The sequence below is a fragment of the Pseudomonas sp. 91RF genome, from assembly GCF_003576265.1.
GTDB lineage: Bacteria > Pseudomonadota > Gammaproteobacteria > Pseudomonadales > Pseudomonadaceae > Aquipseudomonas > Aquipseudomonas kribbensis.
The window spans coordinates 172,347-226,252 of sequence record NZ_QWFC01000029.1 but is presented as its reverse complement, the minus strand read 5'-3'; the positions used below and the strand labels follow the sequence as shown (position 1 = coordinate 226,252).

The following is a 53,906-nucleotide window of genomic DNA, read 5'->3' as shown; positions in this document are numbered from 1 at the left end:
CTATTCGAATCAGCCATTTACACCAGGCCCATCTGAAACATATCTGCGAGCCTTCCAGCTGCCAGCCAGCACCACCTGCCGTTATCTCGGCGGCGACGCCTATGAGTACACCGGCGTTTATCAGATCAGCATTGTCTGTCCATCTGCCCAGGCCATGGCCACCGCCGAGACTCTCGTTGAAGAGCTGACACGGCTCTTTCGCGTGGACACGCCGTTGGCCCGTAACGGGTTCGATGGCCTCATCACTGAGCCGGTAGATCAGGGGCCGACTATCACAGAGTCGGCGACCTACACGGTCCCGACCAGCTTCACCTACGCAGGTGTCGCAGACCAACCGCCCGCTGGGGCATAACCTACCGCCGTCAGGCGGGCATTCAAGAGGAAACACACCATGGCCGCACGCTTTCCGCTGCCGAACGGCGCTGTGCTGGAGATCGCCAGCATTATGGGATCCGCCGTCGCTTTCACCGCCCTGACCAATGCGAAACCGCCGGTCGCCGCTTCTGTAGGGCACGACATCGAAAACGGCGATGTTTTGCTGATCAACTCGGGTTGGGCGCTGATCAATGACCGCGCAGTAAAGGCGTCCGGCGTAACCGCCGATGCTTTTGCGTTGGCTGGTCTCAACACCACCAATACCGACAAATTCACTGTCGGCGCAGGTTCAGGCTCCGTGATCCCGGTATCTGGATGGACGCAAATCTCGAAAGTCACCTCTTTCACATCGTCCGGCGGCGATCAGCAATACCAAACTGTCGGCTACCTGGAAGATGACGACGACAAGCAGTTTCCAACCAACCGCAACCCGACCACGATCACCATCGTGGTTGAGGATCAGCCGACCGCTCAATACGTCGAGACTGTCGAAGGCTTCGATGACACCAAAGAGCTGGCCGTCGTGCGCATGAAGTTGCGCAATGGCGATCAAATCCTCTACCCAGGCTATGTGAGCATCACCCCCGATCCAACGATGGAGCGCAACAACGTAATGACGCGCACCATCAGCATCGGGCTTTCGGCTCGCTCGCTCCGCTATTTGGCCGGCGCATAAGGACTTCCCATGGCAAAGATCAGGATCGCCCAGAACCCTACGTTCAAGGCTCTCGTCCACATACCCATCGTCGGGTGCGAGCCCGAGGCAATCGAGTTCACCTTTAAGTATCGCGATCGCCCGGCACTCGCCGCGCTGTTTGACGAGTGGAACTTGAAGGCGAAGGAAATGCGCGAGGGGTTCGGGGATGGCACCACATTGTCGGATGTCGTTGCTGCCGAAACCGAGTATCAAGTTCAGCAGGTCAAGGATTTGGTCGCTGGATGGGGCTTCGATGACAAGTTCGACGACAAGAGCATCCTTGCCCTTGTGAAGTCGTGTCAGGGGACCGCCGAAGCGGTAGTGAATGCCTATCAGAGCGCGTTCAATCAGGCCCGCTTGGGAAACTGAGGGAAGCAGCCGCGGCGTTGTACGAAAGCGGGCCCTCTGCTGAGCAGTTGGCCATCCTCGGGCTGACGGCTGCCGATATGTTGGGTGACGATGTAGAGGTCTGGCCATGCAACTGGCCAGCCTTCCTCTTGTTCAACCGAATGTCCACGCAGTGGCGGGTCGGCTCCGGTGGCCCGATCGGTCTCGATTACAACTGCATCCGCGACGTTGCCGGCTTCCTCGGCATCAAGAAAAAGAAACTCGCTGAAATCTTTCCTGACCTGCAGGTGCTGGAAGGCGAAGCCCTGCGCGTCATGGCGGAGGAAAGGGAAAACAGCCCGTAAGCACGGGCACTTATTCAAGGTGAGTCGATGAACATTTCCGAACTCGGCATCAAGATCGACTCGGCCGATGCAATCGAGGCAAAAACCAGCCTTGATGATATGGCGAAAGCTGGCGGGCGGGCCGAGCAGTCCGCCGTTTCGCTGATGAACGAAATGCAGGCGCTGGAGAAGTCGCTTTCGACCAGCGCCAAGACCACGCAGGATCTCGCGAAACAACGCGATGCGCTGGCAAAACTGACGAAAACCGGTGCTTATGGCGAGGCTGAGGCCGCGAAGATCTCGGCACAGCTCGACAAGCAGCAGGTTGCTCTGGCCAAGTCGGCCATGGACGAGCAAAAGGCGCTGAACAGCCTTCTGGGCGCCATTGACCCTGCCCGCGCCGCGCTGGCGAAGCTGGACACCCAGGTCGAGCAACTGGGTAAGCATCTGGATGCTGGCCGGATCAGTCAGGACGAGTACAACACCGCCCTGAGCAAGATCGACAAGGACTACGACAAGCTCAATAAAACCACCACCGGCTTCGACAAACTGCGTCTCGGCACCCGCCAGGCTCAGGAAAACGTCGTTCAGTTGGGAAATGCGCTGTCGTCAGGTGACTGGGGCAGTGGCGTTCGTGCGGTGGCTCAGCTGGGCGCCGGCGCCGGCAAAGGTGCCGCCGGCTTATTTGCGATGCTGGCGCCGCTTGCGCTAGCCACTGCGGCGGTTGGCGTTTTGGCCTACGCCTTCTACAAGGGCAGCGAAGAGCAGGATAACTACAACAAATCGCTCATCCTGACCGGTAACTTTGCCGGTGTGAGCGCAGGGCAACTGGGCGACATGGCCCGCCAGGTTAGCGCTACGGTCGGCACTACCGGGCAAGCGGCCGAGGTTCTGGCGCTTTTGGCGGGCAACGGCAAGATCGCGGGTGAGAGCTTCACCAGCATCACCCAGGCCGCTGTGTCGATGCAGGAAGCAACCGGCAAGGCCGTAAGCGAGACAGTAGCGGAGTTCACCAAGCTCGCCGACGACCCAGTCAAGGCGTCCGCCGCGTTGAACGAGCAGTACCACTACCTGACTGCGTCTGTTTACTCGCAGATCGCCGCACTGGAGAAGCAGGGCGATCATGCCGGCGCCGTGAAACTGGCGACCGAGCAGTACGCTGATGCAATCAATCAACGCACGCCGAAGATCTTGGAGAACCTGAGCTTCTGGGAAAAGGGTTACAACGCAGTAGCCCGCGCCGCTGATGGACTGAAGAACATCGGCCGTCGCGACATCAATGCAGAGATCGAGACCGCACAGAACGATCTCCGTGAAGCTGAATCCATGGACGGCTTGTTTCAAAGCCAAAAGTCGAAGGATGCCCTCATCGAGTTTCGGCGTAACCGCCTGAACATGCTGGAGGATCAAAAGGCCGCAGAGGCTGACATTGCCAAATGGGAAGGTGAGCAGGCGAAGGCTCAGCAGGATGCCGTTACCGCTATGGGAAAGGTCGATTCCCTGACCAAATCTGCGTGGACGAATGAGCAGAAGCGCACCGAAGCGATCAAGGAGTACAAGCGACAGCTCGAAGACATCCGCAAGGTCGCACCCAACGATCCGCGCTTGAATCAGGCGGCAATCGACAAGAACCTGGCGAACATCAACGACCAATTCAAGGATCCGAAAGCCGCTGGTACGCAGGTCGATCTGACCGGTTTCAACAACGCCAAAAACAATCTGGCGGCCATCAGTGAGGAGTACAAAAACGCTCAGAAGGAACTGGACGCGGCGCAGAAGGCCGGCCTCGTTTCCCAGGCCGACTATGCCCTGAAGCGTGAAGCGCTGATCGGCAACGAGCGCGATGAAGTGACCGCAGCCTACGAGGCTGAAATCACCGCACTGGAAGCCGCCAAGGCGAAGAAAACCACTTCTGCTGTGCAAAGCATTCAGCTCGACCAGAAGATCGCCGATGCGCGAGCCGGGATGGTCAAGGCGCAGAAAGAGGCTGACAGCCAGCTCGAAATTCTGGCCACGAACGAGACCGGCCGCCTTGCTCGACAAGAGCGATCGATCACGACCTACGTTCAGGCCTTGGCCCAGCAGCAGCGGGCTTTGGAGCTGGCGGGGCAGCGCGCCGTTCTCGGCGTCGGCCAGGGCGATCGGCAGAACGCGCTCAACAACGAACTGAACAGCCAGCAAGACCGGTTCGCTCAGCAATCGCTGGAGCTCGCCAATCAGAAATCCGATCCTTCGCGGAACATGTCGGAGGAAGAGTTCGCCCGTAAGTCTCAGGCGCTCGCCGACGCGAACAAGGCCGCTACTGACCAGATCCGGCAGAACTATGCGGATGTGGAAAAAGCGCAAGGTGACTGGACCAAAGGCGCGACGTCGGCCTGGGCCAATTATCTGGATTCGGCCAGCAATATTGCCGGCCAGACGAAAACCTTGTTCGGCAACGCCTTCAGCTCGATGGAAGACGCGATCGTCAACTTCGCCATGACCGGGAAACTGTCGTTTGCTGACTTCACCAAGTCGATTCTGGCGGACATGGCGCGGATCGCGACTCGGCAAGCCAGCTCGGCGTTGCTGAGCAGCTTGGTCGGTGCCGCAACCAGCTACTTCACTGGCGGTGGCGGCGGTAATGGGCTGGCGGATGGATCTGCTGGCGCAACGTCGTCGAATCTCGGCGCTTCTTCGGCTGGCTACTCCGGCAGCTACTTTCCTCAGGCCCTGGGTGGTGCATGGTCATCCGGGGTGCAGATGTTCGCCAACGGGGGCGCCTTCACCAACAGCATCGTTAGCACGCCGACCGCCTTCGGGATGGCCGGCGGCCAGTCTGGCGTTATGGGTGAGGCCGGGCCGGAGGCAATCATGCCTCTGACCAGAACCTCCAGCGGCAAGTTGGGTGTCATCGCGGCCGGAGGCGGATCCGGTACTGCAATCAGCATCAACGCACCGGTGACGGTGGTAACCGAGGATCGCAGCTCCGAAGGCATGCAAATTGACCAGCAGGCGCTGTCGAGAAACCTGCAATCGCAGATGCAGGCTGTGGCCGAGAAGGCCGTAGCCGACTCTTGGCGCGCGGGCGGTACCAGCTTCCGAAATGCAAATGGGAGGGCCTGATGGCCATCGAGAAATTCACCTGGCCAACCGAGCGCGGGGAAACGCCCGATATCAACTATCGGGTGCGTTCCTCGAAGTTCGGCAATGGCTACGCGCAGAACGTCGGTGACGGCCCGAACAACAAAGAGGACTCCTACCCGATCACCTTTGCCGGCCAGAAGGCCAAGGTGCTAGAGATTATGGCGTTCCTCGACCAGCACGCCGGTGCGAAAGCGTTTCTCTGGACAACACCGCTCGGGGAGCTCGGCCTGTTCACCTGCAAAAATCCTGCTCCCACACCAATGGGCGGCGGCGTCTTCAAACTCACCGCCACGTTCGAGCGGGCATTCCAACCATAAGGGGCAATCATGCCGCTGATCAGTGACATCCAGGTACTTGAGCCTGGCAGCGAAGTGCTGCTCTTTGAATTGGACGGCACGGATTACGGCGCGGATGTTTTGCGCTTCCATGGGCACGCCATACCGCACACGGCGGCCGAGTTGATCGCCGCTGGCGACGATGCGGACCAGCTGCCGGCGAAGGCGATCTACTGGCAGGGGAACGAGTACAGCGCCTGGCCAATGCAGATCGACGGAATCGAGGCGAACGGGGACGGCACGGCCGTTCGGCCCACTCTGTCGGTCGGCAACGTCAACGGCCGCATCACTGCGCTCTGTCTGGCGTTCGAGGATCTGCTCGAGTTCAAGCTGACCATGCGTCACACGCTGGGCACGTACCTGGACGCGGTGAACTTCCCGGCGGGCAACCCAACGGCAGATCCAACCCAAGAAACGATCGAGGTCTGGTACATCGACCAGAAAACGAACGAGGACGGGGAAACGGTCAGTTGGGAGCTTGCCAGCCCGGGCGATGTCGGTAACGAGTCCATCGGCCGGCAGGCTACGACTCTGTGCCACTGGTGCCTCACCGGCGGCTACCGGGGCCCGAATTGCGGCTACACCGGCCCGTATCGGGACAAGGATGGGAACCTCACGGATAACCCAGAACTGGATGCGTGTGACGCCACGCTGGGCAAGGGTTGCATCCCGCGCTTCGGTGATGGCAACCCTCTGCCGTTCGGTGGCTTCCCGGCCGTTTCGCTGATCGCAAGGAGCTGACATGCGCAAACATATTTTGAACGCGATCCAGGCTCACGCGGCCGCCGAGTACCCGAAAGAGTGCTGTGGCCTGCTGCTGGCTGTTGGCCGAAAGCAGCAGTACTACCCATGCCGCAACGTCTCGACCGAGCCGAACGAGGAATTCCGAATTGACCCGGAGGAATACGCGACGGCCGAAGATATTGGCGAAGTGATCGGCGTGGTGCACTCGCATCCGGACGCCACCAGCCGACCGTCACCGCGCGACCTGGCCATGTGCGAGGCGACGGCCATGCCGTGGCACATCCTGAGCTGGCCCGAGGGCGACTTGCGCACCGTCATGCCGTCCGGTGAGGTGCCGCTGCTCAAGCGCCCATTCGTACACGGGGCCTGGGACTGCTGGCAGGTCTGCGCCGATTGGTACAAGCGCGAGTGGGGGCTGGAGTTCGAAGCCTTCAAACGTGCTGACGGCTGGTGGGAAAGCAAGGACAACACCAGCCTGTACGAGGCGAACTATCAGGCCGCTGGCTTCTACCGGGTCGACCAGCCGCAGCGCGGCGACATGATCGTAATGGAAGTGGGGCGGACGGTTTATCCGAACCATGCCGGGATCTTTCTCGGCGCCGATCCGTCGTTGCCGGGTGAGGATGCCGCGACGTTCGGCCCAGGGCCTTTCCTGCTGCACCACCTGTACGGCAGGCCATCCGAGGTTATCGTTTTCGGTGGGCCCTGGCTTGAGCGAACACGCCTGATTCTCAGGCATAAAGATGCACAAACAACCACTTGATGCGGCTGAGCCGATGGAGATTTTATGAAGAGTTCAGATAGAAAATCCGCAGATCGGAGAGATGACCTGCGGGAAAAGCTTCACTGCATGCACATAATCAGAAGGGCTATTGCGAACGAGCCAAAGCTTCCGCTTCGTCAATCTCTTTGATCACCTGCTCCAGGGCTTCAAACGGAGTTTCAAACGCTGCAATTTCACCGGGTCCGGTCCATGAAGAGTTTGGCCGACCCTTCGCATACGCCAACTGGTCTTTGATGATTTTTCTTACGGCGCTGTTGGAGGCTTTGTAAAAAGTACCTCCTATATTCTGGATGACCCTCAAAACTCCAAGATCAAACGCACCCTGAATACTGTTGTTTGTCTGCTCTGTCACATTGACCTCCTAGGTCGCCAACGCGCCGAAATTGGCGCAATCCCGGTCCTTGGGCTTGCAGGCAAAGGACTGGGAATCCTCTAGCCTTGATTACGGCTCAAAAAGTTCTCAACGGCTGACGCAACATTGTTTGCCACATGATTGAACGCTTGCTTCCCGTTTTCAGAAAGCTCACCAGTTAGCTCCTCATCACCAGCGACATCCTGAAGAGCAGCCTGAAATGTCCACTGTTTTCCTTCTGGCAATTTTGCGGCGATTGCGCATGCAAGCACTTGAATAATACTGATCACGGCGGTGTTAACGCCGTCTTGAATTTCCGTTTGCTCGATCATTTCGTCAATAGGCAACATATGCGACTCTCAATTTGGGGGATACCCCGTGCGTGATAGTGTCTGAACGCTACTATGGCAAAGCATGCAACTGCTACTGGCATTCCATCCACACTGGATGCCTGGACAGTACCGCGCTACAGTGCACCCTTTCCCACAGGAGTGACCTGCATGAAAGTGATCGTAGGAGCGCTGGCGGTAGCGCTGTTGGCGGGGTGTGCGACTTCGCCGGTGCCAGCGGATAAGGCTGATCCGGTTCCGAGTAACCGCCTGTATGCGTTCAGTGCCAAGTCGGAGTCGCAGTTGCTCGTCACGCGTGACAGCGGTCTATATGGATCTGGCTGTAATTACCGGCTGTACATTGATGGAACCCTGGCAGCTGAATTCGCTTCAGGCGAGGTAGCTCGGTTTGGAGTAAAAGCCGGAAAACATATCCTTGGAATCAAGCCGAGCGCCGCATGCGGTGGCTGGGGCTTGGTTGAGCGCGAGGTTGATGTGAAAACCGGTGAGACGGTCAGGCGTCGTATCACGCTTTCGGGCGACAATTTTGATATATCCCCCACGGCAATTTAAATGCATTCCCAGGCCCGCATCGGCGGGCTTTTTTGTGCCCGGAGAAGAACATGGCTGACGTTGCAGCTGCTTACAATCCAATGACCACGATCCTTCTATCTGGCTCACTGGCAAAGAAGTTTGGACGAGTACATCGTCGCCAAGTGGACAGCAAGCGGGTATGGGAGGCCTTCAAGGCGCTTAAGGTGACGCTGGATGGCTTCGAAAATGAGATCCGCCGACTAGATCGGCTCGGCATGCGATTCGCCATCTTTCGAAATCGGAAGAACGAAGCGGTTGAGGCTTTTGATCTGGGTGGCACAAGGGAGATCCGAATCGTCCCGGTCGTATCGGGCAGCAAGCGCGCCGGATTGATGCAAACCGTGTTGGGCATCGTGCTGATCGCCGTTGGCTTTTTCGCCTACGGTTCAACAACGGCTCAGGGTGCAGCATTGATTGCAGGTGGTATCGCTTCGACCGCAGGCGGCGTGATCCAAATGCTCAGCCCGCAAGCAAAGGGGCTCTCGCAAAGCGCCTCTTCCGAGAACGCCCCGTCCTACGCCTTCGGCAGCGCCAAGAACACCACGGCCAGCGGCAACCCGGTGCCGATCTGCATCGGCGAGCGCCGGTGGGGCGGGATGATCATTTCGGCCTCGATCCTGGCTGAAGACAAGGTATGATTTTGCTTTTTTGAGCAAAAAGTTATGGAAGCGTTTAAGTTCTTCAGAGGGGCGGCAAACCATCTTGCGCGGGGCGAAAGGCTCTTCGCCCGCGGCAAGGATAACCCCGAATACTATTTTTATAGCGCGCTTGAGTTGCGGTTCGGAATTGAGTCCAGGTATCGGGAGTACCTAGAAAATCAGAAACATGTGAAGGAAAAGAAAAAGCAGGGATGGCAGATTGCGGTGCTTGGTAGAGAGGTGGAACAAGCCTTTGCAGGTTGTAAACAGGAGGTGAATCTCAAAATCGTTGCGGGCGGCTTTCCGGTGATGCTATGCAAGTACACGCCTGTTACACCTGAATTAAAAGAGGTTGGTGAACGACTCGGGAACTATCTTCATGCTCCGAGAGATAGTGATCTGCGAGGGCTTGAGCAGTGGTCTGACTTTGAGCAGTTGCTGGAGAGGGGGCTTGCATTACTTAGATATGCCTGCAGCGGTAATCTACTTGGCGTCCCTTTGCGTCAACGCGGAGCGAAACAGATGAACGTTTATATGAGTGTTCACGATGACCAGAGAGCAGTCATTAACGAGATTTTAGAAAGAAAGATAGAGATGGTCATCGAGGTGAGCTACGCAGAACCACCGCAGCTCTGAGATCATCAAATGACGTCAAGCCGCCCACGAGGCGGTTTTTTATTGCCTGGAGGAAAGCATGGGCGCAGCGGAACAGATCGAGATCTACGGCGAGAAGGGCGGCAGCAGCAAGCCGAAATCGCCGGTCGAAGCCAGCGACAGCCTGCGCTCGACCAACCTGGCGAAGCTGCTGATCGCCGTGGGCGAGGGTGAGTTCGACGCCGTACCGACCGAATACGACATCTACCTGGACAACACGCCGATTCGTGATGCCAGTGGCAACTACAACTTCCCGGATGTGAAGTGGGACTGGCGCCCGGGATCGGTGAATCAGACCTACATTCCGGGCATCCCGGCGGTGGAGAACGAGACGTCGCTGAACGTGGAGCTTCGCAGCGATGCGCCGTGGGTGCGCTCGATCACCAACACCCAACTGTCCGCCGTGCGCATGCGCCTGGCCTGGCCTGCTCTGCAACGGGTAGATGACCAGGGCAATGTCGGCGGCTACCGCATCGATTACGCCATTGACGTGGCCACCGACGGCGGCGCCTATCAGCAGGTGCTGGTGGACGCGGTCGACGGCAAGACCACGACCCGTTATGAGCGCTCGCGGCGCATCGATCTTCCGGACGCCACCACCGGCTGGCAGATCCGCGTGCGCCGCCTCACGCCGAACCAGAACAGCAACAAGATCGCCGACACCATGCTGATCGCCGGTTACACCGAAGTGATCGACGCCAAGCTGCGCTACCCGAACACTGCGCTGCTCTACGTCGAGTTCGACGCTGAGCAATTCACCAATATCCCGGCCGTGACCGTGAAGTGCAAGGCCCGGCGCTGGATGGTGCCGAGCAACTATGACCCAATCCTGCGCACCTATACCGGGACGTGGGATGGCTCGATGAAGTCGGCCTGGACCAACAACCCGGCGTGGATCACCTACGGCATCTGCACGAACGAAATGTTTGGTCTGGGCAAGCGCATCAAGCCGTTCATGGTCGACAAGTGGGAGCTGTACCGGATTGCCCAGTACTGCGACCAGATGGTGCCGAACGGGCTGGGCGGTCAGGAGCCTCGTTTTCTGTGCGACATGAACCTGCAGGGCAAGGCGGACGCCTGGTCATTGCTGCGCGACATCTCCGCGATTTACCGGGGCATGACGTACTGGGCACAGGGCCAGTTGGTGATGCAGGCCGACATGCCGCGCGCGCAGGACTTCGACTACGTCTTCACTCGGGCCAACGTCATCGACGGGAAATTCTCATACGGCAGTGCCTCGGCAAAAACCCGGTACACCCGGGCCTTGGTCAGCTACGACAACCCGGCCAACAACTACGACACCGACGTCATTCCGTTCGCCGACCTGGATCTGCAACGCCGCTACGGCGACCGGCCAACCGAGCTGAGCGCCATTGGCTGCACCCGTGCATCTGAGGCACAGCGCCGCGGTAAGTGGGCGATCCTCAGCAACAGCCAGGACCGCACCGTGTCGTTCAAGACCGGTATGGAAGGCGTGATCCCGTTGCCGGGCCACATCATCCCGGTGGCGGACTCGCTGCTGGCTGGTCGTGAGGTCGGCGGACGGATCTCGTCCGCGTCTGGCCGCGTGGTGACGCTCGACCGTGATACCCAGGCCAAGGCCGGTGATCGACTGATCATCAACCTCCCGGGCGGTCGTGCCGAAGGGCGCACGGTGCAAAAGGTCAGCGGTCGTGACGTGACTGTCACCACCAACTACAGCGAACCACCGATCGCGCAACTGCAATGGGCGCTCGACGCGGATGACCTGGCGATTCCGTTGTACCGAGTGTTGGGCACCAAACGCACCACCGAAGGCGATTTCGAAATCAGCGCGCTGCAGTACGAACCGAGCAAATTCGCCTACATCGACACCGGTGCCCGCCTGGAGGAGCGGCCGATCAGCGTGATCCCGATCACCGTCGTTCCGGCGCCGGCGAGCGTGACCGTGGTTTCGACGTCTTCGGTCATCCAGGGTCTGGCCGTGGCCACCATGACTATCAGCTGGCCCGCCGTGGACGGCGCGGTCGGCTACGACGTGGAATGGCGCAAGGACAGCGGCAACTGGATCAAGCTGCAACGCACCGGCATGACCAACGTGGACGTGGTCGGCATTTACGCTGGTGCCTACGTGGCCCGCGTCCGCGCGGTGAGTGCCTTCGACATCACCTCGATCTGGCGCAACTCGATCCTGACCAACCTCAGCGGCAAGCAGGGCCTGCCGCCGGCGTTGGCCTATTTGAACGCTACGCCGCTGCTGTTCGGGATCTACCTGAAGTGGGGTTTCCCTGCTGGCGCCGAGGACAGTCAACGAACCGAGATCTGGTACGGGCCGACTACCGAACTGGAGGCCGCCACCAAGCTGACCGACTTGGCCTACCCGCAAAGTGACTTTTCCATGCTCGGTCTGCGTGCCGGTGTGACGTTCTACTTCTGGGGTCGAATCGTTGATCGGATCGGCAACATCGGGCCGTGGTATCCGATCGGAATCGGCGTGCAGGGTCAGTCGAGTGCAGACGCAGCGGCGATTCTGGAAATGATCGCCGGCGAGATCGGCCGCACAGAGCTGGGCCAGGACATCCTCGACGAGATCGACAAAATCCCGGGCTTGCAGGCCCAGATCGACGCGCTCGACGGGCTGAAGGGTTACGACCCGGAAGCGACTTACGAGGAATACGACTGCGTGGTCGTTGGGAAGCGGATCTACCAGGCCACCGGCCCGGTTCCGCTCAATACACCACCGCCGAATGAGAACTACTGGCTGGACGTGGGCCAAACCGTGCAGACGGCAAACGGCCTGGCTCAGCAGGTGGCGACCAATACCGCCGAGATTATCGAACTCGACGGCGTTGTGACCGCTCAGGCGACAGCGCTCCAGACCCTGCGCGCGGCTTCCCGCGATGACAGCGGCGAGGGTGACGCGTTGGATGCTTTGCGTGGGTGGAATGCCACCACCAGCTTTGCCCAGGAGGTGAAGGTTCGTACAACGCAGAACACCGCGACGACGCAACGACTGACGACGCTCGACAGCAAGGTGGGGGAGAACGCTGCAAACCTCACTGAATTAGAACAGACGGTCGTCACCAACGAATCGGCAACGGCGCAGAAGTTCACGCAGTTGACGGCCACCGTGGATGACAACACTGCGGCGATTCAGGAAACGGCAACCGCGTACGCCGACACCAGCGGCAAGTTGTCGACGATGTGGTCGGTGAAGATGCAAATCACCCAGGACGGCAAGTACGTTGCGGCCGGGATCGGCCTTGGCATTGAGAACACCGGCGCCGGGCTGCAAAGCCAGTTCCTAGTCAGTGCTGACCGATTTGCCATCGTCAACACCATTGCCGGTGGCGCCATCTCGGTTCCGTTCGCGGTGCAGAACGGACAGGTGTTCATGAACTCGGCGTTCATCGCTGACGGCACGATCACCAACGCGAAGATCGGCAGCTACATCAGCTCCACCAACTACATCGCCGGCGTGCAAGGCTGGATTCTCAACAAAGACGGAACGCTGGAGATCAACGGCATCGTGCCCGGTCAGGGGCGGCTGGTGATCAACTCGCTGAACGTCTCGGTCTACGACGCCAATAACGTGCTGCGTGTCCGTCTCGGCTATTTGGGGTGATTGATGGCTTTATTTGGCCTGCGTGTCTTTGACGAGAATGGATTTCTCGCCATGGACACCAACTCGTTTACGTATCAGGTGCTCTGGCAGGGCGTAATCGACTTCAGCGGAACGGTGCCCAGCTACACCCTGAGCATTCCCGGTTTCAACCCGGCCAACTGCGTGTTCATGATCATCCCGACCAGAGCGCAGGACGTGCAAACGGCGGAGGCCGATCCTCTCGGAAATGCGAAGTCTTACCCCTACGTCACGACGGCGGCGGGGCAAGTGGTTGTGAGACCGAAGAATCCTTCAGCCAGCGCCTCGACGGGTGGATCAAGAATTGTCGCCAAGGGCTACGCGATCAGGTACTCGACATGAACTATGGCTTTCAGAGCATCAACGATAGTTCGTTTGTGCAAATCGATTCGGACGCGCCGCGCCTCTGCATGCTGACCAAAGGTTCTTACTCTGGGAGCACCAATGCCACGGCCGTGTTCGCGAGAGCAGTCACCAGTGCCGATCCTCCAATTGTGTTCATTCGGCCGACACCGAGCGGAACGATTCAAGTGCCGATATCGGTCTGGTTTACGGGCGGGCCGGGCAACTGGACCGGCTTCTCAATGAAGGCATCATCTGTCGACGCAACGCTTAGTGGTCTTTATTTCGTGGCGGCTTGGGCATCGATGGGTACTGCCGCGTATGGAATGCGTTTGTGGGATGGTGCAGGCTCGCTCGTCTACGACAGTGGCGCGCCTGCCGTGGTGGTGACGTTTGCAGCAGGCAACTGGACATATCTCGGCAGTGAGCAGCTGACTGCGGGTCGTCGATACATTTGGGGGATCAATAAAGCGCTGGGTGCTGGTGAGTATGTCTCTCTCAACCCTTTTTCCCTGAATTGCCACAACGATGCGAACGGCGCCGGCTGCGCGCTGGGCGTCGATTACGGCGGTGGCAGGATCATGATGTACAGCCTCGCAACGACCGCATGGACCGACCAAGGTCACCGGCCATTTCTCTGCGCCAAATTGCTGGCCTGATCCTATCTTTTCTGGAGTTACTCAATGACCTGGTACAAAACAGGAACGGTCTCTGTCGTCCAAAATTCCAATGCGGTGATCGGTACCGGTACAGCATTCGTAGCGAATAGCCGTACTGGGGACGAATTTCGGGGACCGGACGGCGTGGGATACGAGATCATCAATATTATCAGTGACACCGCCATTGGCATCGATCCGCCGTACAAAGGCTCGAGTAATCCGACCGGTGTTTACGCAATCTTGCCGATTCAGGGCTATTTGAAAGCTACCGCCGACGCACTGCGACAGGCTTCGCTTGAAGTCGGGGATGCGCTGGATGGTCTTGAGGAGAGCGTTCAGCAGGCGGCTGATTCCGCGCAGGCGGCGGCCAGTTCGAAAACTGCGGCGGCCAACTCAGAAACGAACGCGGGTACTTCGGCAGCTGCAGCGCTGGCATCAAAGAATGCTGCCGGCTTGTCCGAAACGAACGCGGCCGCTTCGGCTTCTGCGGCACTGGCGTCGAAGACTGCGGCGGCCACCTCCGAAACGAACGCGGGTGCTTCGGCAGCCGCTGCGCTGGCATCAAAGAATGCTGCGGCAGTCTCCGAAACCAATGCTGCTGCGTCGGCGGCCACTGCGGCAGCCCTGGGCGTCGGTCGTGGATACATTGACGGCTTGACGCTCGGTTGGAACACCGCGACATCGATCAACATCGGTGCCGGTAGCGCATTCGTTCCTTCGGTGAACAAGGTGGTTTCATACGCCGGTGGCGATTTCGTACCGGTTGGTGCGGCCAACAGCTTCATCCATGTCTATCTGACGGCCACTGGCACGATTGAACAATCAGCGACAGCACCGTCTCGCTACGATAACCAGGCCCATCAAAAAACCGGCGATAACACGCGTCGATACCTCGGATCGCTGCTGGTTGGGGTGGCCAACAACATCTACAAATTCCACCACCATCCGCTCGACGGCTCGATGATGTACACCTTCGGCAACGCCGAGGTGCTGCCGTTCAAGATCCTCAACGCTGCAACAGGTATCGGTAGCGTCAGCTGCCGTGGATGTTGCCCAGTAACAGCTCACACGCTGGCCGGCGGATTTCAGAGTTTGGGATCGGCTCCATGCACGTTCACACCCTCGGACGCCGCAACTAGTATCGCGACTACAGGTTGGCAGGTATTTGCGAGCCCCAACGTGGTGGCCAACTCCTTTTGCCGTATCGCGGATGACGGCACGATCACGTACCGGGCGGTGTCGCCTAGCACGGCCAGTATCTATACCACCGGCTACTACTTTGACAGGTAACTCTATGCCCTACGCAATATGGATTGACGGCTGGCGCGCGGTGAATGATGACTTCACCGCTGAAAATCTCCTGGAAGGGGAAAGCCTTGCAGATCAGGTGCCTCAGGCGTTGATCGACAGCGTGGCTCAGAAATCAGAAAGGCTGGCGCTTGCTCAGGTGGAGCTTGAATGGCAGACCGCTGAGATCCAGTTCATCAACAACCAGTTGATGGCGCTGGAAGAGGGCGCCGATGCGCTCCCGGTCACCCGCGAGCAATGGCTGCCCTACCGAACCCGTGTCAGGAACTGGAAAGAAGGCGCCGACGGGTTCCCCTATCCAGAGAACCGGCCTTGGCGACCGCAATAACGGTCCCGCAACTGCAAACCCGCCTTGAGCGGGTATTTTTTTGCCTGGAGAAAAGTATGACAGTCACCGAAAAAGATCGCGACGTACTCGCTCGAACCATCTGGGGCGAGGCTCGTGGCGAGAGCGCGGGAGGCCGAGTGGCCGTGGCATGGTCCATCCGCAATCGCGTTTTCGACGGAAAGACCAATTCGTGGTGGGGCGAGGGCTATGCCGGAGTCTGCCAGAAGCCATATCAGTTCAGCTGCTGGAACAAAAACGACCCTAACTTCCCGTACCTTAGCGGCGCCAAGGAAATTCCGTTCCGCGAACTGGCGCAGTGCCGGATCGTAGCGGACCAGGTGATTGACGGAAAAGTACAGGATCCGACCAGCGGCGCTACGCACTATTACGCGATCGCCATGAAGACACCGCCGGCCTGGGCTGCGAAGGCCAAGCAGACCCTGAAGCTGGGCGGCCATGTCTTTTTCAGGGATGTGCCGTGATGGTCGTGCCGTGGAAGTTGATCGGCGCGCTGGCTCTGGTGCTGATCGGTGCCGCCGGCGCCTGGCAGTTCCAGGACTGGCGCTACGGCAAGCTGCTGGCCGAGCATGACCGGCTGCACGCCGAAACCTTGAATCAGCTGACCATGGCCGCTGCCACCGCGCAGCAGGCCGAGCAGGACAAGCGGCTGGCGCTCGAGCAGCGGCTGGCTGCCAGTGACAAAACCCACTCCGAGAAAATGACCAATGCTCAAAAAGACCAGGCTCTTTTGCGTGATCGCCTTGCCACTTCTGATCTTCGGCTGTCAGTCCTTCTCGACGCGGGTTCAGCCGGTGGCTGTTCAGTGCCTGCCACCGCCGGCGCCGGCGGCGTGGTTCATGGCCCCGTACGAGCCGAACTTGACCCGGCGCATGCTCAACGAATTGTCGCCATCACCGACGAAGGCGACCGGGGATTGATTGCGCTTCAGGCTTGCCAGGACTACGTTCAGAAAATGCAGCATTGATGGCCCCAAGCCATTCTTGCGAGACCTACAGTCGTGAACCATCCTTTAGATTCGTACCGGATGAAGCGGCAGATGGATAGGCAACTGGCAGGCTACTCAATTGTGATGACGATTGTCTGGGTTTCAGCGGTTCTCGCTGTCATGTATTGGATGTCGTAGTGAATGTAATAGGTGATTGATTTGGAAGGCGTGGTGCTGGGCGAGAAGATGCAGCGAGAAGCGGATAGGCTGCTGGCGCAGATTGTCCGGGCAGACTCGATGATCATCGCTGTGAAGGCGGGCGCACGGGCGGATGGCTTCGTGCTGGGGTTGGAAACAGGCGGCGCTTTGCACGCCGGCGATGCCGAGCGGCTGTACATCATTTTCGAAGCCGCTTTGGTGGAGCGTTTGAAAACGTTGTCGCGGAGCTGAATCACTCGACTGGCTCGATCAGTTGCGGCCCCTGGTTTCGAACGTTTCCCACCGCCCGGTCGACCTTGTACCACTCGAACACCTCTGTCGGCTCACCGTCGTGCAGCACTATCTGCTCGGCGCGTTCTTTCGGTGTGGCCGGATCCAACCACTCTCTGGACAGCTCCGGCGATAGGGCGACCGGCCGACGGTCATGAATGTCGACCATACCGCCAGCACTATCGGCAGTGATGATGACAAAGCCATCGTGCTCGCCCGGGTCATGTTCTCCGTTCGGATACTGGCCGATCGCGGCGCAGAGAATTGGCGACTGGTCCCGGTGCCGGATCAGGTAGGGCTGCTTCTTCGGACCACCTTCGTCAACCCACTCGAACCAGTTGTTGATCGCGATGATCGCCCGGTGCGGCCATATCGCGCGGAAGAATGGGCCGTGGGCGACTTTCTCGACACGGGCATTGATCGGCGCGGCGCGGTCTTTCGCCCAGTGCGGGCGCCATCCCCAGCGAACCATGTCAGCGTGCAGGAACTGACCTTCCTGATGGAAAAGGGCAAGCTGGGCGGTCGGTGCGGCGTTGTACCGCTCGAGAGGCTGCTCGCCGGTTGAGTTGATCAGGGCGTTCGGCATGCTGAGCGCCGCGACGAAGTCGTGAATCCCGCTGTACTGGGAGAGTCGTCCGCACATTGCCAGGTCCTCGCATGATCTTTCAGCGTAGACCCGGTGGCGACGGCTTTGTCACAAAACCTTTTCCGGCGCAGGTTGGACATTCTTCGCGAGTGCCAAAGCGGTCGAGACAGGTAGGGCAGGTGCAGAACGCTGCTGACTCGATGTGTGGTCGCACCTTTTCAAAAGTACTCAAATCTCGCTCTTCCTGCGCGACCTGAGCAGCATCCACCAGCGCGCGGTAGGTGTCAGGGTCATCGATAGGCCGGAATTCGACACCCCCAATTACCCGTTCAGTCTCGATCAATTGAAAGCGCTGCCCATGCATTTCCAGTGTCAGCCCTGAGATCCTGCCGACATTTCGGGAGATGCCCAGGTTCAGATATATCCCTTCCGGGCCTGAATACACCTTCCCGTCATAGGTTCGGGACACACCGCGCGGCTTTTCGGTCGCGAAGTTGAAGATCGAGCGGCTGATCGTAGCCAACAGCTTCCCGTCGTCGACGTGCACAACGTTGTAGGTCGATGCTCCTCGGTATTGGCCTGGCGAGTTCTGCAGCTCTTCAACGGCGTGCCAGTAGGCAGCGTCAGCCATCTCGTTCATGTCGAACTGCTCAAGCTGGTCGATCAGGCCCTCTGCACGTAGCGCCTCGGCCATCTCATGGAGGGCTTCCCGGTGTCCTTCCGGGTTTTGCATGCGGAAGTCGTGGTCGTCGAGAGTAGCGCGCCATCGCTGGAGCCGAAGGGATTTGGCTTGGTCAAAATTCATGGAAGCGAATCGCTGTACAAATGCTGTATGCATGTACAGTAATCGAGGTGCGGTCGACGAGCGAGGGCGAGGCGACGAGCTGCGGGAGGGTTAGTGGCAATGTGCGATCTTGCCCTGTAAAACTTGTACGGATAGAATTTTTCGTACAGGTTATTGTAAAGGTCAGACAGCATGACGCCCCTGGATCAACTTCTGAAATGGAATTCAGACTGGTCAATTATTAACGCAACGATAAAGTGCAAGCGCTGCGGAGCTATTCAGCGGGAAATAAATAAATCCGAGCGGTTCCCGCATTTATCAAACTGCCGTATTCGCGGTGCAGATCTCAATCCATGGGAAAAGCTTCAGGACGTGAGGGATGCTCTGGAAAAGCGTTGAGGCATTCACTCAGGAGTCATCATTACGGCCAAGGTCATCTTGATGAATTCCTCATTCCGATCGATTGCGGCCAGAGACTCGCGAACGTTTTCCGCGACGTCGGCTGATCCGCGCTGCTCCACCCATAGCGTGAGCTCCATGATGGCTGCCTCGAGGGCGAGCTGGTTTTCGTTTATTTTGTAGAACAGGGAAGGGAGCAGGTCAGAATTAGGCATTGAATATCCTCCGGAGAAGAATCCAGCCTAGCAGGAGATACGGTTATGAACGGGCTGTAGGATAAAAATCGAAAGTTGAAAAATAGCGACGTGAAATAATGTTTTTAGCTAGTGCCAGGCTACCCTGGTCACCGCCTGTGACGGTCACCGCGACCGCTACCATGGCTGCCCATGCTGTCTCGAGAAAACATGCAACATAACTTACAGCAAAACTTCCAACGCGAGACTTGTTTTTGTTTGGCATAGGTACCCCCTTATTTGATGTGTTAACTACTGGTTCTGAGTTTTTTTGCAATACAACACTGGTGAGACGCAAAAGGCCGAGAAACAGCAAAGGGGCAATCATAGTAGAGCTAATGAGAATCGAACTCACCTCACTAGCTAAAAACACTAACACCAAAAAATTGTCTCATATTTAACTTGACTTGTCAATTGCTTGGTGGATTTGCTTTTTCGCGTATGTACAGAAAATAGAAATTGGCGATGGGTCTTAAGCAAAACCCGATCGGCAGAACGCCGTGGGAGGGAGTATGCAAAATCGGCATGATGCCATTGGATGGATTGTTGGTCTCTAAACACCGGCAGTGCCGATTCCTGGAGAAAATTCCGGGCCGCAATTATTTTTTAGTATCTGAAAACATTAGGCCTAATGAATGTGGATTAGGCCGAATTGCGGCCCGGAAAATTGGCTCCAAGCCGCAGCCCGCTTGATTCCAGCGTAGGACTTAAAATCCCCCGCTCGTAAGGGCGTGCCGGTTCGATTCCGGCTTCGGGCACCATGAATATCAAGGGCTTGCATGACATACTTCATGCAAGCCCTTTTTCTTTGCTCCGCGAAAAGTCCCCGCACCTTTGTCATTCCGGAGCATTCCAGACCCCGGTCGAAGCCGTGTGTCTGGCATAAGCACTGAAATTATTCGCAGGTCGTCCCAAGGCTTGCCTTACACCATCGGCAACAGCGGTATTGCGCCCGTCCAGTACGGTGGTGAAGAGATAAAGCACCAGATCAATCCAGGGCGCCGGCAGTTGTGCATTTTCAAGTTCCTTGCGGTAACTCTCTGGCGGTACTTGTATGAACTGGATATCGCGTCCTGTTGCCGAGCCGATCTCCTGAATTGCCTCAGCGAAGGTCAATGCTATTGGCCCGGTCAGTTCAAAGAGTTTTCCAGCGTGTCCCGGTTTTGTGAGTGCCTGCACGGCGACCTCGGCAATATCTTCCGCATCGACAAACGGCTCAGCGACATTGCCAACTGGCAGCACGAGCTGACCTTCAATGATCGGATCGAGGAAATGCGCTTCGCTGAAATTCTGGAAAAACCAGCTGGCTCGCAGAATTGTCCAGTCGACACCGCTGTTCTGCACAATACGTTCAGCTTCTTGCGCTTCAATTTCACCGCGTCCTGACAGCAGTACCAAGTGTTTGACGTGGTGCTCGACGGCGAGCGAAACGAACACCTGCAGGGTTTCCAGGGCGCCGGGCATGGCGAGATCGGGTTGATAGGAGATATAGACGGCGCGCACACCCGTGAGAGCAGCGCTCCAGGTTGAAGGATTCTCCCAATCAAACGGGATGGGTGCATTGCGCGACCCTGGTCGAACCGGATGTCCTTCTTCGATCAGTCGTCTGCTGATGCGGCTTCCGGTTTTTCCGGTAGCACCGAGTATCAGAAAGGGTTGGGCTTCTGAGCTTGTCATGATCATCTCTCTGTTAACGTGAGTATCTCTCACAAAAAATACGATAGATGCTCATGTTATGGCGTCAAGAAACGTCTGCCCTCAGCCGACGACAGGTCATTTGTTGAACCTCACGGATTAAATCGAAGAATTGAGAGAGTCGGCGAGGGCCGGATGGAGTATTTCCCGAAGCGACATGCGCTTGAAGGTTTCGACCAATCGCTTACCTTCTGCCTCAGAGCAGGAAATGGCCAGGCGCATCGTTGATTCACCCAGTTGCCAGACCAGAAACGCCGCATCCCTGACTTGTTGTTCATTGGCGTCAGGAAAGGCGCGCAGCACAGCGCGGGTCAACATTTGCGCAGCGATGCGACTTTCCTGCAGTTCCAGATCCAGCAGGTGTTTGTCAGCCTGCATGCCTGACCAGATATCGCGCATGACCGGTTCTGCCGTGATGACCTGGTAGTACAGATCCAGCAGTTCCGAATAAGCGACTTCCAGCGATTGCGCATCATGAACCTTCTCCAGAGCAACCTGGATACAGCGGCGGCTTTCGGCGTTATAACGCTGCGCGAGGCTGAGGATGATCGAACTTTTGTCGGGAAAATACTGATAGAGAGAACCGATGGATATCTCGCAGAGTGAAGCGATTTCGCTCATCTTCAAGTGATCGCTGCCCTTGCTGGCAATCAGCCGGGTAGCCACGCCGAGAATCCGTTCCTGCCGTTCACGGCTGCGTTTTTGCGACGGATTGCGGCGAGGCGAGGGGGGCGCTCCGAAGTTGTCTTCAGGATCAAGGGATGTTTGCACGCTGAGTTACCGAAACTGGAACCGACAGGACTCACCATAGCATCGGCAGAGCTGCACAGTAATAAACACATCAGCAGGAATGGGTCGAACAGTCGGCCCATTGTGTTACCGGTCTAGACGAAGGCTTGCCCGGTGAAACCCCTTGGCAGGCGCTGGAGGCCGGCCATCGCCGTCAGACGCTCGATCCACTCGGAACGCCAACTGGATGCATGGTTCGTTGCCTTGGCATGGCGAGCGGCCCGGCGCGCCGCATTGCGCTGGTCTTTGCGTGCGTTTTTATAAGCGTCGGTGTTGCGGCAGCTGCGGCACTTGACGCGATTGAGCTCGGGGCTGGCGCTGAGATTGTTGCCCTTGTGACCACAGGCAAGATGTCCGTCGACTTTGAAGTGAATGACCATGAGACGCCTCCTTGGTGACGTTTAAAGGGTTTGACCTTTCACCACCAAGGACGTTCTTTTTTGCAGGCATTGTGCGAAACAGTGGATCACCTGAAGCGTGGCAGCGGCCGATCGACAGGTTTGAGCGACGAAAGAGTGCTGCGAATCAGCGGCGTATCCTTTTCGATGTCATTCAAGCGATCGCGGATGCGCAGGGCGGTCGGATGCCCGCCTTGATGATCGACCCAGTCGGCGATCTCTTTGCAGGCCGCGGCAAGGCGTGCCTCCCGGGCTTCGAGCAAGGTGAGGAGAGTGGTGATGGACTCTCTTTCGGACATGGAACACCTCCGTTCAGGAAACCGCTCTGAGGCAGCAAAAAGCCCGCGAAGCGCGAGCTCTCTGCCGTTGGGGCGCTGCTCCTTCAGCTGGTTTGAGTATAGACCCGTAAATGACAGCTATCAGCCCGAAGACTCACAGTCCGTGACTCGTGAGCTGACGGCATTCAGTCGCTGGCATTCTCGCCGGGCGTCCTCTTCCAGATCGTAACCATCCCCGATGAAACCGCCGGTACGCGTGTCGTTGATGCGATACCAACGGGTGGCCTCGGCGGGTTCATGGAGACTTTCTCCTGCGCGGCGACCGTGAATGATGATCTTGTTGCAACGCTTCACGACGAATATGTCTTCCATGGCGTCACCGCAGCCGATTCATATCAGATCAACTATAGAAGCCCTGACAAATCGTGCAAAAAATAGTCAGGTCAGTTCGTCGGTTGAAGTAACCAACCGGAACGATGCCAGTTCAGAAGGTGAGTCGGTTGCAGCGCCTTGAGGAAGTCCTGGTCATGCGAAACGGCAACTATCGCTCCTGGAAATGTCTGCAAGGCTCGTTCGAAAGCTTCCACCGAGGGCAGGTCAAGATGATTGGTCGGTTCGTCCAGCAACAGCAATTGCGCGGGATCTGCTCTCCATAATGCCAGCGCCAGTGCGGCTTTCAGGCGTTCGCCACCGCTCAATGAAGCGCAACATGCCGTGGCGCGACGAGCATCCAGTTGCAGGTGAGCGAGGTTGCTGCGCAGCGTGCCTTCGTCCAGGCCCGCCCCCTGCATCATCAACTGTTCGGTGATCGAGCGCTGATCGTCCAGTTGGGCCAGTTGCTGATCAATAAACGCGAACGGCACGTGAGTCGTGGCGACCCCGTCGACAGGCGCCCATTGCCCGGCCAGCACCTTCAGCAGGGTCGATTTGCCGCACCCGTTGGGACCGCTGACAGCGATTCGCATCGGACCACGGATCGCCAGGCTCAGGCGGCTCGTTGCTGCTTCGCGGGGCAGCCATGGCAATCCGGCTTCAATCAGTGTGCAGACCTGACGATTGCTCGGTACGGTGCTTCCGGGCAGGTTGACCAGCACACCGTCTGCGGGCTGTACCTTGGCGTATGCCTCCCGTACCTGGGCATCGAGCTCGGACTTGCGTGCCTGATGGCCCTGCCTGACGTGCCCCATGATTTCCCGGGCGGCGCCTTTGATCGCCACGTATTCGAAACTGGCAATGTTGGCGGTTTCGGCTTTGCGTCGGGAATTGGCCGCATGGCGTTGTATCGTGTCGTGTTCACGCCGCAACCGTACGTGTTCACGCTGGCGTTCGCTTCGGGCTTGATCGAGACGCGCTTGTGCCGCTGCTTGATGGATCCGTTGGTGCTCACGGAACGCCGAATAATTGCCGCGGAAGTCATTTGCCTCCCCGCCATTCAATTCGACAATCCGTTGCATGCCATCGAGCAGTTGCCGGTCGTGGCTGACGACGATCAGCCCGCCGTGCCAGCGCGCCAGTGAGTTCATTAGCCATTGCCGTCCCGAAGAGTCCAGATGGTTAGTCGGTTCATCTAGGACCAGCAACGAAGCCTGACTCAAAAACGCGCCGATCAGTGCGACTCGTGCTTGCTGGCCGCCGCTGAGTTGTTCGGTCAAGTCAGTGAGTGCAACCTCGGCCAGCCCGGCGTCATCGAGCAAGCGCCGCAAACGCTCCGCCAGATCCCATTGTTCGCCAATGAGGTCGAAATCCTCGACTGATCCGCAGCCGCGGTTCATTCGCTCCAGGGCCTGAAGAATGGCGGCGCTGCCGGTGGTCTCTGCGACCGTCTCGCCAGGTGCAGCGACCAAGGTTTGCGCTACGTAGGTTGTGGCCACTGTGCGCGTCACGCTGCCGGTGGTGGGCTGCCATTGTCCGGCGATCAAGCGCGCCAGTACGCTTTTGCCGACACCATTGCGCCCGACGATGGCGGTCGGCGTGTGATCGAACTTCAAATAGAGTGCATCGAAAATCGTCTCGCCATTGGCGAACTGGAAACCCAGCTGGTTCAGGGAGACGAGGGCAGGCGTACGCGAGACGTGAGTCATCGGCACCTCCAAAAAATGTCGTGAAAACAGACAAGCGCCCTGAGAGGCGTGTCGCGATTACATTTTTGAAGGCTTAGTTGTTCACTTTCTGCGGTCGTCCTTGGGAGGGGAAGTTCGATAGCCTAGTCGAGACGTTCGACCGCTTCAAGCCATGTCTGACATGCGTTCAAGAAATAGCGCCAAGGCGACTTCTTCCTTGCGCAGACCTTTGCGGCTCCTCGGCTTTGGCAGCTGCGCTAACGCGCCCAGCATGAAATGCTCCAACACGGCCGGATGGATATAGCATTTGCGGCACACCGCCGGGGTGTTGCCCAATTGCCGCGCCACACCCTTGACCATCTCCACCACATGCCGTTTGGCTTCGGCTTCCGATTCCCATTGCAGCTCCCGCAACACCGCCAGGGCGAGGGCGCTGCCGGCCCAGGTCCGGTAGTCCTTGGCGGTGAAATCCGCGCCGGTCAGGGTTTGCAGGTAGCTGTTGACGTCGGAAGAGCTGACAGTGTGCCGTTCGCCATGTTCATCCAGGTACTGGAACAGGTTCTGCCCCGGGATTTCCAGGCAGCGTTTGATTATCCGCGCCAGGCGCCGGTCTTTCACGGTGATCTGATGCTCGATACCGCTCTTGCCGCGAAACTGGAACAGGATCGCGCTGCCATTGATCTCGACATGCCGGCTGCGCAAGGTGGTCAGGCCGTACGATCGATTGTCCCGCGCGTATTGCGTATTGCCGACGCGAATCAGCGTGGCATCGAGCAGCGTGATCACCGTAGCCATGACTTTGTCGCGGCTGAACCCCGGCGCGTCCAGCAGCACTTCCAGCTGTTTGCGCAACTTCGGCAGCGCCATGCCGAACTCGCGCAGTCGCGAGTATTTGTCGGCATCGCGGACTTCACGCCAGCGTGGGTGATAGCGGTATTGTTTGCGCCCGCGAGCATCGCGGCCGGTGGCTTGCAGATGCCCGCGAGGGTCCGCGCAGATCCACACATCGGTGTAGGCCGGCGGCACAGCCAGCGCATTGATGCGTTTGATTTCGTCAGGATCGCGGATGCGCTGGCCAGTTGCGTCGAAGTAGCAGAACTTGCCGCGCAGTTTCTTGCGGGTGAGTCCCGGCTGGGTGTCATCGACGTAATGCAGGTCCGAAGGCAACACATCGGTCAGCGCGGTATCGGGCATGGCGGGGTTCCTGGGCGGCAATCGGGCTGTTACAGCGATTGACCGCAGACCCCGGCAGTCGTGCCGACCGATTTATGCCAGAACCGCGACAGCCTTGATCTGCGCCCATAATTGTTGGCCTGCATGCACACCAAGCTGATCCCGTGAGTAACGGGTAATACGGGCCAGTAGCGGCGTGCCGCCCGCATCGAGACGAATCAGCACATGAGCGGCATTGTCGGCGGGCATTTCGCTGACCACCGTGACCGGCAACCGATTGAGGATGCTGCTGTGTTCGGTGTTTTGCAGGGTCAGGCTGATATCGCGAGCCTGCACTTTGCAGCGCAGGGCCTGGCCGATCTCCATGGGGGAGTGAGTCACGCGAATGCTCAACAACGTGTCGGGCAATTGCAGGCAGAGCAATTGGTAGTCGTGATCGTAGGAAATGACTTGCCCCTCGATCACGACGCCAGCGTCGTCGCCCATTGCCAGAGGCAGATCGAGACGCGCCAGGGTTTCGCCGATGGGGCCGCTGGCCAGCGCTTTACCGTTGTCGAGCAGCACCAGATGATCGGCCAGTCGCGCGACTTCATCCTGTGCGTGACTGACATACAGAACCGGGATATCGAGTTCGTCGTGCAGCCGTTGCAGGTAAGGCAGGATTTCGCTTTTGCGCTGACTGTCGAGAGCCGCCAGCGGTTCGTCCATCAGCAACAGCTTCGGGCTTGTCAGCAGCGCCCGGGCGATACCGACGCGCTGACGTTCACCACCGGATAAATGCTGCGGATGACGTTCCAGCAAATGGCCGATTCCCAACAGTTCGGTGGCCTGTGCCATGTCAACCCGGCGATGATTCCTGGCAATCCGCTTGAGTCCGAATTGCAGGTTGGCCAGCACCGAGAGATGCGGAAAAAGGCTCGCTTCCTGAAAGACATAGCCAAGCGCACGCTTGTGCGGCGGGACGAAAATGCCTTTCTCGCTGTCCTGCCAGACTTCGTCGTTGATTTGCACAAAGGCGTGCGATGCCCGTTCAAGTCCGGCGATGCAGCGCAGGCAGGTGGTCTTGCCGGAGCCTGATTGCCCGAACAATGCGGTCACGCCACGACCGGGCAGGTGCAGGTCAACATCCAGGCCGAAGCCTGAGTAAGCGAGTTTCAAGCGTGCTTCAATCATCGATCAACTCCAGCCTGCGCGCGACTTGCGGCTGGAATAAAGCGCCAGCAACACCAGGAACGAAAACACCAGCATTGCCCCGGCGAGCCAATGGGCCTGTGAATATTCCATGGCTTCGACATGGTCGTAGATTTGCACCGAGACAACCCGGGTCTTGTCGGGAATATTGCCGCCGATCATCAGCACCACGCCGAATTCGCCAACCGTATGGGCGAAACCGAGAATCGCCGCAGTAACGAAACCGGGGCGCGCGAGCGGCAGGATGACGCTGAAAAAAGTGTCCCAGGGATTGGCGCGCAAAGTCGCGGCCACTTCCAGTGGGCGAGTGCCGATGGCGGAGAAGGCGTTTTGCAACGGCTGCACCACAAAAGGCATGGAATAGAGCACCGAACCGATGACCAGTCCGGTAAAACTGAAGGTGAGCGTGCCAAGCCCCAGCCACTGGGTGAAATGACCCAGGAAGCCATTCGGCCCCATTACCAGCAACAGATAGAAACCAATGACAGTCGGCGGCAACACCAGGGGCAGGGCGACGATGGCCCCGATGGGGCCGCGCAGCCAGGAACGGCTGCGCGACAACCACAGGGCAATCGGAGTGCCGATGACCAGCAGGATTGCGGTGGTCAGGGACGCCAGTTTCAGGGTCAGCCAGATCGCCGCGAAATCGGCACTCGTCAGCGACATTTACAGCTGATAACCGTAGGACTTGATGACCGCAGCGGCTTTCGGCCCTTTCAGGTAGTCAACCAGTGCCTTGGCGGCGGCGTTGTCCTTGCCTTTGTTCAGGATGACGGCGTCCTGCTTGATCGGGTCGTGCATGCTCGCCGGAACGATCCAGGCCGAACCGCTGCTGACTTTGCCGTCCTTGTAGATCTGCGAAAGCGCTACGAAGCCCAGCTCGGCATTGCCGGTGGAAACGAACTGGTAGGCCTGGGTGATGTTCTGGCCTTCGACGATCTTGGCTTTGGTCGCTTCAGTCAGTTTCAGCTTTTCCAGCACTTGGGTGGCTGCCAGACCATAAGGCGCGGCTTTCGGGTTGGCGATGGACAGGTGCTGGTATTCGTTTTTCTTCAGGACGTCGCCTTTGGCATCGACGTAACCTTCCTTGGCCGACCACAGCGCCAGGGTGCCGATAGCGTAGGTGAAGCGCGAACCTTTGACGGTGTCGCCTTCCTTTTCCAGTTTTTCAGGGGTGGTGTCGTCAGCGGAGAGGAATACCTCGAACGGCGCGCCGTTCTTGATCTGGGTGTAGAACTGTCCGGTGGCACCGTAGGCTGCGACCAGTTTGTGCCCGGTGTCTTTTTCGAAATCGGCGGCGATTGCCTGGATCGGTGCAGTGAAGTTGGCCGCGACGGCAACTTGCACTTCATCCGCCTGAACAGCGCCGACGGCGAATACCGCAAGCAGGGAGGCCAGGCAGGCAGGGGCAAAACGTGAGGCACGAATGGTCATGTAACAGCTCCGTTGTTGGCAGGTGCAGTGGGCAGTTGTTGTTAGAGGGGGAGACTGCGCCGATGCGAGGGGGTGAATCGCTATATAGCTGAATATATAGCGAAATGCTTCCAAACGGAAAGTGCTGGTTTCAGGTGGGCAGGTGAGGGCAGGAAGTCCCTCAGCCTGCCATGCCTTTACCGGGCCAGTTTCGCGAGCGCTCCTTCGGCCAGTTGCCGGGTCAGTTCGGCACTGCTCAACTCCTTGCCCAGCGTAAACGCCTGACCAGCCCAGAGGTTGCTGAAGTCGGCCTCGTCCTTGGCGCGCAAGGGCATCAGAGCACCGCCGGCCAGCGGAAACGCCGGTGCCTTGGCCGATATCGGTCCCACTTCGCGCATCACTCGATTCAGGATTCCCCGTGCCGGGCGCCCGGTGAACAGGTTGGTGATCGCTGTTTCACTGTCTTTTGCCGTGCGCAGCGCCTTGTGATGAGAGGCGCTGACTTTGGCTTCCGGGGTAAACAGATAAGCCGTGCCGACCTGCACGGCCGATGCGCCAAGCATGAAGGCCGCTGCGACGCCGCGTGCATCTGCGATGGCACCGGCGGCAATCACCGGCACTTTGACCGCGTCGACGATTTGCGGCACGAGGGCAAAGGTTCCGACCTGGCTGCTCAGGTCATCGCTGAGGAACATGCCCCGGTGCCCGCCGGCCTCATAGCCCATGGCGATGATTGCGTCGCAACCGTTCTGTTCCAGCCAGATGGCTTCATCGACGTTGGTGGCCGATGACAGGATTTTCGCGCCGGTGGCCTTGACCCGGTCCAGCAGAGATTTTTCCGGCAGGCCGAAGTGGAAACTCACCACTTCCGGGCGAAACTCTTCAAGCACTTCGCAAGCGGCTGCATCAAACGGTGCACGGTTGGATACTGGCGTCGGAGCATCGAAATCGGCACCCAGCTCGCGGTAGTAGGGTTCCAGCAGATTCTTCCAGTCCCGTGCCCGCTGTTCATCAGCGGCCGGTGGCTGGTGGCAGAAGAAATTGACGTTGAACGGTTTGTCGGTGCCCTGGCGGATGGCCTTCAGTTCTTCGCGCAATTGCTCGATGCTCAGCATCGCCGCCGGCATCGAACCCAGGCCGCCCGCGTTGCACACCGCAATGACCATTGACGAGTTGGTGGCACCGGCCATCGGGCCCTGGATAATCGGCAGTTCGATGCCGAGCAGGTCAAGAATGCGCGTATCTGGCCATTGGTTCATGGAAAAGGCTCCGAAGGACAAAGCAGGGCAGAGAGGCTGAAGCCGGTTTTTTTACCAGCAAAACCGGGTTCAGGGCCAGCCAAGATTTGTGATCTCGCGGGATTCGGTTCAGCGTCGATGAAAACCGCCACCACCGCCTCCACCGAATGAATGGTTCATGAACTGCGAAGAGTTGTGGAAGTTGTTCAGCCGTTGATTGCCAACGTTACGCGCCGCCGAATCGCGGTTGAGGTTCTGCAACTGAGCATTGTTGTTGATCGGTGCTCGTGTCGCGCCTCCCTTGACCATCGACTGCCAGCCATCATCGGTTTTCTTGTAGACGTTGCCGTCATGCCCGGCGTAAATGTTGTCGCCAACTCGCGCGGCACCGCTGTTGCGCCCGTGAATCCCGCCGTATTGCGTAGTGTTTCCGGTGTTCGGGTTGTAGACGGCGCCACGATTGGCCGTAACCTGCGTGCCATTGCGAACATTGCCGGCCGTTACCCGACCTCCGGCAATTGCACCACCATTGGGCCCGACCACTTCTCCATTGCGGCCGGCTGCATAGTTGCCGGTGTAGACGTTGTGTACCGCACCGCGCTGGCCAGCCGTCGCGATCCCGGTCCGTGAGTTATAGGACGAACCGACCTGACCGGCCCAGCGGTTGCCGGTCCAGGCGTTGTAGCCCGCGCCATAGCGGCTGACCGTCGCCCGGTCGCCCCATTGCCGATAGATGTTGCCGGTGGTGCCGGCCCAGCCGCCGGGGTTCCAGGCCACGGCGCCGCCGTGATATCCGTAGGCTGCGCCTCCCCAGGCCAACGGCGCCGGATACAGGTGTGGCCCCCACGCGTAACCCCAGCCGTAATTGCCCCACCATGGATAGGCGCCCCAGCCCCAACCCATGGCGGCAGTGCTGCCGCCCCAACTCCAGCCGAAGCCGAAACCGAAGGTCCAGCCTGTCCACGGCGTGTAGCGAATGGCGACGCCAAAACCGTAAGTCACTGGCGGCCCGTACCAGACAGTGCCGACCCAGGGTGTGTACGGATAGCCTGTGCCGTAGACCACGACGCCGGTCGCTGGATCCAGTGTCGAGCCTTGATAACCCGGGGTATAGCCGACAACGACCGTGTCACCACTGGATTCATAGACTTTGACGCAGGTGAGGTAATGCATCGGCGAGTTCGGCGGAATCGAATAAATCACCGCTGGCACCGAACTGGCTACGGTCCAAGGCCCGGTCACTGCGGTTGCGACGAACCAGATGCCGTTCTCCACTGCATACCAACTGTTTTCATCGACCCGGATGATTGGCGTCGCGCTGTTGATCACATACTGAAGCGGTGTCCCGCTGATGGCTTTGAGTTGAGGGTCACCATCGAATTGCGGGGCAGTCATTTTGACCGCGCTTTTCTTGATCGCCGACGTCTGCGGGATCGTGGCGGCAATGGCCGCTTCCTTGGCCTGCGGCGTTCCGGCCACCGAAGCTTTGACGTTCTCCTTCGGACTATCGTCAGGGATGTTGGCGAAGTCGGCCGGCAGCTTGTCCGCCGGGGTAAATGTCCAGGGGCCGTTCATGTCAGCCGCACGGAACCAGCGGCCGGAGATCAGCACATAACTGCTCTGGTCGCCGATTTCCTTGAAGATGTGGCCGGTGGTGTTGCTGACATACAGCAATTGCGTGCCTTGGATCGGCAGCCACTGCGGCGCACCATCGGTGACGATCAGTTCGGTCGGGGCTGTGGCAACAAAGATCTTCGGCTGCGGCGGCTTGGCCAGACTCGGTACCTTGTCCTTCGGATCGCTTTGCCCGGTAAGCAGATCCACTTGCCGGCTCTCGATCGCGGCCTTTTTGGCCTTCTCCAGATCCGCCGGAGGCGAGGACAGCAGGGTGTACGGCCCCGCCAATTGATCGGCAACCATCCAGCCGTCGAACACGTGCAGATAATGCTTGCCCTGGGCATCCTTGAGCAGCAGAGGGCGGGTGTTGATGACCCGTTGCAATCCGGTGCCGTCCACCGGGCGATACGCGGCGTCACCGTCGATATAGACGAGCATGGCCGGCACGTCAGAGCTGATGATGGTCGGTGGCGTGTTTTCCAGTGGCGCCGAGTCGGCTTTCTGTTCGGCGGCCAGTACGCCAACGGCAGCCTCCAATTGATCCAGGGAGATGGTTTTCTTGCGCTTGGCCGCATCGTTTTGCAGTGTCGTGATCCACGTCTCTGCCTGGCTGGCATCGGCAGGAAAATCAGCCTTGATGATTTTGTACTGGTCGAGCATGACCCAGCGAGTCGCCTTGTCGACCAGCGTGTGAGCGCTGAACTGGACGATGCCATAGGTCGCCTTGCCGTCGGCATCGGTCGCCTCGACAGCGGCGCGAGCCTGCAAGGTGTAGCCGTCCCAGCTGTCGAGCTGAGGTTGGTACACCGTGAGTTTCGACTTGCCGCTGGTGATGACTTGCGGCCATGTCGGCTCAACGGCAGCGGCTTCTGCCGGCTTGGCCGCAGGCGCCGCCCACGCGCTGTTGAATGCCAACAGACAGAGCATCAGCCAGGCAAGAAAAGGGCGGGCGCGGGACATTGTCAGCTCCATCGACAAAGGCTTCTCGGGGATAAACGGAAGCAGTCGAAAAAGCATAGTCGCCCGATCTGGAATCACCCGCCGGCTTCCGCGATTGGCGGAAAGTCGAGTGGGGCAAAATGTTGCAGTGTGCTATTTGAATGCCACGATCCCCTGAATCCTTCCCCTGAGAGGCAGTCATGTTCAACGGCATTTTGATCGACAAAGACGACAGCGGTTATCGCGCCAGCCTGCAGACAATCGACGAGCAGCAGTTGCCTGAAGGCGATGTGACGGTGCGCGTCGCGTACAGCACGCTCAACTTCAAGGACGGGCTGGCGATTACTGGCAGCAGCCCTGTGGTGCGCAAGTTTCCGATGGTGCCGGGAATCGATCTGGCGGGTACGGTCGAAGTCAGTACGCATCCCGACTATAAGGCTGGCGATCAGGTGCTGCTCAACGGCTGGGGCGTGGGTGAAAACCACTGGGGCGGTCTGGCCCAGAAGGCGCGGCTCAACGGCGACTGGCTGATTCCGCTGCCAAAAGCCTTCACTGCCGCGCAAGCCATGGCCATTGGTACGGCGGGGTACACGGCGATGCTGTGCATCATGGCGCTGGAGCGCAATGGCGTGACGCCAGAGCAGGGCGAAGTGCTGGTCACCGGCGCCAATGGCGGGGTCGGCAGCTTTGCCGTTGCCTTGCTGCACAAGCTTGGCTATCGCGTGGTGGCGTCCACCGGGCGGGTGTCGGAGCATGAATACCTGCAGCAACTGGGCGCCAGCGAAATCATCGATCGCACGACCTTGTCCGAGCCGGGCAAACCCTTGGCGAAGGAGCGCTGGGCTGCGGTGATCGATTCGGTTGGCAGCCACACATTGGCCAACGCGTGCGCCAGCACCCGCACCGAAGGCACCGTTGCGGCATGCGGTCTGGCTCAGGGTATGGATTTCCCGGCGTCGGTGGCCCCGTTCATCTTGCGTGGCGTGACGCTGGCCGGCATCAACAGCGTGACCCAGCCCAAGGCCCGTCGAATCGAAGCCTGGGCGCGTCTGGCCAAGGATCTGGATTTCGCCCTGTTGCCCCTGATCAGCCACGAAATCGGCCTCAGCGAAGCGATCGAAGCTGCTCCGAAATTGCTCGCCGGACAGTTGCGTGGACGGGTTGTCGTGGACGTCAATCGCTGACACATTAAGCGCCATCGCGGACCTGCCGGGCCGCACTTCAAAAAAGGGAGTGGCACTTCGATGGATTTACAACAACAGCACGTTGAGTCGTTCACGGTTTCAGGCTTGCGCGTTCGAACCACCAATGCCGCAGAACACAAGGCCGAGACCGCGAAAATCGGTCCGATGTGGGGGGAGTTCTTCGGCAGGAATCTGGCGCAGGTCATTCCCGGCAAACTGACCGAGTCGCCGATTTACGGGGTGTACTCGGCCTATGAGTCGGATGCTTCGGGTGCCTTCGATGTGACCGCCGGCGTTGCTGTCGTTGATCCGCAAAGCGATTTCGAAATAATCCGGATCGAGAGCGGCGAGTATCTGGTGTTTCAGGGGCAGGGCGCATTGCCGGACGCCGTCATCGCCACCTGGGGCTGGATCTGGAAACACTTCGAAGCCAATCCGCAGATCCAGCGCCGTTACGCCACCGACTTCGAGGCCTACCTTGGCCCCGAGTCGATAGCCATCTACATCGGCATTCGTTAAAGCTGAGTTTCCCGGGACAACAACTCACGCTTGCGTTCCACGCCCCAGCGATAGCCTGAGAGATTGCCGTCGCTGCGCACCACGCGGTGGCAAGGGATTGCCACCGCAAGGCTGTTGGCGCCGCAAGCCTGGGCCACCGCCCGAACCGCTTTGGGTGAACCGATGCGTTGGGCGATGTCGGCGTAACTGGCGGTGCTGCCAACCGGAATTTCGCGCAGTGCCCGCCAGACCCGCTCCTGAAACGCGGTGCCCCGCACATCCAGTGGCAGATCGAGGCCAATGGCCGGTGCTTCGATGAAACCGACGACATGGGCGATCAGTTGTTCGAACTCGGCGTCAGCCCCGATCAGGTTTGCCCGGCGAAACTGATCCTGCAGGTCACAGACCAGTTGATGAGGATCATCCCCCAACAGAATCGCGCAGATCCCCCGGTCACTCTGGGCCACCAGAATGGCGCCGAGCGAACATTGGCCCACCGCAAAACGAACGTCGTTGTTTTGCCCGGCGGCCCGGAAGTCGCCGGGTTTCATGCCCAGCAACTGGTCTGCGGATTCGTAGAAGCGGCTGTTGGAGTTGAAACCGGCGTCGTACAGCGCATCGGTCACCGAGTCGCCATCCGCCAGACGTTGCCGCACTCTGCGGGAACGGTGTGCAGCAGCATAACCTTTGGGTGTCAGGCCGGTGGCGGCTTTGAAGATCCGATGAAAATGGAAGGCGCTAAGGCCGGCGGCTTCGGCCAGTTCGTTGAGTGCCGGCAGGGTTTCGGCGCTTTCGATCTGCCGGCAGGCCGCAGCTACGGTCGCGGCATGTTGCGCGGCCACGTCGCTCTGGTCCTTGCTCGCCCGTTTGCTGGGGCGATATCCCGCCGCTTCGGCTTCTTCGGCGGTGTCGAAGAATTCGACATTCTGCGGCTTCGGCAGGCGCGCCAGGCTGCTCGGGCGGCAATAGATGCCGGTGGTCTTCACGGCATAGACAAATTGGCCGTCCGCACGTGGGTCGCGGGCGACGACAGCGGCCCAGCGTGGATCGTCTTGAGTGTTCAGAGGGGTCGAAAGCGTTTTCATGATGGAGAGTCCGTTGACCTGTTGAATTTCAGGTTAACCAGTGCCGCCAACCGTAACACTCCGGCCCTTGCGGTCAAATTCCGTGAGGTTATCCAGCGGTGCGAAATGTCAGGTTGAATCGCTGTTCGCCCAGTTGCGGATGCCGGCCGTACTTGATCGGCAGGATGCCGTGGTAGCGCAGCCGGTCGACGCCGCCCCAGACCACCATGTCACCGTGCAACAGCGATATCCGCTGACTCTTGTCGCTGCGCGCGAAGCCGCCGAACAGGAACATGGCGGGCAAGCCCAATGACAGGGACACGATAGGTGCGGCGTAGGAGTGTTCGTCTTTGTCCTGATGCAAAGACATTTTCGCGCCAGGGACATAGCGGTTGATCAGGCAGGAATCCGGTATGAAGTCGGAAAATCCGACTTGCTTTGCCGCTGCCTGGGCCAGTTCGCGAAAGACTTCAGGCATCTGCGGCCAGGGTTGGTGGCTGACTGGATCTTCGGCCGAGTAGCGGTAACCGCTGCGATCGGTGATCCAGCCCAAAGCGCCGCAGCTGCTGGTGGCAACGGACATGCTGAAGCCGCCGGGCGTCATCATGTGCCGCAACGGGGCACGTTCGATGACCGATTCCAGCGCCGGCAGCAATTGCTCGACACGGGACAGTGCAAAGCCACGCAAGACCCACGATTGTTCTCCAATCTGCTCGGAGCGGTGTGGCTGCTCGGTGTCGGCGAAGAGGTCGAAATTACTGTGCATGATGGTCAAGTTGCGTCGTGGAAGATGATGCCCAGAGTATGCCGTTTTCCGCTGTGCAGGCGACTCACACCGTGGCGCAGGGTGACCCGATAATCGCCGCGTGCGCCTTTGACCGGGCGCTGGTTGACGGCAAAGATCAAGGCGTCACCTTTTCTCAGGTCCATCACCAGCGGCCGAGACTGCATTCTTGGACGTTGCTCGGTCAGGACGAATTCTCCGCCGCTGAAATCTTCGCCAGGCTCTGACAGAAGAATCGCCACTTGCAGTGGAAAGACGTGTTCGCCGTACAAGTCCTGGTGCAGACAGTTGTAGTCCTGTGGGCCGTATTGCAGCAAGAGCGGGGTAGGCCGCAGTTGACCGGCGGCGTGACAGCGCGCGAGAAATTCGCTGTGCAGGGGTGGAAATCGTTGCGGCAAACCCATTCGTTCGTGCCAGCGGTTGGCCAGGGGAACAAGTCGTGGATAAAGTGTACTGCGCAGGCGCTCCACCAGCGGCGGTAGCGGATAGCGCAGATATTTGTACTCGCCGCGCCCGAACCCGTGACGGGCCATGATGACTTGCGAGCGGAACGGTTCGTTTTGCGGGTAAAGCGCACTCAGTCGCTCGCAGGTTTCCGGGCGCAACAACGAGCGGATAACGGTGCAGCCGTCCTGATCCAGCTGCTGTTCCAGTGCGACCCAGTCGAGCGTATCGAGGGGCGATTCGGGTGACATCGGCATGCTGATTCCTTGGTTCACGTCCAGGCGATCAGTCTAGGCAGTCCGCGAGGCCGGAACACTCCGGCGCTTGCGGTCGAATTGTCACCCGTGTCTTACAAGGCTTTGCTGACGCTGATATCGCTGATCACATCGCCGCTCTGGCCGTGCAGGGCATCCAGTGCAGCTTTGGCTTCTTCCGGCGTGCCGTTTTCCAGCTGGGCGAATTCGAAGCGGCGCTCGCCGTTGAGTTTGTACTTGATGACGTATTTGGTCGTTTGAGCCACGGTCATGCTTACCTGTATGCGTTGAGAGGGCCGATCAGCTGAGTTTCGAGCTGGAACGACGGATGATCTTGATCGAGTGCGTCAGGTTCGGCTTGCGGGTCACGCTGATGGCACGGCGGCTGACCGTGTCGATTGTGATGTTCCAGAAACCGGTGCTCGGCGCCGTGATGCGGGCCGGGAAGGTGTCGAATGCGCCGCCGTGATAGGTGTGACGGCCGCCGTTCTTGAAGCTGCGGAAGTTGGCGTCGTTCATCAGGCGGATGTTGCAGGTCTGCGAGCATTGGATGACGACAATGTCGTCTTCGTTGAGGTGCTCGCGCTGGTGAATAAATTTCATGGGCGCCTCCAGAAGGGCTTTTTCTACAAAATCAAAACGATAGCAAGGTCGATTGGCGGCAGTTTATCAGTCCGGACAGGTTATTATCCGGCCGTCGGGCGCTGCTTTGACAATTAAAAACAGTTATTCGCGATTCCATGTGCGTTAAATGCAATGAGCCTCGGAGAAAATTGGCATTCGTGCTGTCCGACGGTCTTTATAGGAGATTTTGTATGAAGTGGGGTGTGGTCATTGTGCCGTTGGCATTGGCGATGGGTGGTTGTGCAAGCGTTTCGGAGATTAACGAGACATTGCCGACCATGAACGTCATTTCCGGCAAGAAACCCCACGAATACGCACAGTGCCTGGCCGACAAGCTGGCGCAAAGCCGCGGCGCCCTGCAAATGGAGCCGCACAAGGACGGGGTTCGGGTGATCGTGCCGCGGAAGTTGTCTTCAGGCCCGGCGGCGGTATTTGACATCGAGGATCGCTCGGGTGGTAGCAGCATCAAGTTGCACGAGCGCATGTCCAATGTGCCCATTCGTCCTCGGGATGTCCGCAATGCTGCTGAGGCGTGCATTTCCGGCTGATAAACTGTCACTTGTCAGTATCGATGCCGCCCAGGTCATGTCTGGGCGGCATTCTCATTTCTGGAGATGTGCATGAAGCGGGAGCAGGTGCGCGAGCGCCATAAAGAAGGGCTGATTGCGACCACACATGTGATTCAGAACCCGGCGAATCCGGGTGAGTGGATCGTGTTTTTCAAGAAAAGCGCCGGGCGCAGTTATTTTCTGGTGGATGAAAACGACGAAGTCGAATCATTTGGCCGTCTGGATGACCTGATTGAGGTCGTTCGCGGGCTGGGGATCAAGTTCGCCGAAATCCACATGTAAAACTTACTTGCAGACCACCACGACGCTGCGAGTCTTGTAATTGCCGACGTCGACACCCAGTGTCTTGTCGCTTTCCTTCGGCGCAGGCGTACCTTCCGTCCCAATGATGCGATAGCCGGTTCCGGCGCAGGAGGCATCGGCCTTTTCATAGCAACTGGCCCAGGAGTTCGCCTCGCCGGAGCAGTCAATGCTCAGGCCTTGTTCGCCGTTGTTCAGATAAGTCGTTTCGGACGTGGCGCAGCCGGCCAGGGCCAGAAGCGCAATCAGTGGCAGCATGCGGTGCAGGGTACGGGTGTTCATGGCGATGTCGTCTTCGGAAGGAGAGGGCTAGACGCTATGACAGCGCCGGTGCGAAAAGGTTATAGCGATTGGCCACATCTTTGTGTGCGGGCAAAAAAAGCCCTGCGCAGTGGCAGGGCCGGGATTTGTGGTCGCCGATCAGTCCTGATCCTTGCCGCGACGCTTCGGTGCAGGAGGCGTGTAATCAAGCACCGCGGCTACTTCAATCGCCATCGCTTCAGTGGGCAATGGACCGGACACATCTTCGCCGTTGGCGGCGGTGATATGCCACTGGCCATCTTTTGCCTTGGCGACGGTGTACCCGTTGATGATTTTTGCTGCGGACATCTAGCGGCCTCGTTGGCTGGTTCAAAGGCATCATGATAACGGGAAACGGGCCAGCAGGCGCGGGTCGATGCGGTGTTCCTGAATCTTTGGGCTACGCTGAATGCGCAGCTTCTGCGTGCGGATTGAACTATCCGCCAGAATATTTCTCTATGTTGACATCGGTTAGCCAGTGCGGGGCATTGTAAGGTGCACGCCGCCTGATTAGACTGCGCCGAAACTCGTACACACAGCCCTTTCAAGGACTTATATGATCAAGAAATGCTTGTTCCCAGCAGCCGGTTACGGTACTCGCTTCCTCCCAGCGACTAAGGCCATGCCCAAAGAAATGCTGCCGGTGGTAAACAAGCCACTGATCCAGTACGGCGTCGAAGAAGCTCTGGATGCTGGCCTGAACGAAATCTCCATCGTGACCGGCCGTGGCAAGCGCGCCCTGGAAGACCACTTCGACATCAGCTACGAGCTGGAAAACCAGATCAAGGGCACCGACAAGGAAAAATACCTGGTTGGTATCCGCAAGCTGTTGGACGAGTGCTCGTTCTCCTACACTCGTCAGACTGAAATGAAAGGCCTGGGTCACGCGATCCTGACCGGTCGTCCGCTGATCGGCGATGAGCCGTTTGCCGTGGTGCTGGCGGACGACCTGTGCGTCAACCTTGAAGGCGACGGCGTACTGACCCAGATGGTCAAGCTGTACAAGCAGTTCCGCTGCTCGATCATTGCCATTCAGGAAGTCGATCCGGCAGAGACCAGCAAGTACGGCGTTATCGCCGGCGAGATGATCCGTGACGACATCTACCGCGTACACAGCATGGTCGAGAAGCCAAAGCCGGAAGACGCGCCGTCGAACCTGGCGATCATCGGTCGTTACATCCTGACCCCGGACATCTTCGACCTGATCGAACAGACCGAGCCAGGAAAGGGTGGTGAAATCCAGATCACCGACGCCCTGATGAAGCAGGCCCAGAACGGCTGCGTGATGGCCTACAAGTTCAAGGGCAAGCGTTTCGACTGCGGTGGTGCCGAGGGTTACATCGAGGCAACCAACTTCTGCTTCGAAAACTTCTACAAGACCGGCAAGGCCTACTGATAGCGCCTGTTCTGCCTGTACGAAAAAGCCACCTTCGGGTGGCTTTTTCATTTTCCGCCCCTATATCGGCAGGAGTGCTTGCCCAAAGGACGACGGCGGGTATGCTGATCGCCTGCCGAGGAGAAAGAAATGGCCTACGATTTTGACCTTTATGTGATTGGTGCCGGTTCCGGCGGTGTACGGGCTGCGCGTTTTGCTGCCGGTTTCGGTGCGAAAGTGGCGGTGGCCGAGAGCCGATATCTGGGTGGCACCTGCGTCAATGTCGGCTGCGTGCCGAAGAAGCTGCTGGTGTACGGTGCGCATTTTGCCGAAGACTTTGAGCAGTCGTCCGGTTTCGGCTGGAACCTGGGCGAAGCGGACTTTGATTGGGCGACCCTGATCGCCAACAAGGACCGCGAGATCAATCGCCTCAACGGCATCTATCGCAATCTGCTGGTCAACAGTGGCGTGACCCTGCACGAAGCGCACGCGAAGATCGTTGGCCCCCATGAAGTGGAGGTCAACGGCGAGCGCTACACCGCAAAAAACATTCTGGTCGCCACGGGCGGCTGGCCGCAGATTCCGGAAATCCCGGGGCATGAGCATGCCATCAGTTCCAATCAGGCGTTTTTCCTGAAAGAGCTGCCCAAGCGCGTTCTGGTCGTTGGTGGTGGTTATATCGCCGTCGAATTTGCCGGCATCTTCCATGGTCTGGGGGCGGATACCACGTTGCTGTATCGCGGCGATCTGTTCCTGCGTGGCTTCGACGGCTCGGTGCGCAAACACCTGCAGGAAGAGCTGACCAAGCGCGGCATGGATCTGCAGTTCAATGCCGATATCGAGCGGATCGACAAGCAAGCCGATGGCAGTCTGAAGGCAACCCTCAAGGATGGTCGCGTACTGGAAGCAGATTGCGTGTTCTACGCCACTGGCCGGCGCCCGATGCTGGACAATCTCGGGCTGGAAAATACCGGTGTACAGCTCGACGACAAAGGTTTCATCAAGGTCGATGAGCAATACCAGACCACCGAGCCGTCAATTCTTGCGCTGGGCGATGTCATCGGCCGCGTTCAACTGACGCCGGTGGCGCTGGCGGAAGGCATGGCGGTGGCGCGACGTCTGTTCAAACCGGAGCAATACCGGCCGGTGGATTACAAGATGATCCCGACGGCGGTGTTCAGTCTGCCGAACATTGGCACCGTCGGTCTGACCGAAGAAGAAGCGCGTGAAGCGGGTCACGATGTGGTGATCTTCGAAAGCCGCTTCCGTCCGATGAAGCTGACCCTGACCGAATGCCAGGAGCGCACGCTGATGAAGCTGGTGGTTGATGGCAAAACCGACAAGGTGCTGGGCTGCCACATGGTCGGGCCGGATGCCGGCGAGATCGTGCAGGGCCTGGCCATCGCGCTGAAGGCTGGCGCCACCAAGCGTGACTTCGACGACACCATCGGGGTGCACCCGACGGCGGCCGAAGAGTTTGTCACCATGCGTACGCCGGTCGGCGCTTAAGTCTTTTTCGGTTCTGCTGTGTCTGGCGCTGCCGCAACGGTAGTGGCCAGGCGCAGGCTGTCTTGCGCCTTGGTCAATTCCTTCTCCAATGACTGATTGAGCTGCAACTGCTCGTCGACGTTCTGCTTGAGTGTCTGACTTTCCAGTAGCGCCATGCGCAAGCGTTCCTGAAGGAGGGTGCGCTCGCTGTCGACGCGCGTCGCTTGCTCCAGCAATTGATCCTGACGCTGATTGCTGTGCTTGAGCTGATCCTGCAGCAGGCTAAGTTCACGCAGCGTGCCACGGTTTTCGGTCAGCAGGCGTTCGTTGTCACGGTGCAATTGAGTGATTTCGTCCTGACGAACCAGCGCACTTTGCTGCGCCTGACGCAACTCCATCTGCAATTGTTGAACCTGACTTTCGTGACGGCTCTGTTCCTGTTCGCGCTGTTCCTTGACGGCATTACGGTAGTGCTCAAGCGCGTCTCGGGCATGCAGGTGTTTTTCTTCCAGCGAGCGGATCTGCTCGTCCTTGTCCTGCAAGCGCAATTCGAAATCTGCCAGCGCCTGATTCAGGCCGGCATTGCGTGTCTGTTCGGTCTGCAGCATCGAGCGGGTGTCGCCCAAGGCTTCGGATTCTTTCGCTAGCGCTGCGCCCTGGATGTCGTGCTTCTTCTCCAGTTGCGCATGGTCCTGGCGCAGCTGATTCAGCTCCGTTTCCAGCGCCTGGCGTTGTTGCTCGTACTGTTCGCGTGCCTGATCGATCGGCTCCTGCGCCTGTTCTTTCAGACGTTGTGCCAGGCGCGTGACGAGCGCCAGGAGCTCGTCATCAATGGGTTCTGCCGAAGGATCCGCCGGCTGGCTGCCGTCATCCAGCTCCTTCAGATAGCGATGAATTGTGGTTTTCGACCCGGTATTTCCCAGCTCGATGCGTACCGCGTCGATGCTTGGGTGTTCGCCACGGGCGAGGATCGCTGAGCGCGCGATCTGGACTACTGCTTTGTTAACGCCGCCACGGGCCATATGTGCTCCTACGATTACGTACTGTGGTACATGCCACTAAGGTGCGCAGTGTACCATGCTGAAAATAAAGTTAAATGTTTCAAGATGAACGGGCGGGATATACTGGTATTACCCAATGTGAAGCGTCAAAATCCGCTTTTCATTCTTCAAATCAGTACGCCTGCGAGAAACCAGCCCATGAGCGATATCGATCGCTATCTGCAAGCCGCCACCCGTGACAACACCCGCCGCAGCTATCGTGCGGCCGTCGAGCATTTTGAAACGGTATGGGGCGGGTTTCTGCCGGCGACGGCGGACAGCGTCGCGCGCTATCTGGTGGCTCACGCGGGCGTGCTGTCGGTCAATACGCTGAAGCTGCGCCTGTCGGCACTGGCGCAGTGGCATAACAGTCAGGGGTTCGCCGATCCGACCAAGACGCCGGTGGTGCGCAAAGTGTTCAAGGGCATCCGTGCGCTGCATCCCGCGCAGGAAAAACAGGCAGAGCCGTTACAGCTGCAGGATCTTGAGCAGACCGTTGCCTGGCTTGAGCAGGAAATGAAAGAGGCTCGAGAAAAACAGGATCGGCCGTTGCTGCTCAGAGCCTGTCGGGACCGCGCGCTGATTCTCCTGGGCTTCTGGCGGGGCTTTCGCAGTGACGAGTTGTGCAGGGTGCAGATCGAGCATGTTCAGGCTCACGCTGGTAGCGGCATCACCCTTTACCTGCCACGCAGTAAGGGCGACCGGGAGAACCTCGGACAGACCTATCAGGCCCCGGCGTTGCTGAAACTATGCCCGGTGCAGGCCTATATCGACTGGATCACCGAAGCGGCGCTCGTGCGCGGCCCGGTGTTTCGTGCTGTCGACCGCTGGGGCAATCTGAGCGAGGAGGGCTTGCACGCCAACAGTGTGATTCCGCTGCTGCGTCAGGCCCTGGAACGCGCCGGGATCTCCGCCGAGCGCTATACCAGCCACTCGTTGCGCCGTGGTTTTGCCACCTGGGCTCATCAGAGTGGGTGGGATCTCAAGTCGCTGATGAGTTACGTGGGCTGGAAGGATATGAAGTCCGCCATGCGCTATGTTGAAGCGAGCCCCTTTCACGGGATGGCCCGGATTACGGATAAGCCGTTGTCGTCGTAGATATCGTTTTCTTCTATTAATACAGTCAGCTAATAGCGAAAACAAATCAGCAGCATCAGGTTTGCCAATGAGCCATCCGTCGAGTGAGTGGGTAGGATTCACCCATCGAATTCACAACCCTGACGGAGAGTCATCAATGCCTATCATCAACAGCCAAGTAAAACCGTTCAAAGCTACCGCGTTCAAAAACGGCGACTTCGTACAAGTCTCGGACGCTGACTTGAAAGGCAAATGGTCCGTAGTGTTCTTCTACCCGGCCGACTTCACCTTCGTTTGCCCGACCGAGCTGGAAGACCTTGCCGACAACTACGCAGCCTTCCAGAAACTGGGCGTAGAAATCTACAGCGTTTCCACCGACACCCACTTTGCCCACGCTGCCTGGCACAACACTTCGCCAGCCATCGGCAAAATCGAATACACCATGATCGGCGACCCGACCCACGTCATCTCCCGCAACTTCGACGTGCTGATCGAAGAAGCTGGCCTGGCGGATCGTGGCACCTTCGTGATCAACCCTGAAGGCCAGATCAAAATCGTTGAACTGAACGATGGCGGCGTTGGCCGTGACGCTTCCGAGCTGCTGCGCAAAATCAAGGCTGCTCAGTATGTCGCTGCTCACCCAGGCGAAGTTTGCCCGGCCAAGTGGAAAGAAGGCGAGGCCACTCTGGCTCCGTCCCTGGACCTGGTCGGCAAGATCTGAGTCTGTGAGACACGCAACACAGGGCGGAACTCCGCACCTACCTCAGTAAGCTGCACCGCCCAATAGAAAAGCCCGGGCGAGATTCGCTCGGGCTTTTTTTCGCCTCAAATAAAGTCAGGAGATCGCCCGTATGTTGGACGCCAATCTTAAAGCCCAGTTGAAATCGTACCTGGAACGGGTCACCCAGCCGATCGAGATCGTTGCTTCTCTCGACGACGGTGCGAAATCCCGTGAAATGCTCGACCTGCTGAAAGACGTTGCCAGTCTTTCGCACCAGATTACCTTGATCGACAGCGGCGACGATGCACGCAAACCGTCGTTCTCGATCAGCCGCCCGGGTGCCGATATCAGCCTGCGTTTCGCCGGCATCCCGATGGGCCATGAATTCACTTCGCTGGTGCTGGCCCTGCTGCAAGTCGGCGGCCACCCTTCGAAGGCCAGTGTCGAAGTGATCGAACAGATCCGCTCGCTCAAGGGCGAGTTCAACTTTGAGACTTACTTCTCGCTGTCCTGCCAGAACTGCCCGGACGTGGTCCAGGCGTTGAACCTGATGGCCGTGCTGAACCCGAACATCCGCCACGTCGCCATCGACGGCGCGCTGTTCCAGGACGAAGTCAACGATCGCAAGATCATGGCCGTGCCGAGCATTTACCTGAACGGCGAAAACTTCGGCCAGGGCCGCATGGGCCTGGAAGAAATCCTCGCCAAACTCGACACCGGTGCCATCGAGCGCCAGGCCGAGAAAATCAGCGCCAAAGAGTCTTTTGATGTACTGGTGGTCGGCGGTGGTCCGGCCGGTGCTTCGGCAGCTATTTATGCAGCACGTAAAGGCATTCGCACCGGTGTTGCGGCTGAGCGTTTCGGCGGTCAGGTACTGGACACCATGGCTATCGAGAACTTCATTTCCGTGCAGGAAACCGAAGGCCCGAAACTGGCGACCGCGCTGGAAGAACACGTCAAGCAGTACGACGTCGACATCATGAACCTGCAACGCGCCGACAAGCTGATCCCGGGCAAAAACGGCGAGTTGCATGAAGTCCACTTCGCCAGCGGCGCGACCCTCAAGGCCAAGAGCGTGATTCTGGCGACCGGCGCGCGGTGGCGTGAAATGAACGTGCCGGGCGAGCAGGAATACCGCAACAAAGGCGTGGCGTACTGCCCGCACTGCGACGGCCCGCTGTTCAAGGGCAAGCGTGTCGCGGTAATTGGCGGCGGTAACTCCGGCGTCGAAGCGGCCATCGACCTGGCGGGTATCGTGTCCCACGTAACGCTGCTGGAATTTGATGTGCAGCTGCGTGCCGACGCCGTATTGCAACGCAAGCTGCACAGCCTGCCGAACGTAACCGTGATCACCAGCGCGCTGACCACTGAAGTCACCGGCGACGGGCAGAAGGTCAACGGCCTGCGCTACAAGGATCGCAACACTGACGAGCTGCGCACGGTCGAGCTGGAAGGGATCTTCGTGCAGATCGGTCTGTTGCCTAACACCGATTGGCTCAAAGGCACCATCGAGCTATCGCCGCGCGGCGAGATCATTGTCGACAACCGGGGTGAAACCTCGATCCCCGGCATCTTTGCTGCCGGTGACGTGACTACCGTGCCGTACAAGCAGATCGTGATTGCGGTGGGCGAGGGCGCCAAGGCTTCCCTCAGCGCTTTCGATCACTTGATCCGCACTTCGGCCCCGGCGTAAATCCCGGACCGGAAAAGAAAAACCCCATCAGCAATGACGGGGTTTTTTTATACCTTACAGCGGCGCCGGCTGAATGATCTCGACCCAGTAGCCATCCGGGTCCTTGATGAACGCCAGGCTCTTCATGCGGCCATCGGTAAGGCGTTTCTGGAAGTCGCAGCCCAGTTCTTCAAAGCGTGCGCAAGCCGCGACGATGTCCGGCACCGAAATGCAGATATGGCCGAAGCCGCGCGGGTCGGTGTTGCCGTTGTGGTAGGCGAAATCGGCGTCGTTTTCGGTGCCGTGATTGTGGGTCAGTTCCAGGATGCCGGGAATCGACTTCATCCACTCGGTGCGCGCAGCGGCATCGGCCGGGATCTGCGATTTGTCGACCAGGGCGAGGAAATACAGGCTGAATTCCGCTTCCGGGAAATCGCGTTTTTCAACCAGCGAGAAACCCAGTACGCGGGTGTAGAAATCCAGCGACTTGGTGATGTCCTTGACGCGCAGCATGGTGTGGTTGAACACGAAGTTGCGGGTTGCGCTGTCCGGGGTGGCGGTGACGCCAGGGAAGGTGTTCAGTTCTTGCAGGCTCATGGGCCCTCCGTAACAAATTGGGGCGAGTGAATGGGCGCAATGATACGCATGCCTTGCGGCATCGCCAAACCGAAAGCGCGGGCTTGCCCTGCAAGCGGGCGAGCCTCAGACTTTGCAGCTCAATCCGCGAGTGCCTCTGGTAATGATCCGACCGTTCAAATCGCTGTTCGTTTTCTTCGGCTTGTCCCTCATCGCCGCTTCGGCCTGCGCTGATGCGCCGAGCATTACCTGGCCTGCGGGCTGGCAAGTCGAAGCGCTGCCCGAAACCACGCCGGAAGTTTCCCGTCAGCGTGCGGTGAAGACCGATGCCGATGGCAATCAGGTGATGGTGATGGAGTTGACGATGACGCGTGTGGAAACGGGTCATCAGGTCAATCTGCAAGGCGTGTTGCTGGAGATGCGCAAGTCGGTGCAGAAGGACTTTTTCCAGGGCGGTTATCAGAGTGTCTGTAACAAGGTTCATTCGAGCACACTTGGCCCACTCGCGGCGCTCGAGACCACTTGTACAGTCACCGAAAATGGCCGTCATGTGCTGTCACAAACATTGGTGGCTGCAGTAGAGGCAGACAAGGCCTATGTACTTTCGTATGCCGGGCAAGCCGAGGTTTACAAGGCCAGCGCTGATGAAATAGTGGCGGCGAGAAACAGCTTGAAATTTTAGTCAGCTGTTCGGTGCTCCTCAGCCCGTTAGATACCTGAAGTGATTAAATACAAAGTTGCTCGCCCTGCGAAGGCGCAACATCCGGAAGCATAGTTCCAGTGCAAGAGGCTGTTTGGCTATGAACTTTCGAGACGGGAAATTGTTGCATTTGTTAGATATTGTCCAAAAAAAAGCCCTGCATCTGCAGGGCTTTTATGTTTGCGGGGGATTAACCGCGCAACCAGGAATCAACGGTGGCTGCACCGTATTGTTCCTTCCAGGCTTTCAGGCCGCGATGGTTGCCACCCTTGGTCTCGATCAGCTCGCCGGTGTGTGGGTTCTGATAGACCTTGACCACGCGAGCGCGGCGGGTTTTAGGTGCTGCGGTCAGTTGCAGACCGGATTTGGCCGGGTTCGGATCGAGGATGGCGATGATGTCTTTCAGGCCTTTGCCGTAGGTTTTCATCAGCCCCTGGAGCTTTTCTTCGAATTCGATTTCTTTCTTGAGCCCGGCATCGTTCTTCAGCGATTCCAGCTGCTTGAGCTGTTCCTGAAGGGCCTTTTCAGCTGCACGAAATTCAGCGAGTCTGGACAATATCTTTACTCCAATAGTGTGTTTGGCTGATACCAACCGCAAACAAAGCTATAAGCCAAGAGCCTTGAAGCGACTCGGTGATAGTGGCTCACCTGCCAATCTAGCAACAGGTAAGAAAAATTGTAGTAGTTAATGCGTCAAGAGTAAATCCTGACGTTTTCTTTATGTAAAAACAGTGATGTCTTGTATCAATTTGGTGCGAACGGTCTGAGCCCGTCGGTTTTATCGCGTTTAGTTAATGGTGAGTTAATGCATCGATGAAGTCTGTGGCCGGCATGGGTTTGCCAAACAGATAGCCTTGCAGAAAGTTGACGTGATGCGTGGCCAGATAATCGGCCTGGGCCTGTGTTTCCACGCCTTCGGCCACAATGCCCAGATCCAGTTTGGCGGAGAGTTCGATGATGCTGTCCAGAATGTGTCGGGACAGGGCGTCCTTATCAATCATGGCGACGAATGTCTGGTCGATCTTCAGGAAATCGACATTGAATGTTCTCAAATAGCCCAGGCTCGAATGACCGGTGCCGAAGTCGTCGATCGCGATCTTCACACCCATGGCCCGCAGTTGTGCAAACAGCTGATGGGTGATGTCGGTGGGCTCGATCAACTCCCGCTCCGTCAACTCCAGGACCAGGCTGATGCTGCCGGGGGCGAATGCCGCCAGAAACTCGCGGCAGTCTTCCAGCAACTCCAGATCGTGGCAGTGACTGGCCGTAATGTTGATGCCGATGTGGAACGGGGCCTCGAAGGAAGCAGACAGGGGGCCGAGCACCACAGCGGTCTGCTGCATCAATGAACGGGTCATCGGTACGATCAGCCCGGAATGTTCCGCGAACGGTATGAACAGATCCGGACGCACCAGGCCCTCCTTGGGATGGTTCCAGCGCATCAGCACTTCGCAGCCCGACCAGCGTTTGCTGTCGCCGTAGACCACCGGTTGGAAGTAGGGAATGAATTCTCCGGCTTCCAGAGCGCGCAGCATTTCGTGACTGGGGGATGTTGCGCGGTTCTGCACGATGTAACCGATCGCCCCGGATACCGCGCCAAAGAAAATCAACAGGCTGAACAACGGCGGATATTCGTCGCTCATGTAGTTCCAGACTTCACCTTCGGGGAATCCTGCGCTCACCGTGTAGGCATAGTGCGGAGAGTTCAACATGCTCTGGGCCACCGGCAACTCGGGGAGGGGGCCTTGATGCACTTTGCCGTCGGCAGAAAGCCAGTTATTGCCCACTTGTAGCAATAACAATGTCTGTCGGCCGATCAGGCGCAGGATATTGCTCAGGTGGTAGCCGTCCAGCGTCGTCAGCGCACCGCCCCGGCCATCGCTCAGTCGATACACCAGCAACGCCGTATCAGGCGTAACCGGGTTGCCGTTCATGAGCCATAACTTGCCTTGGGTGTAGTCCCCCGGATTGACGGCTTCCTTGAAGTCGCCGAACAACGAACTGCAATAGAGGTTGTTGTCCCACACCAGATTGGTCGAACGCACGAACGGGCGGCGGGTGACTTGTTCACGCAGGGCCAGTTTGACGTCCTCGCAGGTCTGGCCCGCCAGCGGCAGCAGTTCCCGGGCGGACTGGGCGGTGTTGTCGAGCATCAGGTCGAACTGGCGCAAGGCTTCCTCGGCGGTTTGCCGGGAGCTCTGCTCCAGCGTGCGCTCGGCCTGCATATGCAGAATGACAGTGCCGATGATGATCGGCAGCAAACCGCACAGCAGCGTCACGATGATTCGGGTGCTGCGTTTGCGGCGGGGCCTGACGGTCAGAGGCATGGGCGCATCCTGTTGCGGTGGTGTGGGGCTCTCGACGGCAGGCGGGGCAAGGATGCACCTTCTGGAAAGCGTTGGGTCTGTGCCCATGATAGATGGCCGTTGGCGCTTGCGCCGCTCAGCGGTAATCCAGTGCAGTCGCCAGATTGATGAAAGCCAGAGTGGCGGGTGATGCCTGGCGCTGATCAAACACGGCCAGGCCGATGTGGCGCACCACGGCGGGTGACAATGGCCGCTTCACGTATTGCGGGTTTGGCTCGTCGGGCAGTGAGCCTTCGGCAACGAGAGTGATGGCGTCGCCCCGGCTCACGGTATCGAGGGTGCTCAGCAGCTGCGAGCAGCGGTAGCGGATATTCGGGCTCAGCCTTGCCGCGTTGAACAGTCGCGATACCAGTTCCGAAGAGCCGGCTTCGGTGAGCACGAACGGGTCGCTGCACAGGTCTTTCAGGCTCAGTTGCGCTTGCGTAGCCAGCGGATGGTCGAGCGGAAGCAGGGCGACCATCTGGTCTTCCATCAGGGCAAACGTATCGAGGCGTTCTTCGGGCAATACCACGAAACCGATGTCGATCCGCCGCTCATCAAGCCACTGGAGCACCTGCCGGTCCGGCCCTTCGTCGATGTGAACCTCGATGCCCGGGTGCGCCTGGCGAAAATGCTGGAGGATCTGCGGCAGCAGCCTGATCGATGAGGTCGGGCCGAATGAGCCGATACGCAAGGTGCCGCTTTTCAGCCCGCGTGCATCGGCGGCTTCCTGGCGCAATGTGTTGGCCAACCCCAGCATCGCCCGTGCGCGCAGCAGCAATTGCTCGCCAATGTCGCTGAGTTCCACTTGCGATTGATGCCGGCGAAACAATTCGACACCCAGTTCCTGCTCCAGTGACTTCAAGGCATGGGACACCGCCGACTGGGAAATTCCCAGGCGATGGGCGGCGAGGGTGAAGCCGCGCAGTTCGGCCACCAGAGAGAAGATTTCGAGCTGGGTCAAAGTCATGAGTAAAAGCTCATTTTACGATGATCGACAATTACTCGAATGATACGGCATCCGTCAGTTTCGTCGTCGAGCGCGTTATGAATAGTCATGAATCAATCCGTCCGGTGGCCTCGGACCTGCCCGTCTATGTGAACCTCGCCATGGTCAGCATGATCTGGGGCGGGACCTGGGTGGCCGGGCGATTTCTCGCCGGCAGCCTGAGTCCGATCCTCGCCGCCAGCCTTCGGTTCTTGCTGGCCAGCGTCGCGTTGCTGGGTTTTCTGTGGCTGGCGCGAATTCCCCTCGCAAGGCCGAATGCGGGGCAATGGCTGCAACTTGCACTGCTGGGGTTCTTCGGGATCTTCTTCTACAACCTGTGCTTCTTTTACGGCTTGCAATACATCAATGCGTCGCGGGCCTCGCTGATCGTTGCGTTGAATCCGGCGGTGATCGGCCTGACTTCATGGCTATTGTTCAAGGAGCGCCTGAGTCGATTGAAAGTCATCGGAATCCTGATCTGCATCGGCGGCGCCGGTGTGGTGATCGTCAGCCGTAATCCGCAATTGCTGGCCGCGACACCAGACGCCTGGTTCGGCGATCTGCTGATTTTCGGCTGCGTGTTGAGCTGGGGTATTTACTCGCTGTTTTCCCGCACCCTCAACCAGAGCATCGGCCCGTTGCAGACGGTGACCTTTTCGATTCTGCTCGGCACGCTGATGCTCTGGGCGCTGGCCGCCGTGCGTGGCGAAGTGAGCGGGGCGGCGGTGGCCAGTCTCGGGATGACGCAATGGCTGAGCCTGATCTACCTCGGGGTCTTGGGATCGGCCCTGGCGTACATCGGTTACTACGACGGCATCCGCAGGATCGGCGCGACCCGCTCCGGCGTGTTCATTGCGCTTAACCCGCTGACCGCCGTGCTGGCCGGTGCCGTCCTGCTGGGCGAGCAACTGACGCTGCCCATGGGCCTGGGCGGCGTGCTGATTCTGGCGGGCATCTGGCTGTGCAACAAACCCCTTGCACCGGGCCGAAAAAAGCGGATTTTATAGAGAGGGCAGACAACCTTATTTACGCTGTGTAGAATCGGGTTACGCATACAATAATAATCGTCTTCTGGCAGCAGAAGCCTCGCCCGCAAGAGCCTTGGGTCGACAATGAAGATATTCGGGTTTCAACTGATCTACGGTGACTTCCTCGCCCGCAGTGTGCGTGGCATCTCCTGTGCACCACCCACCGGTCTCAGCATTACTGACAAATAACTCTGGTTAATTGATAAGAATGATGAGGCGCCAACCATGGCAGATTTATACGAAAACCCAATGGGCCTGATGGGCTTCGAGTTCATCGAGTTCGCATCGCCGACACCTGGCACCCTGGAGCCGATCTTCGAGATCATGGGCTTCACCAAAGTCGCGACCCACCGTTCCAAGAACGTGCACCTGTATCGCCAGGGCGCGATCAACCTGATCCTCAACAACGAACCTCACAGCGTGGCTTCGTACTTCGCGGCCGAGCACGGCCCGTCCGTTTGTGGCATGGCGTTCCGGGTCAAGGACTCGCAGAAGGCCTACAAGCGCGCGCTGGAACTCGGCGCCCAGCCGATCCACATCGAAACCGGCCCGATGGAACTGAACCTGCCGGCGATCAAAGGCATTGGCGGCGCGCCGCTGTACCTGATCGACCGTTTCGGCGAAGGCAGCTCGATCTATGACATCGACTTCGTGTTCCTCGAAGGCGTTGACCGCAACCCGGTCGGTGCCGGCCTGAAGATCATCGATCACCTGACCCACAACGTGTATCGCGGCCGCATGGCCTACTGGGCCAACTTCTACGAGAAGCTGTTCAACTTCCGCGAGATCCGTTACTTCGACATCAAGGGCGAATACACCGGCCTGACCTCGAAAGCGATGACCGCACCGGACGGCATGATCCGCATCCCGCTCAACGAAGAATCGTCGAAGGGCGCCGGGCAGATCGAAGAGTTCCTGATGCAGTTCAACGGCGAGGGCATCCAGCACGTGGCGTTCCTCACCGACGACCTGGTCAAGACCTGGGATCAGTTGAAGAAGATCGGCATGCGCTTCATGACCGCGCCGCCGGACACCTACTACGAAATGCTGGAAGGCCGCCTGCCGAACCACGGCGAGCCTGTGGACCAGCTGCAATCGCGCGGCATCCTGCTCGATGGCGCATCGGACAAAGACGACAAGCGTCTGCTGTTGCAGATCTTCTCGGAAACCCTGATGGGGCCGGTGTTCTTCGAATTCATCCAGCGTAAGGGCGACGATGGTTTCGGCGAAGGCAACTTCAAGGCACTGTTCGAATCGATCGAGCGTGACCAGGTGCGTCGTGGTGTACTCGCCACCGAGTAATCCGCATCAGATGTAAAAAAGCCCGGCCTGCAATTAATTGTGCAGGCCGGGCTTTTTATTGCACGTCTTACGGGCGCCGCTGGCGCATCAGATGCTTGAACCCTTCAAACACCAGCACCACCACCGCGAGCCAGATCGGGATGTAGGTCAGCCATTCGCCTGGCTTGATGCTCTCGCCGAGCAACAGCGCCACACCCAGCAACAGCACCGGCTCGACGTAACTCAACAAGCCGAACAGGCTGAACGGCAGCAAACGACTGGCAATGATGTACACCACCAGCGCCGACGCACTGATCAGACCCAGCAGCGGAATCAGCCACGCCAGCGCCGGATACTGATCGAACACACCGAAACCCTGTTCACCGCCGCGCACAAACCAGTACGCCACCGGCAGCATCAGGGTCATGTCGACCCACAAGCCGCCGAGGTTGTCGGTCTTGAGGTATTTGCGCAGCACGAAGTACAACGGGTAACCGACGACCACCACCAGCGTCGCCCAGGAAAATCCGCCGACTTGATACAACTCGTTCAACACGCCGAGGCTGGCAAAGAACACCGCGATTTTTTGCAAGTACGACAGGCTTTCGCCGTAAGCGATGCGTCCGGTCAGCACCATGGCCAGCGGCAACAGGAAGTATCCCAGCGAGACATCGAGGCTGTAGCCATTGAGCGGCGCCCACATGAACAGCCACAACTGCACGCCGAGTAGCGCTGACGAGAGGATCAGGCCACCGATCAGCTTCGGCAGCGCAGGGATCCGGCGCAGCAGCTCCAGCACCCGCCGCCATTCGCCGGACAACAACATGAACACGGTCATGCAGGGCACGGTCAGCAGCATCCGCCAACCGTAGATTTCCACGCCGCTCAACGGGGTGAGCAACGAGGTGTAGTAATACATGACGGCAAACAGCGTCGAGGCTGTTACCGAGAGAGCGATACCTTTAGACAAACTGTCCTCGCGGGGGTGATGGTGAAACTGGGCGCGCAGGATACGTGGTTTTTGTGCTGAATATTGGCCGAGTGCTCAATATTTCCCACATGAGACAAAACCTGTGGGAGCGAACCTGCTCCGGGCGGCGATCCGACGATGAGGCCAGCACATTAAGCATAGGTGGTGAATCGACTATCGCTATCGCGAGCAGGCTCGCTCCCACATTGGGTCTGTGCGGAGCACAAGATCTGTATTCACCCAAGATACCTGTGGGAGCGAGCTTGCTTGCGATGCTTTTAAGCCTGACGCGGTTTCCGGCCCGACACAAAATGGCTCACATCATTAAACCCCGGTGTAGAAGCATGCCCCGGCGTCACCAGCGAATCGATAAACGCCTCATCCTCCGCTGTAATTTTCACCGCCTGCGCCTTGGTGTACGCATCCCACTGTTCTTCAGTGCGCGGCCCGACAATCGCCGACGTTACCGCGCCGTTGTTCAGCACCCAGGCAATCGCAAACTCGACAATCCCGACTCCACGCTCCTTGGTGTATTGCTGAATCTGCTGGGCAATGCGCAACGACTCCACCCGCCATTCAGTCTCAAGAATCCGTTTGTCCTGGCGCCCGGCACGGCTGTTGGCGTCCGGCGTTACGTCGGGTGCGTACTTGCCGCTGAGCACGCCACGGGCCAGCGGGCTGTAAGGCACCACGCCGAGGCCGTAAGTCTGGGCGGCGGTGATCTGTTCGGTCTCGGCCTGACGGTTGACGATGTTATACAGCGGCTGGCTGATGACCGGCCGATCGACCCCCAGTTTGTCCGCCACGCGAATCACCTCGGCAATCCGCCAGCCGCGAT

The 53,906-nt window shown here is 58.7% G+C and carries 63 protein-coding genes and 1 tRNA gene (2 of these 64 cut by a window edge); 32 read left to right on the top strand and 32 right to left on the bottom strand.

Annotation, left to right across the window (positions count from 1 at the left end; genetic code table 11):
* The 8 genes from DXT77_RS15615 to DXT77_RS15580 form a co-directional block, all read left to right on the top strand.
* Positions 1 to 352: the 3' portion of a phage tail terminator-like protein gene (locus DXT77_RS15615; RefSeq protein WP_119428287.1), read on the top strand. 77 nt of this gene lie to the left of the window's left edge; the window shows 352 of its 429 coding nt (coding positions 78-429); its start codon lies off the left edge, out of view; it ends in the stop codon at positions 350 to 352.
* Between the two features lie 39 nt (positions 353 to 391).
* A complete protein-coding gene (locus DXT77_RS15610; RefSeq protein WP_119428286.1) occupies positions 392 to 1,051 on the top strand; it encodes a phage tail protein in 660 nt (219 codons plus the stop codon).
* Positions 1,052 to 1,060: 9 nt separating this feature from the next.
* Positions 1,061 to 1,441, top strand: a complete 381-nt coding sequence (locus DXT77_RS15605) for a phage tail assembly chaperone (RefSeq protein WP_119428285.1) — start codon at positions 1,061 to 1,063, stop codon at positions 1,439 to 1,441.
* 77 nt (positions 1,442 to 1,518) lie between these two features.
* Positions 1,519 to 1,764, top strand: a complete 246-nt coding sequence (locus tag DXT77_RS15600) for a DUF1799 domain-containing protein (RefSeq protein ID WP_248739830.1) — start codon at positions 1,519 to 1,521, stop codon at positions 1,762 to 1,764.
* Between the two features lie 27 nt (positions 1,765 to 1,791).
* On the top strand, positions 1,792 to 4,848 hold the full coding sequence (locus DXT77_RS15595; protein ID WP_119428283.1) for a phage tail tape measure protein: 3,057 nt from the start codon (positions 1,792 to 1,794) through the stop codon (positions 4,846 to 4,848).
* Positions 4,848 to 5,186 carry a phage tail protein gene (locus DXT77_RS15590; RefSeq protein WP_119428282.1) on the top strand — a complete coding sequence of 113 codons (339 nt, stop codon included), beginning with the start codon at positions 4,848 to 4,850 and terminating at the stop codon, positions 5,184 to 5,186. The genes DXT77_RS15595 and DXT77_RS15590 overlap by 1 nt, the downstream gene beginning before the upstream one ends.
* A 9-nt stretch (positions 5,187 to 5,195) precedes the next feature.
* The gene (locus DXT77_RS15585) at positions 5,196 to 5,945 is read left to right on the top strand and encodes a phage minor tail protein L (protein ID WP_119428281.1); all 750 of its coding nucleotides are present in this window, start codon (positions 5,196 to 5,198) and stop codon (positions 5,943 to 5,945) included.
* Between the two features lies 1 nt (position 5,946).
* Positions 5,947 to 6,711, top strand: coding sequence for a C40 family peptidase (locus DXT77_RS15580; RefSeq protein WP_119428280.1), 765 nt, complete (start codon positions 5,947 to 5,949; stop codon positions 6,709 to 6,711).
* Positions 6,712 to 6,817: 106 nt separating this feature from the next.
* Here DXT77_RS15580 and DXT77_RS15575 read toward each other — a convergent pair whose 3' ends face one another.
* Positions 6,818 to 7,084 (bottom strand): hypothetical protein, encoded by a 267-nt coding sequence (locus DXT77_RS15575; RefSeq protein WP_119428279.1) that lies wholly within the window; start codon positions 7,082 to 7,084, stop codon positions 6,818 to 6,820.
* A gap of 80 nt (positions 7,085 to 7,164) precedes the next feature.
* Positions 7,165 to 7,434 (bottom strand): hypothetical protein, encoded by a 270-nt coding sequence (locus DXT77_RS15570; RefSeq protein WP_119428278.1) that lies wholly within the window; start codon positions 7,432 to 7,434, stop codon positions 7,165 to 7,167.
* Between the two features lie 150 nt (positions 7,435 to 7,584).
* On the opposite strand from DXT77_RS15570, the gene DXT77_RS15565 reads away from it, so the two are divergent.
* The 11 genes from DXT77_RS15565 to DXT77_RS15515 all read left to right on the top strand — a co-directional run bounded on the left by DXT77_RS15565 (position 7,585) and on the right by DXT77_RS15515 (position 16,954).
* Positions 7,585 to 7,986: a hypothetical protein gene (locus tag DXT77_RS15565; protein ID WP_119428277.1), complete on the top strand. Its 402-nt coding sequence runs from the start codon at positions 7,585 to 7,587 to the stop codon at positions 7,984 to 7,986.
* Positions 7,987 to 8,036: 50 nt separating this feature from the next.
* A complete protein-coding gene (locus DXT77_RS15560; protein ID WP_119428276.1) occupies positions 8,037 to 8,645 on the top strand; it encodes a tail assembly protein in 609 nt (202 codons plus the stop codon).
* A gap of 24 nt (positions 8,646 to 8,669) precedes the next feature.
* Complete coding sequence (locus DXT77_RS15555; RefSeq protein ID WP_119428275.1) at positions 8,670 to 9,281, top strand: hypothetical protein; 612 nt, start codon at positions 8,670 to 8,672, stop codon at positions 9,279 to 9,281.
* A 58-nt stretch (positions 9,282 to 9,339) separates the two neighbouring features.
* Positions 9,340 to 12,903 carry a host specificity protein J gene (locus DXT77_RS15550; RefSeq protein WP_119428274.1) on the top strand — a complete coding sequence of 1,188 codons (3,564 nt, stop codon included), beginning with the start codon at positions 9,340 to 9,342 and terminating at the stop codon, positions 12,901 to 12,903.
* Positions 12,904 to 12,954: 51 nt separating this feature from the next.
* Positions 12,955 to 13,263 carry a hypothetical protein gene (locus DXT77_RS15545; RefSeq protein ID WP_256662952.1) on the top strand — a complete coding sequence of 103 codons (309 nt, stop codon included), beginning with the start codon at positions 12,955 to 12,957 and terminating at the stop codon, positions 13,261 to 13,263.
* Positions 13,260 to 13,922 carry a hypothetical protein gene (locus tag DXT77_RS15540; RefSeq protein ID WP_119428272.1) on the top strand — a complete coding sequence of 221 codons (663 nt, stop codon included), beginning with the start codon at positions 13,260 to 13,262 and terminating at the stop codon, positions 13,920 to 13,922. Before DXT77_RS15545 ends, DXT77_RS15540 begins: the two co-directional genes overlap by 4 nt.
* A gap of 24 nt (positions 13,923 to 13,946) precedes the next feature.
* Positions 13,947 to 15,212 carry a hypothetical protein gene (locus DXT77_RS15535; protein ID WP_119428271.1) on the top strand — a complete coding sequence of 422 codons (1,266 nt, stop codon included), beginning with the start codon at positions 13,947 to 13,949 and terminating at the stop codon, positions 15,210 to 15,212.
* Between the two features lie 4 nt (positions 15,213 to 15,216).
* Positions 15,217 to 15,558 (top strand): hypothetical protein, encoded by a 342-nt coding sequence (locus DXT77_RS15530; protein WP_119428270.1) that lies wholly within the window; start codon positions 15,217 to 15,219, stop codon positions 15,556 to 15,558.
* A 56-nt stretch (positions 15,559 to 15,614) separates the two neighbouring features.
* On the top strand, positions 15,615 to 16,040 hold the full coding sequence (locus DXT77_RS15525; RefSeq protein WP_119428269.1) for a cell wall hydrolase: 426 nt from the start codon (positions 15,615 to 15,617) through the stop codon (positions 16,038 to 16,040).
* Positions 16,040 to 16,543, top strand: coding sequence for a lysis system i-spanin subunit Rz (locus DXT77_RS15520; RefSeq protein ID WP_119428268.1), 504 nt, complete (start codon positions 16,040 to 16,042; stop codon positions 16,541 to 16,543). Before DXT77_RS15525 ends, DXT77_RS15520 begins: the two co-directional genes overlap by 1 nt.
* Before the next feature lie 180 nt (positions 16,544 to 16,723).
* Entirely contained in the window at positions 16,724 to 16,954 is a 231-nt protein-coding gene (locus tag DXT77_RS15515) for a hypothetical protein (RefSeq protein WP_119428393.1), read from the top strand.
* 1 nt (position 16,955) lies between these two features.
* Here DXT77_RS15515 and DXT77_RS15510 read toward each other — a convergent pair whose 3' ends face one another.
* From DXT77_RS15510 to DXT77_RS29740, 4 genes are all read right to left on the bottom strand, one after another.
* The gene (locus DXT77_RS15510; protein WP_119428267.1) at positions 16,956 to 17,636 is read right to left on the bottom strand and encodes an SOS response-associated peptidase family protein; all 681 of its coding nucleotides are present in this window, start codon (positions 17,634 to 17,636) and stop codon (positions 16,956 to 16,958) included.
* A 22-nt stretch (positions 17,637 to 17,658) separates the two neighbouring features.
* Complete coding sequence (locus DXT77_RS15505; protein WP_119428392.1) at positions 17,659 to 18,384, bottom strand: hypothetical protein; 726 nt, start codon at positions 18,382 to 18,384, stop codon at positions 17,659 to 17,661.
* Positions 18,385 to 18,767: 383 nt separating this feature from the next.
* Positions 18,768 to 18,977: a hypothetical protein gene (locus tag DXT77_RS15500; RefSeq protein WP_119428266.1), complete on the bottom strand. Its 210-nt coding sequence runs from the start codon at positions 18,975 to 18,977 to the stop codon at positions 18,768 to 18,770.
* Positions 18,978 to 19,020: 43 nt separating this feature from the next.
* Positions 19,021 to 19,323, bottom strand: a complete 303-nt coding sequence (locus DXT77_RS29740) for a hypothetical protein (RefSeq protein ID WP_147407005.1) — start codon at positions 19,321 to 19,323, stop codon at positions 19,021 to 19,023.
* Between the two features lie 317 nt (positions 19,324 to 19,640).
* On the opposite strand from DXT77_RS29740, the gene DXT77_RS15495 reads away from it, so the two are divergent.
* Positions 19,641 to 19,756, top strand: a tRNA-Leu gene (locus DXT77_RS15495).
* Positions 19,757 to 19,832: 76 nt separating this feature from the next.
* Here DXT77_RS15495 and DXT77_RS15490 read toward each other — a convergent pair.
* The 12 genes from DXT77_RS15490 to DXT77_RS15435 all read right to left on the bottom strand — a co-directional run bounded on the left by DXT77_RS15490 (position 19,833) and on the right by DXT77_RS15435 (position 31,807).
* Positions 19,833 to 20,672, bottom strand: coding sequence for an NAD(P)H-binding protein (locus DXT77_RS15490; protein ID WP_119428265.1), 840 nt, complete (start codon positions 20,670 to 20,672; stop codon positions 19,833 to 19,835).
* Positions 20,673 to 20,789: 117 nt separating this feature from the next.
* On the bottom strand, positions 20,790 to 21,461 hold the full coding sequence (locus DXT77_RS15485) for a TetR/AcrR family transcriptional regulator (protein ID WP_119428264.1): 672 nt from the start codon (positions 21,459 to 21,461) through the stop codon (positions 20,790 to 20,792).
* 113 nt (positions 21,462 to 21,574) lie between these two features.
* A complete protein-coding gene (locus DXT77_RS15480) occupies positions 21,575 to 21,859 on the bottom strand; it encodes a hypothetical protein (protein WP_119428263.1) in 285 nt (94 codons plus the stop codon).
* Between the two features lie 86 nt (positions 21,860 to 21,945).
* Positions 21,946 to 22,176, bottom strand: coding sequence for a hypothetical protein (locus tag DXT77_RS15475; protein ID WP_085710047.1), 231 nt, complete (start codon positions 22,174 to 22,176; stop codon positions 21,946 to 21,948).
* Positions 22,177 to 22,296: 120 nt separating this feature from the next.
* Positions 22,297 to 22,527 carry a hypothetical protein gene (locus DXT77_RS15470; RefSeq protein ID WP_119428262.1) on the bottom strand — a complete coding sequence of 77 codons (231 nt, stop codon included), beginning with the start codon at positions 22,525 to 22,527 and terminating at the stop codon, positions 22,297 to 22,299.
* Positions 22,528 to 22,598: 71 nt separating this feature from the next.
* Positions 22,599 to 24,236: an ABC-F family ATP-binding cassette domain-containing protein gene (locus DXT77_RS15465; RefSeq protein ID WP_119428261.1), complete on the bottom strand. Its 1,638-nt coding sequence runs from the start codon at positions 24,234 to 24,236 to the stop codon at positions 22,599 to 22,601.
* Positions 24,237 to 24,380: 144 nt separating this feature from the next.
* Positions 24,381 to 25,409 (bottom strand): DNA topoisomerase IB, encoded by a 1,029-nt coding sequence (locus tag DXT77_RS15460; protein ID WP_119428260.1) that lies wholly within the window; start codon positions 25,407 to 25,409, stop codon positions 24,381 to 24,383.
* 72 nt (positions 25,410 to 25,481) lie between these two features.
* Entirely contained in the window at positions 25,482 to 26,561 is a 1,080-nt protein-coding gene (gene modC / locus DXT77_RS15455; protein WP_119428259.1) for a molybdenum ABC transporter ATP-binding protein, read from the bottom strand.
* 3 nt (positions 26,562 to 26,564) lie between these two features.
* Positions 26,565 to 27,245, bottom strand: coding sequence for a molybdate ABC transporter permease subunit (modB, locus tag DXT77_RS15450; RefSeq protein WP_114883353.1), 681 nt, complete (start codon positions 27,243 to 27,245; stop codon positions 26,565 to 26,567).
* Positions 27,246 to 28,013, bottom strand: coding sequence for a molybdate ABC transporter substrate-binding protein (gene modA / locus DXT77_RS15445; protein ID WP_119428258.1), 768 nt, complete (start codon positions 28,011 to 28,013; stop codon positions 27,246 to 27,248).
* Between the two features lie 176 nt (positions 28,014 to 28,189).
* Complete coding sequence (locus tag DXT77_RS15440; protein WP_119428257.1) at positions 28,190 to 29,251, bottom strand: nitronate monooxygenase family protein; 1,062 nt, start codon at positions 29,249 to 29,251, stop codon at positions 28,190 to 28,192.
* 108 nt (positions 29,252 to 29,359) lie between these two features.
* Positions 29,360 to 31,807 carry an autotransporter gene (locus DXT77_RS15435; RefSeq protein WP_119428256.1) on the bottom strand — a complete coding sequence of 816 codons (2,448 nt, stop codon included), beginning with the start codon at positions 31,805 to 31,807 and terminating at the stop codon, positions 29,360 to 29,362.
* Positions 31,808 to 31,986: 179 nt separating this feature from the next.
* Here DXT77_RS15435 and DXT77_RS15430 point away from each other — a divergent pair, with 179 nt between their 5' ends.
* Both DXT77_RS15430 and DXT77_RS15425 read left to right on the top strand, forming a co-directional pair.
* Positions 31,987 to 32,970, top strand: a complete 984-nt coding sequence (locus DXT77_RS15430) for an MDR family oxidoreductase (RefSeq protein WP_119428255.1) — start codon at positions 31,987 to 31,989, stop codon at positions 32,968 to 32,970.
* A gap of 60 nt (positions 32,971 to 33,030) precedes the next feature.
* Positions 33,031 to 33,489, top strand: a complete 459-nt coding sequence (locus DXT77_RS15425) for a GyrI-like domain-containing protein (protein ID WP_119428254.1) — start codon at positions 33,031 to 33,033, stop codon at positions 33,487 to 33,489.
* Here DXT77_RS15425 and ada read toward each other — a convergent pair.
* The 5 genes from ada to DXT77_RS15405 form a co-directional block, all read right to left on the bottom strand.
* Entirely contained in the window at positions 33,486 to 34,553 is a 1,068-nt protein-coding gene (ada, locus tag DXT77_RS15420) for a bifunctional DNA-binding transcriptional regulator/O6-methylguanine-DNA methyltransferase Ada (RefSeq protein WP_119428253.1), read from the bottom strand. The two genes, DXT77_RS15425 and ada, sit on opposite strands and share 4 nt — an antisense overlap.
* Positions 34,554 to 34,641: 88 nt before the next feature.
* Positions 34,642 to 35,298, bottom strand: a complete 657-nt coding sequence (alkB, locus tag DXT77_RS15415) for a DNA oxidative demethylase AlkB (RefSeq protein WP_119428391.1) — start codon at positions 35,296 to 35,298, stop codon at positions 34,642 to 34,644.
* 5 nt (positions 35,299 to 35,303) lie between these two features.
* Positions 35,304 to 36,017 carry a 2OG-Fe(II) oxygenase gene (locus DXT77_RS15410; protein WP_119428252.1) on the bottom strand — a complete coding sequence of 238 codons (714 nt, stop codon included), beginning with the start codon at positions 36,015 to 36,017 and terminating at the stop codon, positions 35,304 to 35,306.
* A 92-nt stretch (positions 36,018 to 36,109) separates the two neighbouring features.
* Entirely contained in the window at positions 36,110 to 36,286 is a 177-nt protein-coding gene (locus DXT77_RS29815; protein WP_158593095.1) for a hypothetical protein, read from the bottom strand.
* A 28-nt stretch (positions 36,287 to 36,314) separates the two neighbouring features.
* Complete coding sequence (locus tag DXT77_RS15405; RefSeq protein ID WP_119428251.1) at positions 36,315 to 36,617, bottom strand: DUF1883 domain-containing protein; 303 nt, start codon at positions 36,615 to 36,617, stop codon at positions 36,315 to 36,317.
* Between the two features lie 212 nt (positions 36,618 to 36,829).
* Here DXT77_RS15405 and DXT77_RS15400 point away from each other — a divergent pair, with 212 nt between their 5' ends.
* Together DXT77_RS15400 and DXT77_RS15395 are read left to right on the top strand one after the other, a co-directional pair.
* Positions 36,830 to 37,186, top strand: a complete 357-nt coding sequence (locus DXT77_RS15400) for a hypothetical protein (protein ID WP_119428250.1) — start codon at positions 36,830 to 36,832, stop codon at positions 37,184 to 37,186.
* A gap of 72 nt (positions 37,187 to 37,258) precedes the next feature.
* Positions 37,259 to 37,489, top strand: coding sequence for a hypothetical protein (locus DXT77_RS15395; protein ID WP_119428249.1), 231 nt, complete (start codon positions 37,259 to 37,261; stop codon positions 37,487 to 37,489).
* A 3-nt stretch (positions 37,490 to 37,492) separates the two neighbouring features.
* Here DXT77_RS15395 and DXT77_RS15390 read toward each other — a convergent pair whose 3' ends face one another.
* Positions 37,493 to 37,789, bottom strand: coding sequence for a hypothetical protein (locus tag DXT77_RS15390; RefSeq protein WP_119428248.1), 297 nt, complete (start codon positions 37,787 to 37,789; stop codon positions 37,493 to 37,495).
* A 138-nt stretch (positions 37,790 to 37,927) separates the two neighbouring features.
* On the bottom strand, positions 37,928 to 38,116 hold the full coding sequence (locus tag DXT77_RS15385) for a hypothetical protein (protein ID WP_096821531.1): 189 nt from the start codon (positions 38,114 to 38,116) through the stop codon (positions 37,928 to 37,930).
* Positions 38,117 to 38,363: 247 nt separating this feature from the next.
* Between DXT77_RS15385 and galU the strand changes: the two genes are divergently transcribed.
* Positions 38,364 to 39,203 carry a UTP--glucose-1-phosphate uridylyltransferase GalU gene (gene galU, locus DXT77_RS15380; RefSeq protein WP_119428247.1) on the top strand — a complete coding sequence of 280 codons (840 nt, stop codon included), beginning with the start codon at positions 38,364 to 38,366 and terminating at the stop codon, positions 39,201 to 39,203.
* 129 nt (positions 39,204 to 39,332) lie between these two features.
* On the top strand, positions 39,333 to 40,691 hold the full coding sequence (gorA, locus tag DXT77_RS15375) for a glutathione-disulfide reductase (protein ID WP_119428246.1): 1,359 nt from the start codon (positions 39,333 to 39,335) through the stop codon (positions 40,689 to 40,691).
* Here gorA and DXT77_RS15370 read toward each other — a convergent pair.
* Positions 40,688 to 41,692: a DNA-binding protein gene (locus DXT77_RS15370; RefSeq protein WP_119428245.1), complete on the bottom strand. Its 1,005-nt coding sequence runs from the start codon at positions 41,690 to 41,692 to the stop codon at positions 40,688 to 40,690. The genes gorA and DXT77_RS15370 overlap by 4 nt on opposite strands.
* Positions 41,693 to 41,869: 177 nt before the next feature.
* Between DXT77_RS15370 and DXT77_RS15365 the strand changes: the two genes are divergently transcribed.
* The 3 genes from DXT77_RS15365 to ahpF all read left to right on the top strand — a co-directional run bounded on the left by DXT77_RS15365 (position 41,870) and on the right by ahpF (position 45,201).
* Positions 41,870 to 42,808 carry a site-specific integrase gene (locus DXT77_RS15365; RefSeq protein WP_119428244.1) on the top strand — a complete coding sequence of 313 codons (939 nt, stop codon included), beginning with the start codon at positions 41,870 to 41,872 and terminating at the stop codon, positions 42,806 to 42,808.
* A gap of 136 nt (positions 42,809 to 42,944) precedes the next feature.
* Positions 42,945 to 43,508 (top strand): alkyl hydroperoxide reductase subunit C, encoded by a 564-nt coding sequence (ahpC, locus tag DXT77_RS15360; RefSeq protein ID WP_003224621.1) that lies wholly within the window; start codon positions 42,945 to 42,947, stop codon positions 43,506 to 43,508.
* Between the two features lie 130 nt (positions 43,509 to 43,638).
* Positions 43,639 to 45,201, top strand: coding sequence for an alkyl hydroperoxide reductase subunit F (gene ahpF, locus DXT77_RS15355; RefSeq protein ID WP_119428243.1), 1,563 nt, complete (start codon positions 43,639 to 43,641; stop codon positions 45,199 to 45,201).
* Between the two features lie 54 nt (positions 45,202 to 45,255).
* Here the strand turns inward: ahpF and gloA are convergent, their stop codons facing one another.
* Positions 45,256 to 45,777 (bottom strand): lactoylglutathione lyase, encoded by a 522-nt coding sequence (gene gloA, locus DXT77_RS15350; RefSeq protein ID WP_065260490.1) that lies wholly within the window; start codon positions 45,775 to 45,777, stop codon positions 45,256 to 45,258.
* Between the two features lie 142 nt (positions 45,778 to 45,919).
* On the opposite strand from gloA, the gene DXT77_RS15345 reads away from it, so the two are divergent.
* Positions 45,920 to 46,438, top strand: coding sequence for a DUF4946 domain-containing protein (locus DXT77_RS15345; protein WP_119428242.1), 519 nt, complete (start codon positions 45,920 to 45,922; stop codon positions 46,436 to 46,438).
* Between the two features lie 208 nt (positions 46,439 to 46,646).
* Here the strand turns inward: DXT77_RS15345 and DXT77_RS15340 are convergent, their stop codons facing one another.
* The 3 genes from DXT77_RS15340 to DXT77_RS15330 form a co-directional block, all read right to left on the bottom strand.
* Entirely contained in the window at positions 46,647 to 47,012 is a 366-nt protein-coding gene (locus DXT77_RS15340) for a histone-like nucleoid-structuring protein, MvaT/MvaU family (protein WP_064381416.1), read from the bottom strand.
* A 235-nt stretch (positions 47,013 to 47,247) separates the two neighbouring features.
* Positions 47,248 to 48,783: an EAL domain-containing protein gene (locus DXT77_RS15335; RefSeq protein ID WP_119428241.1), complete on the bottom strand. Its 1,536-nt coding sequence runs from the start codon at positions 48,781 to 48,783 to the stop codon at positions 47,248 to 47,250.
* A gap of 115 nt (positions 48,784 to 48,898) precedes the next feature.
* Positions 48,899 to 49,771, bottom strand: coding sequence for a LysR family transcriptional regulator (locus tag DXT77_RS15330; protein WP_119428240.1), 873 nt, complete (start codon positions 49,769 to 49,771; stop codon positions 48,899 to 48,901).
* A 77-nt stretch (positions 49,772 to 49,848) separates the two neighbouring features.
* Here DXT77_RS15330 and DXT77_RS15325 point away from each other — a divergent pair, with 77 nt between their 5' ends.
* Both DXT77_RS15325 and hppD read left to right on the top strand, forming a co-directional pair.
* Positions 49,849 to 50,796 (top strand): DMT family transporter, encoded by a 948-nt coding sequence (locus tag DXT77_RS15325; RefSeq protein ID WP_119428390.1) that lies wholly within the window; start codon positions 49,849 to 49,851, stop codon positions 50,794 to 50,796.
* Positions 50,797 to 51,042: 246 nt separating this feature from the next.
* Positions 51,043 to 52,119 (top strand): 4-hydroxyphenylpyruvate dioxygenase, encoded by a 1,077-nt coding sequence (gene hppD, locus DXT77_RS15320; RefSeq protein WP_085730812.1) that lies wholly within the window; start codon positions 51,043 to 51,045, stop codon positions 52,117 to 52,119.
* Positions 52,120 to 52,186: 67 nt separating this feature from the next.
* Here hppD and rarD read toward each other — a convergent pair whose 3' ends face one another.
* Both rarD and DXT77_RS15310 read right to left on the bottom strand, forming a co-directional pair.
* Positions 52,187 to 53,068, bottom strand: coding sequence for an EamA family transporter RarD (gene rarD, locus DXT77_RS15315; protein ID WP_085710020.1), 882 nt, complete (start codon positions 53,066 to 53,068; stop codon positions 52,187 to 52,189).
* Between the two features lie 278 nt (positions 53,069 to 53,346).
* On the bottom strand, positions 53,347 to 53,906 hold the 3' portion of the coding sequence (locus DXT77_RS15310) for an aldo/keto reductase (protein ID WP_119428239.1). 454 nt of this gene lie beyond the right edge of the window; 560 of the gene's 1,014 nt are visible here — the last part of the coding sequence; its start codon lies beyond the right edge, outside the window; the stop codon is at positions 53,347 to 53,349.

Bases quoted from the DNA above. Each gene is read 5' to 3' on its own strand.
- DXT77_RS15550 (WP_119428274.1), top strand. From the start codon at position 9,340: ATGGGCGCAGCGGAACAGATCGAGATCTACGGCGAGAAGGGCGGCAGC.
- DXT77_RS15555 (WP_119428275.1), top strand. From the start codon at position 8,670: ATGGAAGCGTTTAAGTTCTTCAGAGGGGCGGCAAACCATCTTGCGCGG.
- DXT77_RS29815 (WP_158593095.1), bottom strand. From the start codon at position 36,286: ATGACCGTGGCTCAAACGACCAAATACGTCATCAAGTACAAACTCAAC.
- DXT77_RS15405 (WP_119428251.1), bottom strand. From the start codon at position 36,617: ATGAAATTTATTCACCAGCGCGAGCACCTCAACGAAGACGACATTGTC.
- DXT77_RS15510 (WP_119428267.1), bottom strand. From the start codon at position 17,636: ATGTGCGGACGACTCTCCCAGTACAGCGGGATTCACGACTTCGTCGCG.
- DXT77_RS15395 (WP_119428249.1), top strand. From the start codon at position 37,259: ATGAAGCGGGAGCAGGTGCGCGAGCGCCATAAAGAAGGGCTGATTGCG.
- DXT77_RS15385 (WP_096821531.1), bottom strand. From the start codon at position 38,116: ATGTCCGCAGCAAAAATCATCAACGGGTACACCGTCGCCAAGGCAAAA.
- DXT77_RS15505 (WP_119428392.1), bottom strand. From the start codon at position 18,384: ATGAATTTTGACCAAGCCAAATCCCTTCGGCTCCAGCGATGGCGCGCT.
- DXT77_RS15440 (WP_119428257.1), bottom strand. From the start codon at position 29,251: ATGAACCAATGGCCAGATACGCGCATTCTTGACCTGCTCGGCATCGAA.
- gloA (WP_065260490.1), bottom strand. From the start codon at position 45,777: ATGAGCCTGCAAGAACTGAACACCTTCCCTGGCGTCACCGCCACCCCG.
- modA (WP_119428258.1), bottom strand. From the start codon at position 28,013: ATGACCATTCGTGCCTCACGTTTTGCCCCTGCCTGCCTGGCCTCCCTG.
- DXT77_RS15520 (WP_119428268.1), top strand. From the start codon at position 16,040: ATGGTCGTGCCGTGGAAGTTGATCGGCGCGCTGGCTCTGGTGCTGATC.
- DXT77_RS15480 (WP_119428263.1), bottom strand. From the start codon at position 21,859: ATGGTCATTCACTTCAAAGTCGACGGACATCTTGCCTGTGGTCACAAG.
- hppD (WP_085730812.1), top strand. From the start codon at position 51,043: ATGGCAGATTTATACGAAAACCCAATGGGCCTGATGGGCTTCGAGTTC.
- DXT77_RS15530 (WP_119428270.1), top strand. From the start codon at position 15,217: ATGCCCTACGCAATATGGATTGACGGCTGGCGCGCGGTGAATGATGAC.
- DXT77_RS15545 (WP_256662952.1), top strand. From the start codon at position 12,955: ATGGACACCAACTCGTTTACGTATCAGGTGCTCTGGCAGGGCGTAATC.
- DXT77_RS15570 (WP_119428278.1), bottom strand. From the start codon at position 7,434: ATGTTGCCTATTGACGAAATGATCGAGCAAACGGAAATTCAAGACGGC.
- DXT77_RS15370 (WP_119428245.1), bottom strand. From the start codon at position 41,692: ATGGCCCGTGGCGGCGTTAACAAAGCAGTAGTCCAGATCGCGCGCTCA.
- DXT77_RS15610 (WP_119428286.1), top strand. From the start codon at position 392: ATGGCCGCACGCTTTCCGCTGCCGAACGGCGCTGTGCTGGAGATCGCC.
- alkB (WP_119428391.1), bottom strand. From the start codon at position 35,298: ATGCACAGTAATTTCGACCTCTTCGCCGACACCGAGCAGCCACACCGC.
- DXT77_RS15580 (WP_119428280.1), top strand. From the start codon at position 5,947: ATGCGCAAACATATTTTGAACGCGATCCAGGCTCACGCGGCCGCCGAG.
- ahpC (WP_003224621.1), top strand. From the start codon at position 42,945: ATGCCTATCATCAACAGCCAAGTAAAACCGTTCAAAGCTACCGCGTTC.
- DXT77_RS15460 (WP_119428260.1), bottom strand. From the start codon at position 25,409: ATGCCCGATACCGCGCTGACCGATGTGTTGCCTTCGGACCTGCATTAC.
- ada (WP_119428253.1), bottom strand. From the start codon at position 34,553: ATGAAAACGCTTTCGACCCCTCTGAACACTCAAGACGATCCACGCTGG.
- DXT77_RS15430 (WP_119428255.1), top strand. From the start codon at position 31,987: ATGTTCAACGGCATTTTGATCGACAAAGACGACAGCGGTTATCGCGCC.
- DXT77_RS15425 (WP_119428254.1), top strand. From the start codon at position 33,031: ATGGATTTACAACAACAGCACGTTGAGTCGTTCACGGTTTCAGGCTTG.
- DXT77_RS15410 (WP_119428252.1), bottom strand. From the start codon at position 36,017: ATGCCGATGTCACCCGAATCGCCCCTCGATACGCTCGACTGGGTCGCA.
- DXT77_RS15540 (WP_119428272.1), top strand. From the start codon at position 13,260: ATGAACTATGGCTTTCAGAGCATCAACGATAGTTCGTTTGTGCAAATC.
- DXT77_RS15335 (WP_119428241.1), bottom strand. From the start codon at position 48,783: ATGCCTCTGACCGTCAGGCCCCGCCGCAAACGCAGCACCCGAATCATC.
- DXT77_RS15535 (WP_119428271.1), top strand. From the start codon at position 13,947: ATGACCTGGTACAAAACAGGAACGGTCTCTGTCGTCCAAAATTCCAAT.
- DXT77_RS15500 (WP_119428266.1), bottom strand. From the start codon at position 18,977: ATGCCTAATTCTGACCTGCTCCCTTCCCTGTTCTACAAAATAAACGAA.
- DXT77_RS15435 (WP_119428256.1), bottom strand. From the start codon at position 31,807: ATGTCCCGCGCCCGCCCTTTTCTTGCCTGGCTGATGCTCTGTCTGTTG.
- DXT77_RS15525 (WP_119428269.1), top strand. From the start codon at position 15,615: ATGACAGTCACCGAAAAAGATCGCGACGTACTCGCTCGAACCATCTGG.
- DXT77_RS15470 (WP_119428262.1), bottom strand. From the start codon at position 22,527: ATGGAAGACATATTCGTCGTGAAGCGTTGCAACAAGATCATCATTCAC.
- galU (WP_119428247.1), top strand. From the start codon at position 38,364: ATGATCAAGAAATGCTTGTTCCCAGCAGCCGGTTACGGTACTCGCTTC.
- DXT77_RS15390 (WP_119428248.1), bottom strand. From the start codon at position 37,789: ATGAACACCCGTACCCTGCACCGCATGCTGCCACTGATTGCGCTTCTG.
- DXT77_RS15330 (WP_119428240.1), bottom strand. From the start codon at position 49,771: ATGACTTTGACCCAGCTCGAAATCTTCTCTCTGGTGGCCGAACTGCGC.
- DXT77_RS15400 (WP_119428250.1), top strand. From the start codon at position 36,830: ATGAAGTGGGGTGTGGTCATTGTGCCGTTGGCATTGGCGATGGGTGGT.
- DXT77_RS15325 (WP_119428390.1), top strand. From the start codon at position 49,849: ATGAATAGTCATGAATCAATCCGTCCGGTGGCCTCGGACCTGCCCGTC.
- DXT77_RS15590 (WP_119428282.1), top strand. From the start codon at position 4,848: ATGGCCATCGAGAAATTCACCTGGCCAACCGAGCGCGGGGAAACGCCC.
- DXT77_RS15595 (WP_119428283.1), top strand. From the start codon at position 1,792: ATGAACATTTCCGAACTCGGCATCAAGATCGACTCGGCCGATGCAATC.
- modC (WP_119428259.1), bottom strand. From the start codon at position 26,561: ATGATTGAAGCACGCTTGAAACTCGCTTACTCAGGCTTCGGCCTGGAT.
- gorA (WP_119428246.1), top strand. From the start codon at position 39,333: ATGGCCTACGATTTTGACCTTTATGTGATTGGTGCCGGTTCCGGCGGT.
- DXT77_RS15465 (WP_119428261.1), bottom strand. From the start codon at position 24,236: ATGACTCACGTCTCGCGTACGCCTGCCCTCGTCTCCCTGAACCAGCTG.
- DXT77_RS15490 (WP_119428265.1), bottom strand. From the start codon at position 20,672: ATGACAAGCTCAGAAGCCCAACCCTTTCTGATACTCGGTGCTACCGGA.
- DXT77_RS15475 (WP_085710047.1), bottom strand. From the start codon at position 22,176: ATGTCCGAAAGAGAGTCCATCACCACTCTCCTCACCTTGCTCGAAGCC.
- DXT77_RS15565 (WP_119428277.1), top strand. From the start codon at position 7,585: ATGAAAGTGATCGTAGGAGCGCTGGCGGTAGCGCTGTTGGCGGGGTGT.
- ahpF (WP_119428243.1), top strand. From the start codon at position 43,639: ATGTTGGACGCCAATCTTAAAGCCCAGTTGAAATCGTACCTGGAACGG.
- DXT77_RS15345 (WP_119428242.1), top strand. From the start codon at position 45,920: ATGATCCGACCGTTCAAATCGCTGTTCGTTTTCTTCGGCTTGTCCCTC.
- DXT77_RS15585 (WP_119428281.1), top strand. From the start codon at position 5,196: ATGCCGCTGATCAGTGACATCCAGGTACTTGAGCCTGGCAGCGAAGTG.
- DXT77_RS15365 (WP_119428244.1), top strand. From the start codon at position 41,870: ATGAGCGATATCGATCGCTATCTGCAAGCCGCCACCCGTGACAACACC.
- DXT77_RS29740 (WP_147407005.1), bottom strand. From the start codon at position 19,323: ATGATTGCCCCTTTGCTGTTTCTCGGCCTTTTGCGTCTCACCAGTGTT.
- DXT77_RS15600 (WP_248739830.1), top strand. From the start codon at position 1,519: ATGTTGGGTGACGATGTAGAGGTCTGGCCATGCAACTGGCCAGCCTTC.
- DXT77_RS15605 (WP_119428285.1), top strand. From the start codon at position 1,061: ATGGCAAAGATCAGGATCGCCCAGAACCCTACGTTCAAGGCTCTCGTC.
- modB (WP_114883353.1), bottom strand. From the start codon at position 27,245: ATGTCGCTGACGAGTGCCGATTTCGCGGCGATCTGGCTGACCCTGAAA.
- DXT77_RS15560 (WP_119428276.1), top strand. From the start codon at position 8,037: ATGGCTGACGTTGCAGCTGCTTACAATCCAATGACCACGATCCTTCTA.